At 74.6% G+C, this 55,540-nt stretch carries 52 protein-coding genes, 1 pseudogene and 1 riboswitch (2 of these 54 only partly in view); of the genes and pseudogenes, 21 read left to right on the plus strand and 32 right to left on the minus strand.

Annotated features, from left to right (window positions below; all coding sequences use genetic code 11):
• Positions 1-2, minus strand: a 2-nt sliver of a protein-coding gene (locus tag ACZ66Z_RS17755; RefSeq protein ID WP_469934900.1) for an undecaprenyl-diphosphate phosphatase. Its footprint begins 874 nt before the window's first position; only 2 of the gene's 876 nt are visible here; its start codon straddles the left edge of the window (only 2 of its three bases are visible, at positions 1-2); its stop codon lies beyond the left edge, outside the window.
• Between the two features lie 104 nt (positions 3-106).
• A complete protein-coding gene (locus ACZ66Z_RS17760) occupies positions 107-862 on the minus strand; it encodes a TVP38/TMEM64 family protein (protein WP_469934901.1) in 756 nt (251 codons plus the stop codon).
• A gap of 259 nt (positions 863-1,121) precedes the next feature.
• On the opposite strand from ACZ66Z_RS17760, the gene ACZ66Z_RS17765 reads away from it, so the two are divergent.
• From ACZ66Z_RS17765 to ACZ66Z_RS17775, 3 genes are all read left to right on the plus strand, one after another.
• Positions 1,122-1,823, plus strand: a complete 702-nt coding sequence (locus ACZ66Z_RS17765; protein WP_469934902.1) for a DNA alkylation repair protein — start codon at positions 1,122-1,124, stop codon at positions 1,821-1,823.
• A gap of 48 nt (positions 1,824-1,871) precedes the next feature.
• On the plus strand, positions 1,872-2,741 hold the full coding sequence (locus ACZ66Z_RS17770) for a patatin-like phospholipase family protein (protein WP_469934903.1): 870 nt from the start codon (positions 1,872-1,874) through the stop codon (positions 2,739-2,741).
• A gap of 89 nt (positions 2,742-2,830) precedes the next feature.
• The gene (locus ACZ66Z_RS17775) at positions 2,831-3,676 is read left to right on the plus strand and encodes a spermidine synthase (protein ID WP_469934904.1); all 846 of its coding nucleotides are present in this window, start codon (positions 2,831-2,833) and stop codon (positions 3,674-3,676) included.
• Here ACZ66Z_RS17775 and ACZ66Z_RS17780 read toward each other — a convergent pair.
• A complete protein-coding gene (locus ACZ66Z_RS17780) occupies positions 3,638-4,963 on the minus strand; it encodes an MFS transporter (RefSeq protein ID WP_469934905.1) in 1,326 nt (441 codons plus the stop codon). The two genes, ACZ66Z_RS17775 and ACZ66Z_RS17780, sit on opposite strands and share 39 nt — an antisense overlap.
• A 158-nt stretch (positions 4,964-5,121) precedes the next feature.
• The gene (locus ACZ66Z_RS17785; protein WP_469934906.1) at positions 5,122-6,270 is read right to left on the minus strand and encodes a DUF8017 domain-containing protein; all 1,149 of its coding nucleotides are present in this window, start codon (positions 6,268-6,270) and stop codon (positions 5,122-5,124) included.
• Between the two features lie 106 nt (positions 6,271-6,376).
• Between ACZ66Z_RS17785 and ACZ66Z_RS17790 the strand changes: the two genes are divergently transcribed.
• The gene (locus ACZ66Z_RS17790) at positions 6,377-6,829 is read left to right on the plus strand and encodes a DUF4442 domain-containing protein (RefSeq protein ID WP_469934907.1); all 453 of its coding nucleotides are present in this window, start codon (positions 6,377-6,379) and stop codon (positions 6,827-6,829) included.
• Positions 6,830-7,004: 175 nt separating this feature from the next.
• The gene (locus tag ACZ66Z_RS17795) at positions 7,005-7,658 is read left to right on the plus strand and encodes a DedA family protein (RefSeq protein ID WP_469934908.1); all 654 of its coding nucleotides are present in this window, start codon (positions 7,005-7,007) and stop codon (positions 7,656-7,658) included.
• 117 nt (positions 7,659-7,775) lie between these two features.
• Here the strand turns inward: ACZ66Z_RS17795 and ACZ66Z_RS17800 are convergent, their stop codons facing one another.
• Positions 7,776-8,303, minus strand: coding sequence for a gamma carbonic anhydrase family protein (locus tag ACZ66Z_RS17800; protein WP_123458764.1), 528 nt, complete (start codon positions 8,301-8,303; stop codon positions 7,776-7,778).
• Between the two features lie 147 nt (positions 8,304-8,450).
• Between ACZ66Z_RS17800 and ACZ66Z_RS17805 the strand changes: the two genes are divergently transcribed.
• Complete coding sequence (locus ACZ66Z_RS17805) at positions 8,451-9,218, plus strand: acyltransferase (protein WP_469934909.1); 768 nt, start codon at positions 8,451-8,453, stop codon at positions 9,216-9,218.
• A gap of 13 nt (positions 9,219-9,231) precedes the next feature.
• Here the strand turns inward: ACZ66Z_RS17805 and ACZ66Z_RS17810 are convergent, their stop codons facing one another.
• The gene (locus ACZ66Z_RS17810; RefSeq protein ID WP_469934910.1) at positions 9,232-10,095 is read right to left on the minus strand and encodes an EamA family transporter; all 864 of its coding nucleotides are present in this window, start codon (positions 10,093-10,095) and stop codon (positions 9,232-9,234) included.
• Positions 10,096-10,199: 104 nt separating this feature from the next.
• Here ACZ66Z_RS17810 and ACZ66Z_RS17815 point away from each other — a divergent pair, with 104 nt between their 5' ends.
• Positions 10,200-10,772 carry a helix-turn-helix domain-containing protein gene (locus ACZ66Z_RS17815; RefSeq protein WP_469934911.1) on the plus strand — a complete coding sequence of 191 codons (573 nt, stop codon included), beginning with the start codon at positions 10,200-10,202 and terminating at the stop codon, positions 10,770-10,772.
• Positions 10,773-11,177: 405 nt separating this feature from the next.
• Here ACZ66Z_RS17815 and ACZ66Z_RS17820 read toward each other — a convergent pair whose 3' ends face one another.
• Positions 11,178-11,618: a CoA-binding protein gene (locus ACZ66Z_RS17820; RefSeq protein WP_469934912.1), complete on the minus strand. Its 441-nt coding sequence runs from the start codon at positions 11,616-11,618 to the stop codon at positions 11,178-11,180.
• A gap of 171 nt (positions 11,619-11,789) precedes the next feature.
• Between ACZ66Z_RS17820 and ACZ66Z_RS17825 the strand changes: the two genes are divergently transcribed.
• From ACZ66Z_RS17825 to ACZ66Z_RS17835, 3 genes are all read left to right on the plus strand, one after another.
• Positions 11,790-12,416: a YigZ family protein gene (locus ACZ66Z_RS17825; RefSeq protein WP_469934913.1), complete on the plus strand. Its 627-nt coding sequence runs from the start codon at positions 11,790-11,792 to the stop codon at positions 12,414-12,416.
• A gap of 204 nt (positions 12,417-12,620) precedes the next feature.
• Positions 12,621-13,799 carry an exonuclease SbcCD subunit D gene (locus ACZ66Z_RS17830; RefSeq protein WP_469934914.1) on the plus strand — a complete coding sequence of 393 codons (1,179 nt, stop codon included), beginning with the start codon at positions 12,621-12,623 and terminating at the stop codon, positions 13,797-13,799.
• Positions 13,796-16,840: an AAA family ATPase gene (locus ACZ66Z_RS17835; protein ID WP_469934915.1), complete on the plus strand. Its 3,045-nt coding sequence runs from the start codon at positions 13,796-13,798 to the stop codon at positions 16,838-16,840. Before ACZ66Z_RS17830 ends, ACZ66Z_RS17835 begins: the two co-directional genes overlap by 4 nt.
• Here the strand turns inward: ACZ66Z_RS17835 and ACZ66Z_RS17840 are convergent.
• From ACZ66Z_RS17840 to ACZ66Z_RS17850, 3 genes are all read right to left on the minus strand, one after another.
• Entirely contained in the window at positions 16,830-17,279 is a 450-nt protein-coding gene (locus ACZ66Z_RS17840; protein WP_469934916.1) for an Lrp/AsnC family transcriptional regulator, read from the minus strand. The two genes, ACZ66Z_RS17835 and ACZ66Z_RS17840, sit on opposite strands and share 11 nt — an antisense overlap.
• A gap of 70 nt (positions 17,280-17,349) precedes the next feature.
• Positions 17,350-19,053: a DUF885 domain-containing protein gene (locus ACZ66Z_RS17845; RefSeq protein WP_469934917.1), complete on the minus strand. Its 1,704-nt coding sequence runs from the start codon at positions 19,051-19,053 to the stop codon at positions 17,350-17,352.
• A gap of 49 nt (positions 19,054-19,102) precedes the next feature.
• The gene (locus ACZ66Z_RS17850; protein WP_329852287.1) at positions 19,103-19,600 is read right to left on the minus strand and encodes an Lrp/AsnC family transcriptional regulator; all 498 of its coding nucleotides are present in this window, start codon (positions 19,598-19,600) and stop codon (positions 19,103-19,105) included.
• Positions 19,601-19,659: 59 nt separating this feature from the next.
• Between ACZ66Z_RS17850 and ACZ66Z_RS17855 the strand changes: the two genes are divergently transcribed.
• Entirely contained in the window at positions 19,660-20,886 is a 1,227-nt protein-coding gene (locus ACZ66Z_RS17855; protein ID WP_469934918.1) for a trans-sulfuration enzyme family protein, read from the plus strand.
• Here ACZ66Z_RS17855 and ACZ66Z_RS17860 read toward each other — a convergent pair.
• The 4 genes from ACZ66Z_RS17860 to pdxR form a co-directional block, all read right to left on the minus strand.
• On the minus strand, positions 20,798-22,273 hold the full coding sequence (locus ACZ66Z_RS17860) for a GNAT family N-acetyltransferase (protein ID WP_469934919.1): 1,476 nt from the start codon (positions 22,271-22,273) through the stop codon (positions 20,798-20,800). The two genes, ACZ66Z_RS17855 and ACZ66Z_RS17860, sit on opposite strands and share 89 nt — an antisense overlap.
• A gap of 76 nt (positions 22,274-22,349) precedes the next feature.
• Positions 22,350-25,208, minus strand: a complete 2,859-nt coding sequence (locus tag ACZ66Z_RS17865) for a DUF7824 domain-containing protein (RefSeq protein WP_469934920.1) — start codon at positions 25,206-25,208, stop codon at positions 22,350-22,352.
• A 313-nt stretch (positions 25,209-25,521) separates the two neighbouring features.
• Complete coding sequence (locus tag ACZ66Z_RS17870; RefSeq protein ID WP_469934922.1) at positions 25,522-27,114, minus strand: alkaline phosphatase D family protein; 1,593 nt, start codon at positions 27,112-27,114, stop codon at positions 25,522-25,524.
• 255 nt (positions 27,115-27,369) lie between these two features.
• Positions 27,370-28,779 (minus strand): MocR-like pyridoxine biosynthesis transcription factor PdxR, encoded by a 1,410-nt coding sequence (gene pdxR / locus ACZ66Z_RS17875; RefSeq protein ID WP_469934924.1) that lies wholly within the window; start codon positions 28,777-28,779, stop codon positions 27,370-27,372.
• A gap of 144 nt (positions 28,780-28,923) precedes the next feature.
• Between pdxR and ACZ66Z_RS17880 the strand changes: the two are divergent.
• A pseudogene (locus ACZ66Z_RS17880) lies at positions 28,924-29,314 on the plus strand (helix-turn-helix domain-containing protein); the annotation flags it as partial.
• Positions 29,315-30,247: 933 nt separating this feature from the next.
• Here the strand turns inward: ACZ66Z_RS17880 and ACZ66Z_RS17885 are convergent.
• Positions 30,248-31,078: an alpha/beta fold hydrolase gene (locus ACZ66Z_RS17885; protein ID WP_469934926.1), complete on the minus strand. Its 831-nt coding sequence runs from the start codon at positions 31,076-31,078 to the stop codon at positions 30,248-30,250.
• Positions 31,079-31,231: 153 nt separating this feature from the next.
• Between ACZ66Z_RS17885 and ACZ66Z_RS17890 the strand changes: the two genes are divergently transcribed.
• Together ACZ66Z_RS17890 and ACZ66Z_RS17895 are read left to right on the plus strand one after the other, a co-directional pair.
• Positions 31,232-32,122: an RNA polymerase sigma-70 factor gene (locus tag ACZ66Z_RS17890; RefSeq protein WP_469934928.1), complete on the plus strand. Its 891-nt coding sequence runs from the start codon at positions 31,232-31,234 to the stop codon at positions 32,120-32,122.
• Between the two features lie 258 nt (positions 32,123-32,380).
• Positions 32,381-33,121, plus strand: a complete 741-nt coding sequence (locus ACZ66Z_RS17895; protein ID WP_469934930.1) for a GntR family transcriptional regulator — start codon at positions 32,381-32,383, stop codon at positions 33,119-33,121.
• Positions 33,122-33,305: 184 nt separating this feature from the next.
• Here ACZ66Z_RS17895 and ACZ66Z_RS17900 read toward each other — a convergent pair whose 3' ends face one another.
• From ACZ66Z_RS17900 to ACZ66Z_RS17920, 5 genes are all read right to left on the minus strand, one after another.
• Entirely contained in the window at positions 33,306-35,378 is a 2,073-nt protein-coding gene (locus tag ACZ66Z_RS17900) for a serine/threonine-protein kinase (RefSeq protein ID WP_469934932.1), read from the minus strand.
• Positions 35,379-35,553: 175 nt separating this feature from the next.
• A complete protein-coding gene (locus ACZ66Z_RS17905; RefSeq protein WP_469934934.1) occupies positions 35,554-36,711 on the minus strand; it encodes an ROK family transcriptional regulator in 1,158 nt (385 codons plus the stop codon).
• 211 nt (positions 36,712-36,922) lie between these two features.
• Positions 36,923-37,408: a G/U mismatch-specific DNA glycosylase gene (gene mug / locus ACZ66Z_RS17910; protein ID WP_469934936.1), complete on the minus strand. Its 486-nt coding sequence runs from the start codon at positions 37,406-37,408 to the stop codon at positions 36,923-36,925.
• Between the two features lie 62 nt (positions 37,409-37,470).
• Complete coding sequence (gene purB, locus ACZ66Z_RS17915) at positions 37,471-38,913, minus strand: adenylosuccinate lyase (protein ID WP_469934938.1); 1,443 nt, start codon at positions 38,911-38,913, stop codon at positions 37,471-37,473.
• 98 nt (positions 38,914-39,011) lie between these two features.
• Positions 39,012-39,794, minus strand: coding sequence for an SGNH/GDSL hydrolase family protein (locus ACZ66Z_RS17920; RefSeq protein WP_469934940.1), 783 nt, complete (start codon positions 39,792-39,794; stop codon positions 39,012-39,014).
• 64 nt (positions 39,795-39,858) lie between these two features.
• On the opposite strand from ACZ66Z_RS17920, the gene ACZ66Z_RS17925 reads away from it, so the two are divergent.
• Positions 39,859-41,112 (plus strand): maleylpyruvate isomerase N-terminal domain-containing protein, encoded by a 1,254-nt coding sequence (locus ACZ66Z_RS17925; RefSeq protein WP_469934942.1) that lies wholly within the window; start codon positions 39,859-39,861, stop codon positions 41,110-41,112.
• Between the two features lie 55 nt (positions 41,113-41,167).
• Here ACZ66Z_RS17925 and ACZ66Z_RS17930 read toward each other — a convergent pair whose 3' ends face one another.
• From ACZ66Z_RS17930 to bioB, 8 genes are all read right to left on the minus strand, one after another.
• The gene (locus ACZ66Z_RS17930) at positions 41,168-42,187 is read right to left on the minus strand and encodes a hemolysin family protein (RefSeq protein WP_469934944.1); all 1,020 of its coding nucleotides are present in this window, start codon (positions 42,185-42,187) and stop codon (positions 41,168-41,170) included.
• Positions 42,184-43,533 carry a hemolysin family protein gene (locus ACZ66Z_RS17935; RefSeq protein ID WP_469934946.1) on the minus strand — a complete coding sequence of 450 codons (1,350 nt, stop codon included), beginning with the start codon at positions 43,531-43,533 and terminating at the stop codon, positions 42,184-42,186. Before ACZ66Z_RS17935 ends, ACZ66Z_RS17930 begins: the two co-directional genes overlap by 4 nt.
• Positions 43,534-43,719: 186 nt before the next feature.
• Positions 43,720-44,157: a GNAT family N-acetyltransferase gene (locus ACZ66Z_RS17940; protein ID WP_469934948.1), complete on the minus strand. Its 438-nt coding sequence runs from the start codon at positions 44,155-44,157 to the stop codon at positions 43,720-43,722.
• A gap of 157 nt (positions 44,158-44,314) precedes the next feature.
• On the minus strand, positions 44,315-44,977 hold the full coding sequence (locus ACZ66Z_RS17945) for a class I SAM-dependent methyltransferase (RefSeq protein WP_469934950.1): 663 nt from the start codon (positions 44,975-44,977) through the stop codon (positions 44,315-44,317).
• Between the two features lie 11 nt (positions 44,978-44,988).
• Positions 44,989-45,333, minus strand: coding sequence for a VOC family protein (locus ACZ66Z_RS17950; RefSeq protein WP_469935262.1), 345 nt, complete (start codon positions 45,331-45,333; stop codon positions 44,989-44,991).
• A gap of 13 nt (positions 45,334-45,346) precedes the next feature.
• A complete protein-coding gene (bioD, locus tag ACZ66Z_RS17955) occupies positions 45,347-46,078 on the minus strand; it encodes a dethiobiotin synthase (protein WP_469934952.1) in 732 nt (243 codons plus the stop codon).
• A gap of 60 nt (positions 46,079-46,138) precedes the next feature.
• On the minus strand, positions 46,139-47,437 hold the full coding sequence (locus ACZ66Z_RS17960; RefSeq protein ID WP_469934954.1) for an adenosylmethionine--8-amino-7-oxononanoate transaminase: 1,299 nt from the start codon (positions 47,435-47,437) through the stop codon (positions 46,139-46,141).
• Positions 47,430-48,680: a biotin synthase BioB gene (gene bioB / locus ACZ66Z_RS17965; RefSeq protein ID WP_469934956.1), complete on the minus strand. Its 1,251-nt coding sequence runs from the start codon at positions 48,678-48,680 to the stop codon at positions 47,430-47,432. Before bioB ends, ACZ66Z_RS17960 begins: the two co-directional genes overlap by 8 nt.
• Positions 48,681-48,823: 143 nt before the next feature.
• On the opposite strand from bioB, the gene ACZ66Z_RS17970 reads away from it, so the two are divergent.
• Together ACZ66Z_RS17970 and ACZ66Z_RS17975 are read left to right on the plus strand one after the other, a co-directional pair.
• Positions 48,824-50,026 (plus strand): 8-amino-7-oxononanoate synthase, encoded by a 1,203-nt coding sequence (locus tag ACZ66Z_RS17970; RefSeq protein WP_469934958.1) that lies wholly within the window; start codon positions 48,824-48,826, stop codon positions 50,024-50,026.
• Positions 50,027-50,196: 170 nt separating this feature from the next.
• Positions 50,197-50,634, plus strand: coding sequence for an ATP-binding protein (locus tag ACZ66Z_RS17975; protein WP_469934960.1), 438 nt, complete (start codon positions 50,197-50,199; stop codon positions 50,632-50,634).
• A 145-nt stretch (positions 50,635-50,779) separates the two neighbouring features.
• On the opposite strand, the gene ACZ66Z_RS17980 is transcribed toward ACZ66Z_RS17975, so the two are convergent.
• From ACZ66Z_RS17980 to ACZ66Z_RS17990, 3 genes are all read right to left on the minus strand, one after another.
• A complete protein-coding gene (locus ACZ66Z_RS17980; RefSeq protein ID WP_469934962.1) occupies positions 50,780-51,256 on the minus strand; it encodes a C40 family peptidase in 477 nt (158 codons plus the stop codon).
• A gap of 3 nt (positions 51,257-51,259) precedes the next feature.
• Positions 51,260-51,381, minus strand: a riboswitch (cyclic di-AMP (ydaO/yuaA leader).
• A gap of 400 nt (positions 51,382-51,781) precedes the next feature.
• Positions 51,782-52,087 carry a hypothetical protein gene (locus ACZ66Z_RS17985; protein WP_469934964.1) on the minus strand — a complete coding sequence of 102 codons (306 nt, stop codon included), beginning with the start codon at positions 52,085-52,087 and terminating at the stop codon, positions 51,782-51,784.
• A 7-nt stretch (positions 52,088-52,094) separates the two neighbouring features.
• Positions 52,095-52,712 (minus strand): ATP-dependent Clp protease proteolytic subunit, encoded by a 618-nt coding sequence (locus tag ACZ66Z_RS17990; protein WP_469934966.1) that lies wholly within the window; start codon positions 52,710-52,712, stop codon positions 52,095-52,097.
• Between the two features lie 63 nt (positions 52,713-52,775).
• On the opposite strand from ACZ66Z_RS17990, the gene ACZ66Z_RS17995 reads away from it, so the two are divergent.
• On the plus strand, positions 52,776-53,054 hold the full coding sequence (locus ACZ66Z_RS17995; protein WP_469934968.1) for a type II toxin-antitoxin system Phd/YefM family antitoxin: 279 nt from the start codon (positions 52,776-52,778) through the stop codon (positions 53,052-53,054).
• Positions 53,055-53,127: 73 nt separating this feature from the next.
• Here ACZ66Z_RS17995 and ACZ66Z_RS18000 read toward each other — a convergent pair whose 3' ends face one another.
• Positions 53,128-54,126 (minus strand): ABC transporter permease, encoded by a 999-nt coding sequence (locus tag ACZ66Z_RS18000; protein WP_469934970.1) that lies wholly within the window; start codon positions 54,124-54,126, stop codon positions 53,128-53,130.
• A gap of 103 nt (positions 54,127-54,229) precedes the next feature.
• On the opposite strand from ACZ66Z_RS18000, the gene ACZ66Z_RS18005 reads away from it, so the two are divergent.
• The 3 genes from ACZ66Z_RS18005 to ACZ66Z_RS18015 form a co-directional block, all read left to right on the plus strand.
• Complete coding sequence (locus ACZ66Z_RS18005) at positions 54,230-54,862, plus strand: TetR/AcrR family transcriptional regulator (protein WP_469934972.1); 633 nt, start codon at positions 54,230-54,232, stop codon at positions 54,860-54,862.
• Between the two features lie 162 nt (positions 54,863-55,024).
• Positions 55,025-55,327 carry an urease subunit gamma gene (locus ACZ66Z_RS18010; RefSeq protein ID WP_041128049.1) on the plus strand — a complete coding sequence of 101 codons (303 nt, stop codon included), beginning with the start codon at positions 55,025-55,027 and terminating at the stop codon, positions 55,325-55,327.
• 12 nt (positions 55,328-55,339) lie between these two features.
• Positions 55,340-55,540 carry the 5' portion of an urease subunit beta gene (locus ACZ66Z_RS18015; protein ID WP_469934974.1) on the plus strand. The gene runs 141 nt beyond the window's last position, so the window shows 201 of its 342 coding nt (coding positions 1-201); the start codon lies at positions 55,340-55,342; its stop codon lies off the right edge, out of view.

The following is a 55,540-nucleotide window of genomic DNA, read 5'->3' on the forward strand; positions in this document are numbered from 1 at the left end:
ATGGGGCTAGGGCCGTCCCGTTATGTACGTGTGCGGTCAGAAGGTCGTGCGCAGCGTACATGCCCAAGATGACGGGCCCGTGGCGAGGCCGGTCGCGGGACGTCCCCTACGGGAGCACGGGCTCCCGCTCCGGCTCGGGCTCCCGGGACGGAGCCGGAACGGCGGCCCGCAGGCCGTGCCGCTTGCGCCAGGCCACCACCGCCGCGCCGAGGCCCGACAGGACGATGAACCCCGCCGAGAAGAGGAACGCGGGCGAGCCGGGCGAACCCGCCCGGGCGCCTGCCACCACGTACGCCGCGGTGTTCGGCAGGGAGCCGAGCGCCGTCGCGACGAGGAACGGCACGTACCGCATCCGGGAGACGGCCGCGCAGTAGTTGGCCGCGGCGAACGGCACCCCGGGGAACAGCCGGATCGCCAGCATCGAACGGAACCCGTGCCGGCTCAGCTGCCCGTCCGCCGCCGTCAGCCAGCGGCCCCGCACCAGCGGCCGCAGCGCGTCCTGCCCCAGGAACCGGCCGAGGGTGAAGGCGATCCCCGCGCCGAGCACCGTCCCCGCGAGCGCCCCCGTCAGACCGGCCGCGGCGCCGAAGAGCGCGCCCGCCGCCAGGTTGAGCACCGGACGCGGGACGAACGCCGCCGCGCACACCCCGTACGCGAGGCCGAAGAGCAGCACCGCCCCGGCGCCGCTCGTCTGCGGCGGCCAGCCCGAGGCGAGCATCCGCTGCGGCTCGTACAGCACCACGAGGGTGGCGGCCGTGAGCAGCAACAGGGCGAGCAGCGAGAGCCGCGAGCGGGGGGAGAGCAGGGCCCGGGAACAGCGGACGGCGAGGGAGCCCGGCGGCCGGGGCACGGGAGCGAGCATTCGGGGAGAGTAACGGACGCGTCCGTAGGAGCGCCGTAATGTGCGTCATGTCCGTCCGGGTGCGCTCCCGGAGCACACCGCGACCGAGAGGGCCCCGTGAACGACAGCGTGCCATCGGGGGGCGCCCCCGTGACCGGGGTCGTGTCACCGGAGAGTGGCCCGTGAACGACATCGTGCCGCGGCCGAGTGCCCCCGTGACCGGGGTCGTGTCACCGGAGAGTGCCCCCGTGACCGGCGCCGTACCGTCGGCGGGTGCCCGGTGACCGCCGTCCCGCCGCCCGCGAGCGGACTCGCCGACACCGTCCTGGAACGGCTCACCGCCGTCTACCCCACCGCGGGGAACCCCTTCCGGGCCCAGGAGATGGTCGCGTACATGAAGGGCGCGGCCCCCTTCCTCGGCATCCGCACGCCCGAGCGCCGCGCCCTGTCCCGCACGGTCCTCGACGGCACCCCGCGTCCCGACGAGACCGACTGCGCCGCCATCGCCCTGCGCTGCTTCGCCCTCCCGGAGCGCGAGTACCACTACTTCGCCGTCGACTACCTGCGCCGGTACGTGAAGCGCTGCTCCTCGGGCTTCCTGCCGGTCGCCCGGCGGCTCGTCACCACCGTCTCCTGGTGGGACACGGTCGACCACCTCGCCGCCCACGTCGTCGGCGGCCTGGTCGCGGACGACCCCGCCCTCGGCGCCGAGATGGACGCGTGGATCGACGACGAGGACCTGTGGGTCGCCCGTACCGCCCTCCTCCACCAGCTGCGCTTCAAGGACGCCACCGACGCGGACCGGCTCTTCGCCCACTGCCTGCGCCGCTCGGCCCACCCCGACTTCTTCATCCGCAAGGCCATCGGCTGGAGCCTGCGCGCATACGGCAGGACGGCTCCCGCCGAGGTCCGCGCCTTCGTCACGGCCCACGGCTCCCGTCTCTCCCCCCTCTCCGTCCGCGAGGCCCTCAAGAACCTCTGACCCCACCCCGGTCGCCGGCCGGGCCAACTCCTGCGCCAGACTCGGTACATGACGAAGACGGAGAAGCGGGCGGGGGAGCGGACGGCGTTGGTCCTGGGTGCCGGAGGGCTCGTCGGGGCGGGATGGGAGGCCGGGGTGCTGCGCGGGCTCCTCGACGCCGGGATCGATCTGACCACCGCCGATCTGATCGTCGGCAGCTCCGCGGGGGCCGTCGTCGGGGCGCGGATCGCCTCCGGGCGGGGCGGGATCGACGCCCTGTACGAGGAGCAGCTCGACGGGCGGGCCACCGAGCCCGCCGCACGGCTCGGGGTCCCGACGATCCTCCGGTACGCCGTCGCCGTCCTCCGCTCCCGGACCCCCGAGGAGTACGGGCGCAGGCTCGGCCGGCTCGCCCTCGCCGCTCCCACGGTGGCCGAGGCGGACCGCCGCGCGACCGTCGCCCGGCGGCTCGGCCGGGACGCCGACTGGCCCGCGCGGCCCCTGCTGATCACCGCGGTCGACGCCGTGACCGGCGAACTCACCGCCTACGACGAGGACAGCGGCGTCCCGCTGGCCGACGCCGTCACCGCGAGCTGCGCCGTCCCCGGCGTCTGGCCGCCGGCGACGATCGGCGGGCGCCGCTGGATCGACGGCGGCATCCACTCCACGGCCAACGCCCACCTCGCCGCCGGCTACGACCGGATCGTCGTCGTCGCCCCCGGCGCCCGGGGCGGCAAGGTCGTGCTCTCCCCGGCGCGGCAGGGCGCCGACCTCGCCGCCGCCGGGGCGCGCGTCGAGGTGATCACCCCCGACGACGCCTCCCGCAGGGCCATCGGGCGCAACGCGCTGGACCCCGCCCACCGGGCCGCAGCGGCCCGCGCCGGCCGGGCCCAGGCCGCCTCCCGCGCCGAGGCCGTCGCCGCCGTCTGGTCCGGGTGACGGGCCGGCCGCCGCCCGGGACGGGTGACGGGCCTGGTGACGAGCGGGCCGTCGTCCGGACGGGTGACGACGGGGGCGACAATGAGGGCGTGAACGAGCACATCCCCGTCGTCCGCGAGGTCGACCAGGGCACCGCACGCCTCATGCCCGACGTGGACCGGGAGCGGGCCTGGCTCCTGACGGTCGACGGCGCGCCCCAGTCGTACGTCGACCTGGACGATCCGGCGTACCTGGAGTTCGAGTACGCGCGGCGCCTCGCCCATGTCGTCGACGGCGCCGCCGAGCCCGACGCGCCCCTCGACGTCCTCCACCTGGGCGGCGGGGCGCTCTCGCTGCCCCGGTACGTCGCCGTCACCCGGCCCGGCTCGCGCCAGGACGTCGTCGAGGCCGACCGGGGGCTGCTCGCCCTGGTGGAGGAGCACCTGCCGCTGCCCGAGGGTTCGGGGACCGCCGTGCACGCGGCGGACGCCCGCGCCTGGCTGGAGGCGGCCCCGGACGCCTCGGCCGATCTGATCGTGGGCGACGTCTTCGGCGGCTCGCGCGTGCCCGCGCACCTCACCTCCGTCGAGTACGCGCGCGAGGTCCGGCGCGTCCTGCGGCCCGGCGGTCTCTACGCCGCCAACCTGGCCGACGGCGCGCCCTTCCCCTTCCTCCGCTCCCAGCTCGCCACCTTCGCCGTCGTCTTCCCCGAGCTGGCGCTCGTCGCGGAGCCCTCCGTGCTGCGCGGCCGCCGCTTCGGGAACGCGGTGCTCGTCGCCTCCGGACGGGAGATCGACACCGCCCGCCTCGCGCGGCGCGCGGCGGCCGACGCCTTCCCCGCGCGCGTGGAGCACGGGGAGACGCTCGACCGCTTCACCGGCGGCGCGCAGCCGGTCCTCGACGCCGGGGCCGTCCCGTCACCCGTTCCCCCGGAGGGCGCCTTCGGCATCGGCTGAGGGCCCGGGGGCCGCGGCGACGCCCGCGACCTCCTTCGTGTGCGGGCGGCGCGTCAGGTTCCGTACGTCCGGCACGAGCAGGACCAGCGCGGTGACCAGCACCATCAGCGCCGCCGCGCCCCACAGCGCCTCGCTCCTGCCGAACGCGCTCTCCGCCGGGCCCGCCAGGGCCGTGGACAGCGGCAGCAGGGCCGTCGAGCCGAACCAGTCGTACGCCGAGACCCGGGACAGCTTCTCCTCCGGGATCTCCTGGTGCATGGTCGTCATCCACGAGACGCCGAAGACCTCGATCGCCACCCCGCTGACGAACATCGCCGCCGTCAGACCCGCCGCGTCCAGCGGCACGGCGAGCGCGGCCGAGGGCAGCGCGATCGGGAAGACGCACAGGGTCCCGACGAAGAGCATCCGACGCGGTTTCCACCGGGTCATCAGGACGGCACCCGCGACCGTCCCCGCCCCGTACGCGGCGAGCGCGATGCCCCAGGGGCGCGAGCCGCCCAACGCGTCCCGGGCGACCAGCGGTCCGTACACCGACTCGACCGCGCCGATCAGGCCCACCACCACCGAGAACTGCGCGACGATCGACCACAGCCAGGCCCGGCCGACGAACTCCCGCCAGCCCTCCCGCAGATCCGCGAAGAGCCCGCCGCCGGGCGCGCGGTCCGGGACGCCGCTCACGTCGAGGAAGGCGCGCAGGCCGCCCGCGACGGCGAAGGCGACCGCGTCGATCGCGAGGACCCAGCCCGGTCCGACGAAGGCGACGAGCGCGCCGCCGAGCGCCGCACCGCCGATGGCGGCGCCGTGCATCGCCATCCGGAAGACGGCGAAGGCACGACTCGCCTGCTCCCCGCTGACGCTGGACATGAGCATGCCCTCGGCCGCCGGGTTGAAGAAGGCCTGGCCGGTGCCGCAGAGCGCGGTGAGCACCATCATCTGCCAGACGCGGGCCTCGCCGGAGAGCACGAGGGCGGCGAAAGCGGCCTGCGAGACGCAGTTGAGGGCGTTGGCCGCGACCATCACCCGGTGCCGGGGCAGCCGGTCGGCCACCGCGCCGCCGATGAGCAGGAAGAGGACCAGCGGCGCGAAGCGCGCCATGGCCACCAGGCCCACGTCGCCGGCGTCGCCCCCGGTGTCGAAGACCGCCCAGGTCGTGGCGATCAGCGCGCCGTGCGTGCCGAGGTTGGTCACGACGGTGGCGGCGGTGAGCAGGAGGTAGTTCCGGCCGGCCCACTCGGGGCGGCGGGAGCGGGACGGCGTCCGGCGGGGGGAGGCGGCGGGTGAGGTCACCCCGGGACTATCCCTGGCCGCCGCCCGTGCTGCCAACCGGGTATCGGACGGCCCCTCGCCGCGCGGGATCGACCGCCGGGGCCGCCGCGGCGGCCCCGGCGGTCGATCCCAGTGGTCGGGCGGTCAGGTCCCGGGGCCAGGCCCCGGAGGCCAGGCGGTCAGGACCCGGAGGGGGCGAGCCGGACCGTGGAGAGGATCTGCCGGATCGTCGCGTCGGGCAGCTCGTCCTTGACGCCGTCGGCCCCGTAGAGCACCCAGGTCGAGAAGTCGCCGGCGGCGTTCTTGAAGGAGAAGGCGTAGGACTTGCCGTCCGTCTCGCACTTGTTCCGCTTCTTGACGCCCGGTGCCGTGGCGGTCGCCAGGCTGCCGGTCAGACCGGACTTCGTGGTGTACGGCACGGGCTTGGTGATCTTGATGGTGCTCTGCGGCATGTGCTGCGCGTAGCCGCCCCACACCCAGGTGCCGGCCTCGCCGCGCGCGGCGGACGCGGTGTCCTTGGCGCCCTGGCCGCCCTTGGTGCCGCTGGTGGACAGGCTCCAGCTCTCCTCGGTGCCGTTCTTGTCGGTGTCGTACGTGCACCACTTGCTCTTGAGGCTCGTGGGGCTGGACATCGTGACCAGCGGAAGGCCGCCGCCCTTCTTCTCGTCCTCGAAGGCGGTGATCGAGCCCGGCTTGGACACCTCCCACTCCGGGGGCACGTCGAAGAGGGTGCCGTACTTCGGGTTGTAGACGACCTTCCAGCCGGGGATCGTCGGCTGCTGCGCCGCGCCGTCGCGCGGATTGGCGATCGACGTGCTCGGGTCGGGCGCCGGGGCGGACGAGGGGGCCGTGGAGGTGGAGGCGGTGGCGGACGGCTTGGAGTCGCCGGCGGTGTCCTTCCGGTCGTCGTCCTTGCCGAGCACCAGGAAACCGGTGACTCCGGCCGCGACGACCACGGCGGTGGCGGCGACGATCGCCACGAGCGTCGTCTTCTTCTTCCCGCCGTCGGGCCCGCCGGGCTGTCCGGGGCCGGGCACCGCGTACTGCTGCGGCACGGTCGGCTGCTGGTACGGGTTGGGGTGACCCGGCTGCTGGGCGTACCCCTGCTGCGGGTAGCCGGGCTGAGCCGGCGGCTGCTGCGGATACCCCGGCTGGGCGGGCGGCTGCTGCGGGTACCCGGGCTGCGTCGGCGGCTGCTGCGGATGCCCGGGCTGGGCCGGCGGCTGCTGGTACGGGTTCGGCTGCTGGTACCCCGACTGCTGGTAGGGGTTCTGACTCTGGTCCTGCGGGTTCTGCTCGCCCCCGGGCGGCTGCTGTCCTGGCCACATGGCCAGTAACCATAGAGGTGCGGGGGCCGCTCGACCACGCCCGCCCCCGGACCGGGCACGGGCGGGGGATGGTCAAGGCTGCTACTCGTGGGTAACATCACGGTCCATGAGCGCAGACCAGATGTCCGTCGGCGAGATGCTCGCCGCCACGGTCCCCATGGCCGGAACCCTGAACCTGGAGTTCCTGGAGACCACCGCCGAGCGCGCCGTCGTGCGCCTCCCGGACCAGCCCGCCTACCACAACCACGTCGGCGGCCCGCACGCCGGGGCGATGTTCACCCTCGCCGAGTCCGCCAGCGGCGCCATCGTGCTCGCCGCCTTCGGCGACCAGCTGGGCCGCGCGGTCCCGCTCGCCGTCAGCGCCGAGATCGGCTACAAGAAGCTGGCCATGGGCGTCGTCACGGCCACCGCCACCCTCGGCCGCCCCGCCGCCGAGGTCGTCGCCGAGCTCGACGCCGGACGGCGCCCGGAGTTCCCGGTGCGGATCGACATCACCCGTGAGGACGGCGCCGTGACCGGCGAGATGACCGTCGTCTGGACCCTGCGCCCGAACGCCTGACCTCCGGCCGCCGTACGCCGCCCTCGCAACCCTCCGGGGTGCGGGGGCGTCCGTATGAGGGGCGGCGCTCGTCGAGGGCCGCGTTCCATCGGCCCGGGGTAGGCTTCGACGGCGTGCCCGTCGAGCTGTGTCCGGGCCATCGAGCAGCCGAGCAGCCGATACGGGAGGAAGCGCGTTGCACGTCCAGGAGTGGCTGGAGACGATCCCCGCGGTCGCCGTCTACGTCCTTGTGGCGGTGGTGATCGGGCTGGAGAGCCTGGGCATCCCGCTCCCCGGCGAGATCGTGCTCGTGAGCTCGGCACTGCTCGCCTCGCAGCACGGCGACATCAACCCGTACGTCCTCGGCGCCTGCGCCACCGCCGGCGCGATCGTCGGCGACTCGATCGGATACGCGATCGGCCGCAAGGGCGGGCGGCCGCTGCTCGCCTGGCTGGGCGGGAAGTTCCCCAAGCACTTCGGCGAGGCCAACATCGGACTCGCCGAGCAGTCCTTCCAGAAGTGGGGCATGTGGGCGGTCTTCTTCGGCCGCTTCATCGCCCTCCTCCGCATCTTCGCGGGACCGCTCGCGGGCGTGCTGCACATGCCGTACTGGAAGTTCCTCGTCGCCAACGTCCTCGGCGGCATCGTGTGGGCCGGCGGCACCACGGCCGTCATCTACTCGGTCGGCGTCGTCGCCGAGGCCTGGCTCAAGCGCTTCTCCTGGCTGGGCCTCGTCCTCGCCGTGCTGATCGGCATCGCCTCGATGCTGGTCGTCAGGAACCGTGCGAGGAAGGCGGCGGCGCAGCGGACCGACGCCGCCGAGCCGGAGCCGGTCCCCGCGACGGACTGAGCGCGGACCGCACGCGTACGGAGCGGAGGGCGGCACCCGTCCGGGGTGCCGCCCTCCGCTCCGTACGCGTGGGGGTGCCGCTCCCGGGCGCGGTGCCGCCCTCCGCCGTGGCGGGCCTCAGTCCTCGAAGGCCTCGGCGTGGACCTTGGCGAGGTGCAGGTACATCTCGGCGTTCAGCCGGATGCCCGCCTTCTCCTCGTCGGTCAGCGGGCGGCGCACCTTCGCCGGGACCCCCGCGACCAGCGATCCCGGCGGGACCTCCATCCCCTGCGGGACGAGCGCCTGGGCGGCGACGAGCGAGCCGGCGCCGATCCGGGCCCCGTTGAGGACGGTCGCGCCCATGCCGACGAGCACGTCGTCCTCGATCACGCACCCGTGCACGGTCGCGTTGTGGCCGACGGTCACCCGGTCCCCGATCGAGACGGGGAAGCCGGGGTCGACGTGGACCGTGCAGTTGTCCTGGACGTTGGAGTCCTCGCCGATCGCGATCGGACCGCAGTCCGCCCGCAGCACCGCGTGGTACCAGATGCCGGCGCGGGCGCCGAGCGTGACCTCGCCGAGCACCACGGAGGTCGGGGCGGTGAAGGCGGTCGGGTCGATGCGCGGCTCCTTGCCGCCCACTCCCTTGATCAACGCCTCTGTCATGGTTCGCTCCTGATCGTCGGATCCTGGGATCGTCAGCCGTCGTGTCACGCCCGGGGGTGCCCCCGGGCGCAGCCTATGCCGTGCTCATGACGGACATCACAGCGCACCGCACTGATCAGGTACGACGGCTCCGACTACGGTGGCCGGGTGCCCAGGAACAGAAACACGTTCTCATCCCTCGCCGTCTGGCGGCGCAGGGTCCTCGCCCGTGCCGTGCAGGGCGGCTGGCGCTGGGTGCAGCAGGCCGGCTCCGTCACCGCCGAACACCCCGGGAGGCTGCGGTTCCGCCGCCTCGGTGCCGGCACCCGGCTCGCCTTCCCGCAGGGCACGGTCTTCGGCGAGCCGTGGATCGAGATCGGCGAGTGCTGCATCATCGCCGAACAGGTCACCCTGACGGCGGGGATGCTGCCGGACCTCGACCTCGGGACCGACACGGTCCTGACCCTGGGGGACGGGGTCGTCCTCGGGCGGGGCAGCCACGTCATCGCCGACGCGAAGGTGACGATCGGCTCGGACACGTACTGCGGCCCGTACGTCTACATCACCTCGACGAACCACAGCTACGACGACCCGGACGAGCCCGTCGGCCGTCAGTGGCCCCGCTCGGAACCCGTCTCCATCGGCCCCGGCTGCTGGCTCGGCACGGGCGCGGTGATCCTTCCCGGCGCGCGCCTCGGCCGCAACGTCGTCGTCGCGGCGGGCGCGGTGGTGCGCGGCGAGGTCCCGGACCACTCGGTCGTGGCGGGCGCCCCGGCGAAGGTCGTCCGCGGCTGGGACCCGGAGAACGGCTGGCAGCCCCCGCTCCGCACCCCCGCGCCGACCCCGATACCGGAGCACGTCACCCCGGAGCAGCTCGCGGCGCTGGCGGTCTGGGAGGCACAGCGCGCGGGCAGCTCCGAGTCCGTGCCGTCCTGACCGTCCGCCCCGTCTAACCCGTCGCCAGGAGGACCGTGCCCACCAGGGCGAGGCCCGCGCCCGCCGCCTGGACGGCGCGGAGGCGTTCCTTGAGGACGCCGCGGGCCGCGAGGGCCGTGACGACCGGGTAGAGGCTGGCGAGGACGGCGGCGACGGTGACCGGGCCCTGCTGCGCGGCCATCGCGTACGTGCCGTTGGCGGCGACGTCCGCGAGGCCCACGAAGGCGAGGGCCGGGAGCGCGGCGCCGACGGCCCGGGCCCCGCCCTCGGGGAGCGCGCGGCCGCCGCGGCGCACCGAGGCGTACAGGGCTCCGCCGCCGACCAGAACGTTGGTGACGCGCTGGACGAACAGGGCGAGGAACAGGCCCGTGACGGTCGTGGACGCCTCGGCGATGAGCGCCATCACCGAGCCGAAGCCGAAGGCGGCGACCAGGGTCAGCAGGACCGCCTGGCGCTGGACCGGCGCCCCGCGCAGCTCCGGCCCGCCCGCGAGCACCACGCCGAGGACCGCCACCCCGATCCCGGCGAACTGGAGCAGCCCCGGCCGGTCGCCGACGAGCAGGCCGACGGAGACGGGGACGACGACGCCGAGGGAGCCGAGCGGGGAGACCACGCCCATGGGGCCGAGCGCGAGCGCCTTGTAGAACGCGAGCATGGCTGCCGGGCCGACGACGCCCGCCCCGACCGCGTACCAGAGCTGGGGTCCCGCCTCCGTCCAGGCGCCGGTCGCGAGGACGACCGTGCCCAGGACGAGGACCGCGAGGGTCTGGGAGACCACCACGACGGTGAGGGCGGGGATCCGGCGGGTGAGGAGTCCGCCCCCGAAGTCGGCGAGGCCCCACAGAAGGCTGGTGGCCAGGGCGAACAGGGCGGTCATGGATCCTCGCAAGGGCGTGCGGCAGTACAGTGCAGTGAACAATCGGGTGCACCCCACCGTAGTTCAGTTCATTGAACTCTGTCATCCAGAATATTGGACGGAATGTGTCGGACCTCGACCAGCTCACGCAGTCGCTCGCCCGGAACCTGAAGCGCTGGCGCAAGGAGCGGGGATTCACCCTGGACGCGCTCGCCGCACGCGCGGGCGTCAGCCGCGGCATGATCATCCAGATCGAGCAGGCCCGGACCAACCCCAGCGTCGGCACCACGGTCAAGCTGGCCGACGCCCTCGGCGTCTCCATCACGACGCTCCTCGACTACGAGCAGGGCCCCCAGGTCCGGCTCGTCCCGCCCGGCCAGGCCGTCCGGATGTGGTCCACCTCCACCGGCAGCCACACCACCCTCCTGGTCGGCACGGAGGCCCGCGGCCCGCTGGAGCTCTGGTCCTGGACCCTCATGCCGGGCGAGGGCACCGCCTCCGACCCGCACCCGGAGGGCACGACCGAGCTGCTGCACGTCACCGCCGGCACGCTCACCCTGGTCGTGGACGGCGAGGACCACCTGCTGCCCGCCGGCACCTCCGCCGTCTTCGAGGCCAACGTCGCGCACGCCTACCGCAACGACGGCGACGAGCCGGCCGAGATGACGATGGCCGTCTCCATCCCGCCCGTACGCTGACGGCCCCGGCCCCGCCCCCGTGGCCCCCGCCGCCGCTCGTGAGCGGAGGGCCCGTACCCCGCCGCCCGCACGCCGAGACGGAGGTCCCGGGACCGGACGGCGGTCGTTGGCGTGAGGCGCACGCGCGCACCCGTCGGAGACTTCGACGAGGCCCGGCCCGCCCCCGACCGCCTCGACCTCCTGACCGGCCCCGTCGCCGCCGCCGTCCGTGCCTGGACGGGCCCCGTCCCGGCCGGCTGGCCGCTGCTCGTGGACGCCGCCGTCGTCGACACCGAGTGGGTCCTCGTCGGCAGCGGTCGCCGCCGGGGCAAGCTCATCGTCCCCGGCAAGGCCTTCGCCCGCCTCCCCGGCGCCGTCGTCCTGGAGGACCTCGGCGTCCCCGTCGGCCGAGGACGCGGCCGGGGCTCAGCCCAGGCGCGGTATCTCGATGGCGGGGCAGCGGTCCATGACCATGTCGAGGCCCGCCGCGCGGGTGCGGGCGAACGCCTCGTCGTCGACGACGCCCAGCTGGAACCAGACCGCCTCGGCGCCGATCGCGACGGCCTCGTCGGCGACGGCCCCCGCCAGCTCGCTGTTCACGAAGACGTCGACGACGTCGACCGGGAACGGTATGTCGGCCAGCGAGGCGTAGCCCTGCTCCCCGTGGACCGTCTCCGCCTTCGGATGCACCGGGACGATCCGCTTGCCGAAGCGCTGGAGGACGGCCGCCACCCCGTACGCGGCACGGGACCGGTTCGACGAGAGGCCGACCACCGCCCAGGTGTCGCCCGTGGCCGTCAGGATCCGCCGCACCGCCTCCGGCGCGGAGTAGGCGGCGGGGCCCGTGGTCGTGGTGTCTGCGCTCATCGCTTCTGCTGCCTCTCGTCGGTGCGGCCCGTCTGTGAGAGGAACGAGCCGCGGCGGGCCGTGATTCCCGCACGCCCGCCCCGGCGGCCCCGGGATCCTCCCTGGGGGGCGCCCCGCCGATCGGGTCGGGTGCCGGAGGGGGCCGGCCCGGGCGGCCCGTACGCTGGTCGGATGCAGGAGCAGTACCGCACGCCGGCCCGCGAGGGCGTGCACGAGACCGAGATCAACCGCTCGCGCTTCCTCTGCGCGCTCGCGCCCGTCGCCGACGAGCACGAGGCGCAGGAGTTCGTCGCGCGGGTCCGCAGGGAGCACCCGACCGCCAGCCACAACTGCTTCGCGTACGTCATCGGCGCCGACGCCTCCGTGCAGAAGGCGAGCGACGACGGCGAGCCCGGCGGCACGGCCGGCGTCCCCATGCTCCAGATGCTGCTGCGCCGCGAGATGCGGTACGTCGTCGCCGTCGTCACCCGCTACTACGGCGGTGTGAAACTGGGCGCGGGCGGCCTGATCCGCGCCTACGGAGGGGTGGTCGGCGAGGCGCTCGACGCCCTCGGCACCGTCACCCGGCAGCGCTTCCGGCTCGCCGCCGTCACCGTCGACCACCAGCGCGCGGGCAAGCTGGAGAACGACCTGCGGACCACCGGCCGCGCCGTCCGCGAGGTGCGGTACGCCGACGCCGTCACGATCGAGATCGGCCTCCCGGACGCGGACGTGCCCGCCTTCCGCGACTGGCTCGCCGACGCCACGGCCGGCACGGCCTCCCTCGAACTCGGCGGCGAGGCGTACGGCGACGCGTGAGACGTCACGCGTGACGCACCTCACGTGACGGCCCGTCAGTGCTGCCCCGCGCGCGACGCGGTGCGGCCGGGCCCCGGGGCGCGACCGGCCGCACGCGCGCCCGTGGACGGGCCGCACCCACCCGCCCGCTCGGGATAGCGTGGGGCGCGCACACGAACGGAACGGGCGGCGAGGGGCGGGGCACATGCGGGGTGGGGCGGCATCGTGAGGCTCCTGCACACCTCGGACTGGCACCTCGGCCGGTCCTTCCACCGCGTCGGTCTCCTCGACGCCCAGGCCGCCTTCCTCGACCACCTCGTGGCGACCGTCCACGCGCACGAGGTGGACGCCGTCCTCGTCGCCGGGGACGTCTACGACCGGGCCGTGCCCCCGCTGCCCGCCGTCGAGCTCTTCGACACCGCGCTGCACCGCCTCGCCGAGGCCGGGGTGCCCACCGTCATGATCTCGGGCAACCACGACTCCGCCCGGCGGCTCGGCGTCGGCGCCGGGCTCATCGAGCGGGCCGGCATCCACCTCCGTACCGACCCCGACGGCATCGGCACCCCCGTCGTCCTCTCCGACGCCCACGGCGAGGTCGCCCTCTACGGGCTGCCCTACCTCGAACCCGTCCTCGTCCGCGAGCGGCTCGGCGCCGAGAAGGGCGGCCACGAAGCCGTCCTCGCCGCCGCCATGGACCGGGTCCGCGCCGACCTCGCCCGCCGACCCGCCGGCACCCGCTCCGTCGTCGTCGCCCACGCCTTCGTCGCGGGCGGCACGCCGAGCGACAGCGAGCGGGACATCACGGTCGGCGGCGTCGCCGCCGTCCCCGCCGGGATCTTCGACGGCGTCGACTACGTCGCCCTCGGCCACCTCCACGGCAGCCAGACCCTCACCCCGCGCGTCCGCTACTCCGGCTCCCCCCTCGCCTACTCCTTCTCCGAGGCCGACCACCGCAAGACCATGTGGCTGATCGACCTGGGCCCCGGCGGTCCCGACGGGGCGATCACCGGCGACGTACGCCTCGACTGCCCCGTCCCGCGCCCCCTCGCCCGCATCCGGGGGCGGCTCGACGACCTCCTCGCCGACCCCGCGCTCGCCCCGCACGAGCGGTCCTGGGTCGAGGCCACCCTCACCGACCCCGTACGGCCCCCCGAACCCATGGCCCGGCTCGCCGAACGCTTCCCGCACACCCTCAACCTGGTCTTCGACCCCGAACGGACCCCGGACGACCCCGGCGCCTCCTACGCCCAGCGGCTCCGGGACCGCACCGACCAGCAGATCGCGGAGGACTTCGTGGCCCACGTGCGCGGTGGCGCCACCCTCGACGGCGCCGAACGGACGGTCCTGTACGGCGCCTTCGACGACGTCCGCGTCGACACGGCCGAGCGCGAGGTGGGCCGGTGAGGCTGCACCGCCTGGAGGTCACCGCCTTCGGCCCGTTCGGCACCACGCAGAGGATCGACTTCGACGCCCTGTCCTCCGCCGGGCTCTTCCTCCTCCACGGGCCGACCGGCGCCGGCAAGACCTCCGTCCTCGACGCCGTCTGCTTCGCCCTGTACGGGAGCGTGCCCGGCGTCCGCCAGACCCCCGGCACCTCCCTGCGCAGCGACCACGCCCCCGTCGGCACGTACACCGAGGTCCTCCTCGAACTGACCGTGGGGGACCGGCGGCTGGAGATCACCCGCCGCCCCGCCCAGCAGCGGCCCAAGAAGCGCGGCGGCGGCTTCACCACCGAGAAGGCCCAGACCTGGCTGCGCGAGTACGACTCCGCCACCGGCGCCTGGAACGGCCTCAGCCGCTCCCACCAGGAGATCGGCGAGGAGATCACCCAGCTCCTCGGCATGAGCCACGAGCAGTTCTGCCAGGTCGTCCTCCTCCCGCAGGGCGACTTCGCCCGCTTCCTGCGCGCCGACGCCGAGAAGCGGGGCAAGCTCCTCGGCCGCCTCTTCGACACCCGCCGCTTCGCCGCCGTCGAGGAACGCCTCGCCGAACTGCGCCGCACCGCCCAGCGGCAGGTCGAGGACGGGGACGCGCGGCTGCTCGCCCTGGCCCACCGCACGGCCCAGGCCGCCGGCGGCCTCGACGCCGCCCGCGCCCCCGTCGAGGGCCGGCCCGGCGACCCCGGGCTCGCCGAGTCCGTCCTCGCCTGGGCCGCCGTCGCCCGCACCGAGGCGCGTGAAGCCCTCGACATCGCGCGCGTGCGCCTCACCGCGGCCGAGGCCGCCCGGAACACCGCGCGCGCCGACCTCGACGCGGAGAACGACCTCGCCGCCCGGCAGGCCCGGCACGCCGACGCCCTCCGGCGCCGCGAGCGGCTCACCGAGCAGACCCCCGAGCGCGACCGCCTCCGAGTCGCCCTCGACCGGGGCCTCAAGGCCGACCGGGTGGCCCCTGCCCTCGGACTGCGCCGCGACGCCGAGCGCGAACACGCCGCCGCGCAGACCACCCGGGAGCGTGCCCGCGCCCTGCTGCCCCCCGACCTCGCCGACGCCGGTGCCGACCACCTCTCCGCCCTCGAACACCGGCTGCGCGAGGAGCTCGGCGGGCTCGACGCGGCCCGCCGCGCCGAGCGCCGCGCGACCGCCGTCGCCGAGGAACGCGCCGTGCTCGCCCGGGAGGCGCGCGCCGACGAGGACGCCCTCCGGGACGCGGCCGACTGGCTCGCCGGATGGGAAGCGCGCCGCGCGGCCCTCACCGAACGCGTCGAGGCCGCCCGCGACGCCGCCGCCCGCGCCGAACACCTCGCGGGCCGCCTGGAGCCCGCCCGCCGCAGGCTCGACGCGGCCCGCCGCCGCGACTCCCTCGCCCAGGACGCCGGGGCGGCCGAGACGCGCCTCGCGGAGGCCCGCGAGCGGCGCAACGCGGCCCACGAGAACTGGCTCGACGTCAAGTCCCGCCGCCTGGAGGGCATCGCCGCCGAACTCGCGGTCGCCCTCGCCCCGGGCGACCCCTGCCAGGTCTGCGGCTCCACCGACCACCCGGCCCCCGCCCGCACCACCGCCGGCCACGTCGACCGCGCCACGGAGGACGCCGCCTACGCGGCCTACACCCGCGCCGAGGAGACCCGCACGGCCGCCGAACGCGAACTCGCCGTCACCCGCGAGTCCTGGTCCGCCGCGCGCGCGGAGGTCCTGACCGGACCGGGGGCGGCCGACCCCGGGGCCGAGCCCACCGTCCGTGAGCTGGCGCACGAAGCGCAGGAGTTGGCCCGGCTGCACGCCGAGGCGCACGCCCTCGCCGGGCAGTCGCACGGCGCGCGCGAGGCGCTCGCGCGGGCCGAGCGGGAGCACGAGGAGCGGGTGGGCGCGCAGCGCGAGGCCGAGCGGCGGGCCGCCGCGCGCACCTCGCGGCGGGAGGCGCTGGAGCGGGAGCAGTCCGCACTCGACGAGGAACTCGACCGGGGACGCGGCACGTTCGCCAGCGTGGCCGAACACGCCACCCGCCTGGAGCGGCGGATCGCCCTCCTGGTCGATGCCGCCGGAGCCGTGCGCACCGCAGAACTCGCCGCCCAGCGCCTCAAGGAGGCCGACGACCGGCTCGCCGACGCCGCCTACCGGGCGGGCTTCGCCACCCCGGCCGAGGCCGCCGGCGCCCTCCTCGGCGAGGGCGCGCGACGCGACCTCCAGCAGCGCCTGGACGCCTGGCAGGCCGAGGCCGCCGCCGTCGCGGACCGGCTCGCCGAACCCGGAACGGCCGAGGCCGCCGCCCGCCCGCCCGCCGACCCCGCCACCGCGGCGACCGCGCACACGGCGGCCGAACGCGCCTTCCGCGAGGCCGACTCCGCCCTGGCCGCCGCCCGCGAGCGGGCCGCCGAACTCGCCGGGCTCTCCCGGCAGGCCGTCACCGAGGTCCGCCGCCTCGGGCCGCTGCGCGAGGAGTACGACCGGGTGGCCCGGCTCGCCGCCCTCACCGCCGGCACCTCCGCGGAGAACGAGCGCCGGATGCGCCTGGAGTCGTACGTGCTCGCCGCCCGGCTGGAACAGGTCGCGGCGGCCGCGAGCGCCCGCCTCCAGCGCATGTCCTCGGGCCGCTACACCCTCGTCCACTCCGACGCGCGCTCCGGCGGCAAACGGTCCGGTCTCGGACTGCACGTCGTCGACGCCTGGACCGGCAACGAACGCGACACGGCCACGCTCTCCGGCGGCGAGACCTTCTTCGCCTCCCTCGCCCTCGCCCTCGGTCTCGCCGACGTCGTCACCGACGAGGCCGGCGGCGTCAGGCTCGACACCCTCTTCATCGACGAGGGGTTCGGCAGCCTCGACGAGCAGACGCTCGACGAGGTCCTCGACGTCCTCGACTCGCTGCGCGAACGGGACCGCAGCGTCGGCATCGTCAGCCACGTCGGCGACCTGCGCCGCCGGATCCCGGCCCAGCTGGAGGTCGTCAAGGCGCGACAGGGCTCGGCGGTGCGGCTGCGGACCGGCGGGGACGCGCTCAGCGGCTGAGGGAACGCCGGGGCAGCGGCGAGGAGTAGACGACGCTGGTGGTCACCGCCCCGAGCGTGGAGATCTTCCCGGTGATCGCCTCCAGGTGCTTCATGGAGCGGGCGGCGACCTTGAGGACGAAGCAGTCGTCGCCCGTGACGTGGTGGGCCTCCAGGACCTCGGGCGTGGTGTCGAGCAGGTCGTGGAACGGCTTGTAGTTGCCGTGCGGGTACCGCAGCCGTACGAAGGCGAGAACGGACAGGCCCAGGCGGTCCTGGTCGACGATCGCCGTGTACCCCGTGATCACCCCGACGTCCTCCAGGCGCCGCACCCGTTCGGTCACCGCGGACGGCGACATCGACACGGCGCGGGCGAGCTCGGCGAAGCTGGCGCGGCCCTCCGACTGGAGCGCTTCGAGGATGCGCCAGTCGGTGGCGTCCGGAGTGTATGCGGTGCTCATGATGGAGAGCGTGCAGGGGAATCCCCGGTCGATCAAGGGACCGACCGGGGATTCTCGCGATGCGAAGGGATCAGAGGCGGGAGATCTCGTCCACCAGATCGTCCAGGCCGAGCGGACCCTGCGAGAGGGCCGCCATGTGCCAGGCCTTCGCGTCGAACGCCTCGCCGTGCGCGGCCCGCGCGTTGGCCCGGCCGAGCAGCCAGGCGCGCTCGCCCAGCTTGTAGCCGATCGCCTGGCCGGGCATCGACAGATAGCGGGTCATCTCGCTCTCCACGAAGGACGGCGGGCGGCTGCTGTGCAGCTGGAAGAACTCCTGGGCGAGTTCCGGCGTCCACCGCTCGCCCGGGTGGAAGGGCGACTCCGCGGGGATCTCCAGACCGAGGTGCATGCCGATGTCCACGATCACCCGACACGCGCGCATCATCTGGCCGTCGAGGTAGCCGAGGCGCCGCTCCGCGTCGGGCAGGAAGCCCAGTTCGTCCATCAGGCGCTCGGCGTACAGCGCCCAGCCCTCCGAGTTCGCGCTGACCTTCCCGATGGTCGCCTGGTAGCGGGAGAGCCGGTCGGCGACGTGCACCCACTGCGCGATCTGCAGGTGGTGGCCGGGGACGCCCTCGTGGTACCAGGTCGACACCAGGTCGTACACCGGGAAGCGGGTCGTGCCGTCCACGGGCAGCCAGGTGCGGCCCGGGCGCGAGAAGTCCTCGGACGGACCGGTGTAGTACGGCGCGGCGGCGCCGCCGGGCGGGGCGATCCTGGACTCCACCCGCCGTACCCGCTCGGCGAGTTCGAAGTGGTGGCCGTCGAGCGCCTCGATGGCCTGGTCCATCAGCTCCTGGAGCCAGACCCGGACCTCCTCCACGCCCTCGATGTGCGTGCCGTGCTCGTCGAGGTGGGCGAGAGCCTCCCAGGGGCCCGCGCCCGGCAGGATCCGCTCGGCCTCGGTCCGCATCTCGCCGAGGAGCCGGTGGTACTCGCTCCAGCCGTACGCGTACGCCTGGTCGAGGTCCAGGTCGGTGCCGTTGAAGAAACGGGTCCAGCGCTGGTAGCGCTCGCGGCCCACCGTGTTCGGCGCGTCCGCCACGGCCGGTGCGTACACGTCCCGCATCCAGTCCCGCAGCGCCCCGACGGCGGCGGTGGCCTCCTTCGCGGCCGTCGCGAGCGCGGCCCTCAGCTCCTCGGGGAGCGTGGCGGGGCCGGCGGCGGCGAACTCCTCGAACCAGCCCGGCTTCCCGTCCTTCCCGCCCGCCCACTCGGTGAGCTGCCCGACGAACGTGGCGGTGGGGCGCGGTCCGCCGAAGAGCTTGCGCTCCAGGCCCAGCGCCAGGGAGGCGCGGTAGCCGTCGAGCGCGGCCGGGACCGCGCGCAGCCGGGCGGCGACCGCCTCCCAGTCCTCCTCGGTCTCCGTCGGCATGACGGTGAAGACGATGCGGACGCTGTGGGCGGGCGAGCGCATGTTGCTGACCGTGCGGAGGTTCTCCTCGGCCTCGTGCACGGCCAGTTCCGCCGTCAGCCGCTCCCGCAGCAGCCGGGCGCAGCGCCGCTCGGCGTCGCTGTCCGCGCCCGGTGCCCGCTCGGCCCCGTCGAGCCGGGCGAGCGTGCGGCGGGCGAGGTCGGCCACCGCACGCTGGCCGGCGGGCGAGAAGTCCGGCAGCAGTCCGGCGCTCTCCTTGACTCCCAGGTACGTACCGGTGATCGGGTCGAGGGCGATGAGTGCGTCGACGTGGTCGTCGGCGACCTGGCGGGGCAGCGCGCTGCTGGAAGTGTCTGGCATGGGAGTCATCCTGGCGCCTCCGGCGGGCCCGCGTCACCCTCGTCAGGCCTCAGTCGGCTGACAAGGAGGGGCCGGGGGAGGGCGGCAGCAGGGGGCCGCATTCCCACTGCTGGAAGATCAGCCGGGTCTCCACGCGGGCCACCTCGCGGCGCGAGGTGAACTCGTCGAGGACGAGACGCTGCAGGTCGGCGGGGTCCGCCACGGCCACGTGCACCAGGTAGTCGTCGGGCCCCGTGAGGTGGAACAGCGCCCGGGACTCGGGCAGGGCCCGGATCCGGTCGACGAACGGACCGATCAGTTCACGCCGGTGGGGGCGGACCTGGACGAGAAGGAGCGCTTCGAGCCCACGCCCGAGTTTGGCCGGATCCAGTCGTAGCTGGTGTCCGAGGATCACACCTGTGCGGCGCAGCCGTGCCACCCGGTCGAGGCAGGTGGAGGGCGCGACTCCGACCTCGGCGGCGAGTTCGCGGTAGGTGCTCCGGGCGTCGTTCTGCAGGAGGCGAAGAATGTGCAGATCGACCGTGTCCAGTACGACAGAATCGGCCATCTGGCGAACGTAGCACGGTGGTTTCCCGCTACTTCCCGGTATCCGTTCACAGTGCCGCCATGGACGCCATGGATCACGGCCTCTCGGCCATCCCGAGGGCCCTTGCCACCGAAGCCGTGCACGCCGGCCGCGAAGACCTCGCCGGACTCGGACTGCACGCCCCGCCGCTCGACCTGTCCACCACCTACCCCTCGTACGACGCCCGGGCCGAGGCCGCCCGGATCGACGAGTTCGCCACCACCGGCGCCCGGCTCGACGGCCCGCCCGTCTACGCCCGGCTCGACAATCCGACCGTCGCCCGCTTCGAGGAGGCCCTCGCCCGCCTGGAGGGCGCCGAGGCCGCCGTCGCCTTCGCCAGCGGCATGGCCGCCCTCACGGCCGTGCTCCTCGCCCGGGCGAGCCAGGGCCTGCGGCACGTCGTCGCGGTCCGCCCGCTGTACGGCTGCAGCGACCACCTCCTCGACGCCGGGCTGCTCGGCACCGAGGTGACCTGGACCGACCCGGCGGGCATCGCCGACGCGATCCGGCCCGACACCGGCCTCGTCATGGTCGAGTCGCCCGCCAACCCGACGCTCGCCGAGGCCGACATCCGGGCCGTCGCCCACTCCTGCGGCTCCGTCCCGCTGCTCGTCGACAACACCTTCGCCACGCCGGTGCTCCAGCGCCCCGTCGAGCAGGGCGCGCGCATCGTGCTGCACAGCGCCACCAAGTACCTGGGCGGCCACGGCGACGTCATGGGCGGGGTCGTCGCCTGCGACGAGGAGTTCGCCCGTACCCTCCGTCAGGTCCGCTTCGCCACCGGCGGGGTGCTCCACCCCCTCGCCGGGTACCTGCTGCTGCGCGGACTCTCCACCCTTCCGGTACGGGTCAGGGCGGCGTCCTCGACGGCCGCGGAGCTGGTGCGGCGGCTGGTCACCGACCCGCGGATCGCCCGGGTCCACTACCCGCGGATCGGGGGTGCCATGATCGCCTTCGAGGTGTACGGGGACCCGCACGACGTGATCGCCGGAGTGCGGCTCATCACCCCGGCGGTCAGTCTCGGCAGCGTCGACACCCTCATCCAGCACCCGGCCTCCATCAGCCACCGGATCGTGGCCGAGGGGGACCGCCGCTCCGCGGGCGTCAGCGACCGGCTGCTGCGGATGTCGGTCGGCCTCGAGGACGTCGAGGACCTGTGGCGCGACCTGACCCAGGCGCTCAGCGCTCCGCCGGCCGAGACACCTCGCGCGGCTGCTCGTGCCGTGCCCGAGCGGCCGGTCGCGGTGCCGAGGACAGTCGGGCGGTGATCACCAGGGTGCCCTCCTCGATCTGGTAGTCGAGGGGGAGGTTCAGCGCCCGCATCGCGGCCACCATCCCCGTGTTGGAGGACTGCGTCACGGCGTACACGCTGCCGCAACCGGTCTCCCCGGCCATCGCCACCAGCCGGCCGAGGAGCTCGGAGCCGATGCCGCGCCGCTGCCAGTCGTCCTCGACGAGGAGGGCGACCTCCGTCTCGTCGCCGTCCCACAGCAGGTGGCCGAGGGCGACGAGACGGCCGGAGGCCGTCTGCACGGCGAGGGTGCGGCCGAAGCGGGGGCTGAGCAGGTGGTCGAGGTAGCGGTCGGCGTCCCCGACGGGACCGTGGTAGCGCAGGCCCAGGGTGCGGGCCGAGCAGCGGTCGTGCATGGCGCGCGCGGCGGCCAGGTCGCGCTGGTCGGCGCGGCGGACCGTGATCTCGTTGCCCTCCGGCAGGGTCAGCACGTCCTGGCTGCGCGGGACGCGGGGGCCGAGCCGGGCGTCGAGCTCGACGAGGGCGCGGGCCCGGGCGAACTCGGTCGGGGTGAAGGGCAGATGGGGCCGCTCGACGATGAACGTGCCGCCGTGCGGGTCGCGCAGCCGCATCACGGTCTCCTCCAGGACGCCTTCGACCGGGGCCTGTTCGCCGGTGGGGCGACCGGTCAGCGACACCGCCGGCACGGAGTGGAGGGTGCAGCGGCCGAGGAGCTGCCGCAGCGCGAGCGGCAGTTCGGCCGCGTCGAGCGCGGTGCGGGTGGCGAGGCCCAGGAGCCGGGTGGGGGTGTCCACCAGGTCGTGCGCGTCGGCCCGCTCGGTCCAGGTGTCACGACCGCCGGCCGCGGCCGTCTCGCGGGCCAGGTCCTGCGCGGAGAGGCCGGTGGGGGCGCGCAGCAGGAACTCGTCGACCGTGCCGTCGGCGAGCGGGTGGGTCTGGAGGGTGAGGATGTCCACGCCCAGGCGGGCGAGGACCGTGCACAGCGAGGCGAGGCTGCCCGGGGTGTCCGCGACGGTGGTCCGCATCCGCCACAGCGCCGTCTCGGCCGGTGCCCCGGACCCGCTCCCCTCCTCCGTCTCCCGCCCCGTCTCCCGCTCGTTCGCCGGGGCGGGGGATCCGCTCGGGGCCGGCAGGTCCGTGGAGGGGCGCCCGCCGGTGCGACCGGCGGGCGGGGCATGGTCGGCATGACTGCGCCTCCGCGCCCACCAGGTGTGGAACGCGGCGGTGGCGGCCAGCGCGATCGCGGAGAAGACCATGAGGGAGGGGCCCCCGGGGCCCTTGACGACGGTCTTGGCGATCGTGTCGGCCACCACCACGGCGGTGAACAGGGCGGCGAGCTCGATCAGGTCGTGCCGCCAGTGGTGCGGACGGCGGGCGCTCTTCGAAGACGTCACATCGGTCATGACTTCACTGTGACCCAGCGGTGTTGCGTGATCGCGAACGCTTTGTGACTGACGGGTTAAGCGCCGATCTGTCGACTTAAAGGTCGATTCGGACCGTTTCTGTCAGAGGCTGATCGGCACCCTGACGGAGTGCGCTCAGCAGCCGTCCGGCCTGCACCACCAGCTGCGAGGAACCCCGTCCCGAGGCGAGCGTTTCGAGCCCGGCGACCTCACCGGCGGCCCCGCACCGCTCCACGCAGTCGGCGGCCACCGCCAGGACCTCCCCGAGCCCCCGCACCGGCCGTGCCGGGGCGAGCACCTCCGGAAGCACCGCCTCGAGCACCGTCCAGACCGTGTGGTACGCACCCGTGACGGCCGCCGTCCGAGCCGCGTCCGCCAGTCGGTTCGGCTTCACCGAACCCTCCGCCACCAGCCACGCCAGCTCCGCGCCGAGCCGCCGGGCGTTCAGCTCGCCCCGCGCCGCCAGGACGAGCACGCCGTCCACCGCGCGCAGCCGGTCGTCCGCGTCCACCTGCCCGAGGCCCAGCGCGAGGGCCAGCAGCACCGCACGGCCGACCGGACCGTCGGCCTCGGCCAGTGCGGTCAGCGGTTCGGCCGCGCCGCGCGAGTCCCCCTCGACGCCGTGCGCGAGGCTCGGCAGGAGACAGGCCGCGAGCAGCTCACGGTCGGCCGGCAGCACCGGCATCCACTGCGCCCCGCCCTCCACCCGGTGACGGCAGCGACGGGGAGCCGCCCCCAGCGCGCCACCGAGCCACTGGAAGGCGGGCGGGAACTCCGCCCCGACCGCCCGGTGCTCGCCGAGATCGACCACGAGCCGGTCGATCAGCCGCCGTCCCTCCGACGTCCCGTCCTCGCCCCGGGGGAGGAACCGCACGGTCGCCCCCACGGCCACCTCCTCGCGCAGCCAGGCGGCGAGCCGCCGGCCGGCCGGGGTGCCGAGCGCCGCCGCCTCCTCGGCCGCCCGCCCGGCCCGCGGACCGGCCCGCAGCACCCGGACCAGGGCCTGGGCGAGATCGACCGGAGCGGGCTCGACGCCGGCGTCCCGGTACTCCCGCAGCCGTTCCACCAGGACCCGCGGGTCGATCGCCCCCGTGCTCCAGGTCGGCGTGGCGAGGAGGAACGGCAGCGCGTCGGTGCCGACCAGGCCGGCGGCCTCCCGCAACCGGGCGTCGAGGACCCCCGACAGGGCCTGGTGGAGACAGGAGTCCGGGCCGGGGCCCCGGGGCCGGCGGAGGTCGACGAACCCCGGGTCCAGCAGCCCCGGCAACCCCGCGAGCACCACGTGGATCCCGCGGGCCTCATGAGTCTCATGGGTCTCATGGGTCTCATGGGCCTCAGGGCTGCAGCAGCGGATCTCCTGCTCCCACCGGGGCCGGGGAAAGGCCTCCCGCACCGCCTCCACCACGGCCGCCCGGTCCCGGTGCGCGTGCCGCACCAGGCCGTCGAGCGCCCGCTCGAACGCCGCGGGCTCCTCCGGGAGTCGCTCCACCACCAGCTGCGCCATCAGCTCCTCGACCGTCGTCGCCGGGGGCGCGAGCCGCTGCGCCTCCGGCGCGGGCGGCAGGATCTCCTCGTAGGGAAGCGCCGTCCCCCGCCCCAGGTCCCTGCCGAACAGCTCCTGCGCGGCCCGTCGGTGCATCGGGCTCAGCAGCCCGGCGGCCTCCGCGAGCTCGCGCCGCACCTCGGCGTCCACGGCCGGCAGATGACGGCCGACCAGTCTGAGGGCCCGCTCCTGCACGCCGGTGTCCTCGTTCCCGAAGGCCTCCGTCACGACGGGCAGCAGTTCCCCGGCCGCGCCCGGCTCCCCGGCCAGCACCTTGCCGACCAGCGCCAACTGGGCCCGCACCAACTTCTTCTCGGTACGGAAGAGCACACCGGTCGACATCTCGGCCAGCGCCCCGACCGGCAGCGAACCCGCCGAGGCGAGCTCCGCCAGGACGTCCTGTGCGTACCCGGCGACGAGCGAGGGGGCGTCGGACGCGATCCCGACCCAGTCCGGGATCCGCTCCCGCAACTCCTCCGCGTCCGGTTCGAGCAGCCGCACCACCTCCAGCGGGAGGCGCAGGTTCCGGGCGGGGCCGCCGTGCAGCAGCCGGGACACGCACACGTCCAGGACCCTGGCCCGGCCCAGGACCCCCTCCTCGACGAGCGTCCGCAGAGCGGCGGGCCAGTACCTCTGCGGCCGGCGGCCGAGGGGACGGGTCAGCCGCTCGGGGGGCTCGGCCATCGCGAGGGCGTGCGCGACCAGGACCGGCGTCTGCGGGTCCTCCCGGAGCCGCTCCACGAGCCGGTCGTCGGTGATGTGCCGGGTCCAGGCGGTGACGTAGCCGTCGGTCGGCGGAACCGTGTACCCGGAGCGGACCACGAGGCCGTGGAGCAGCGTGTAGCTCTCCTCCGCCACCGCCCTGCGCCTGGCCAGACGTCCCGCCAGGTCCGCCGCCCACTCCGGGCCCCGGTCGCCGAGCGCCCGGAGGGCGAGGGCGCCGTCCTCCTCCCGGACCGGCAGGTCGCGCGCGCCGAGCCAGCCCGCGGCCGCCGAGGCCGTCGGGAGACAGCCGGCACCCGCCACGTACAGCGCGCTGCGGATGAGGTTCGGCAGGTGCGGAGGCGTCGCCCGCTTTCCGGCGCGGACCTCCGCGCGCAGCGCCTTGAGCCGGGTGAGCGCGACCTTGCGCGCGGCGGCGTCCAGCGGTTCGAGGAGCCCCGGCACCGCGGCGGCCCGCCCCTCGCACACGGCGGCGAGCAGCTCCTCGACCCCGGTCCCACCTTTCGCGCCGCCCCTGACACCGGCCCCGACCCTGGCCCCGGCGTCGACACCGGGGCCCGCGCCGCCACCCGCGCCGCCACCCGCGTCGACCGCTCCGGCGTCGGCCGCGTGACCCGCCGCGCCGTCCTTCCCGTCGGTCGCCGCCGTGTCAGCCGTCCCGGTCGCCATGCTCTTCCCCGTCCCGCTCCCCATGCCGTCCCCCGTGGTTCTCCCCGTGTCCGGTGCTCCGCGCTCGCGCCGCACCGCCGTCGTCACGCCGCCCCGCCCACGGCCGCCCCCGTCCGCCGTGCCGTCCGGACCGCGAGCACGTGCCGGCACGGGCCCCGCCGTCTCCGGGCCGAGCAGCCGGCCGGAGCCCGTGGGCTCCGGCACGGACGGGCGGAGACGGCGAGCGCCTGTACGAATCGCGTCATGGGTACGACGGTAGGACCCGGCACTGACAATCACCCGGACGGACTTCCGGCAGGGCCCTGACCTGGGGTTACTGTCCGACCCGACCCGGCTGGAGCACCTTGCTGAACAGCACCGTGCCGCCCTCGGCCCGCAGCCGCACGGTCAGCTCCCCGCTGTGGCCGTCGATGTCGACCTCGCCGAAGTACTGCGGGCTCTCCATCGGCGACAGGTTCGCCCGCTCCGGCGCCCGCACGAACACCCGCTCCGGGCCGAAGGTGGCGTCCAGGGCGTTCGCCGGGAAGCCGCCCGCCGCCAGGGGCCCGGACACGAATTCCCAGAAGGGGGCGAAGTCCCGGAAGGCCGCCCGCTCCGGCGCGTAGTGCTGAGCCGAGGTGTGATGGACGTCCGCCGTCAGCCACACCGTGCCGGTGATCCGCCGGTGCTTCACGAACCGCAGCAGCTCCGCGATCTGGAGCTCCCGGCCCAGCGGCGCACCCGGGTCGCCCTGCGCGACCGCCTCGAAGTTCGCCGCGCCGTCCGGGACGACCAGGCCGATCGGCATGTCCGCCGCGAGCACCTTCCACACCGCCCGGGACGCGGCCAGCTCCCGCTTGAGCCAGGCCAGCTGCTCGGCACCGAGGATGCCGGTGGTGTCGTCGGCCTGTCGACCGGGCGAGTTGGCGTTCCGGTACGAGCGCATGTCGAGCACGAACACGTCGAGCAGCGGTCCGTACCGCACCACCCGGTGCACCCGCCGCTCGCGCCCCTCCCCGCGCGCGTGGAGCGTGGAGACGGGGAAGTACTCGCCGAACGCCCGCGAGGCCCGGGCCGCGAGGACGTCCACGTCCTTCTCCGTGTAGCGGGGGTCGTCCAGGATCTGCCCCGGGTACCAGTTGTTCCGCACCTCGTGGTCGTCCCACTGCACCACCGACGGCACCTGCGCGTTGAAGGCCCGGACGTTGTGGTCGAGGAGGTTGTAGCGGAAGTTGCCCCGGTACTCGTCGAGGGTCTCGGCGACCTTCGACTTCTCCGGCGTCGTGACGTTCCGCCAGACCCGCCCGTCCGGCAGGGTCACGCTCGGCTGGACGACCCCGTCGGCGTAGATCGTGTCGCCGCTGCACAGGAAGAAGTCGGGGTCGAGCCGACGCATCTCCTCGTACGCCCGGAAGCCCCCGATGTCCGGGTTGATGCCCCAGCCCTGTCCCGCGACGTCCCCGGACCACAGGAAGCGGACCCCGTCGCGGCGCCGGTCCGGGGCCGTGCGGAAGGTGCCGAGGACCGGCTCGCCCGCCCGGCGCGGGTCGTCCGGGTCGACGAGGGTGACCCGGTAGTGGATCTGCTCGCCCGCCGGCAGGCCGCGCAGCGCGGTCGTCCCGGTGAAGTCCGTACCCGCGCCGACCAGCGGCCCGAGGTGGCGGCGCGCGTGCCGGAAGGACTCGGTCGCCGACGTCTCCACGAGCATCCGCGCCGGCCGGTCCGAGCGCACCCAGACCAGGCCGGAGGAGGACGTGACGTCACCCGCCTGTACGCCCCACTCGGCCCGGGGCCTGCCCGAGAGCGCGAACGCGGGGGCGGCGAGACCGGCGCCGCCGAGGGCGAGCGCCGCCGAGGCGGCCAGCGAGCCGCGCAGGAGGCTGCGCCGGTCGGGAGAGGGGGAAGAGGCGGACGGGGGAAGGGACATGAAAGGGCCTCCGGGGTCGGTCGTTCCGGTCGCGGACGGTGCGACGCGTCCGTGCCTGCCGGCCGGGCGCGCCGCACCATGCCTAACGGCCGGGTGCGGCGGTCACACGAACCGCGCGTGAACAGATCGCCCTCCTGGCGGCTTCGGCTCCCCGGCTCTGGCCCCCGGATCCCGGCTCCCGGTTCCCGGACATCGGATCCGGGGCATTGGATCCCAGATCCCAGATCCCCAACCCCAGATCCAAACCCCTCCACATCACCCCCTCCCGCACGCCTCCGCCACCAGCCTGACCCCGGTGTCGATGGCCGAAGGAGACAGGTGCGCGTAGCCGATGACGAGCCGTACGTCCCCGTCGGTCGGCCGGGCGGTGCCGTACTCCTCCAGGTGCCGCAGTGCCACCCCCGCCCGCGCCGCCCGCGTCCGGAACCGCTCCGGAGGTCCGAACCGTGCCGGTACGCGCGCGATGACGTGGAGTCCGGCGGCGATGCCGCTCGCCCGGGTGCCGGGCAGGTGCGCGGTGAGGGCGGTGAGCAGGGTGTCCCGCCGCTCCCGGTAGGCGCGTTGGCAGCGGCGCAGCTGCCGGTCGTACCCGCCGCGGGTCACGAGCTCCGCGAGGACGGCCTGGTCGAGTACGGGATTGCCGAGGTCCATCGTCCGCTTGCGTTCGACGATCTCGTCGAGCAGCGCCTCCGGGACGAGCATCCAGCCGAGCCGCAGCCCCGGGGCCAGCGACTTGCTGACCGAGCCCGCGTAGACGACCCGCTCGGGGTCGAGGCCCTGGAGCGCGCCGACGGGGGCGCGGTCGTAGCGGAAGTCGCCGTCGTAGTCGTCCTCCAGGACGTATCCGTCCACGGACCGCGCCCAGTCCAGGAGTTCGGCCCGGCGCTCCGCCGACCAGCTGATGCCGGACGGGAACTGGTGCGAGGGCGTCACGACGACCGCCCGCACCCCCGAGTCGGCGAGCGGTCCCGGCCGCAGCCCCTCCTCGTCCAGCGGCAGCCACACCGTCTCCAGGCCGGTCGAGGCGAACAGGCGCCCGTGCTCCGGGCTGCCGGGGTCCTCGATCCCGACCCGGCGCATTCCACGCGCGTGCAGGACGAAGCCGAGGAGGGTCGACGCCTGCGCCACGCCCGAACAGACCACGAGCCGCTCCGGATCGGCCACCACGCCCCGCCGCCGCGCCAGCATCGCGGCCAGCGCCTCGCGCAGCTCGGGGAGCCCGCGCGGATCCGGGTAGCCGAGCGCCGGGTGGGGGAGCCGCGTGAGCACGGACCGCTGAGCCGCCGCCCACGCGCTCCTGGGGAACAGCGACAGGTCGGGGGTCCCCGGGCGGAAGTCCACCCGGACCCCGGGCGCTCCGGCGGCCGGGTCGGGGGCCCCGCGCACGGCCGCTCTGGCCGCGCCGCCCACCCAGGTCCCCGCACCCCGGTCGCTCCGCAAGTACCCCTCGGCCGCGAGCTGTTCGTACGCCTCGGTGACGAGGCCCCGCGAGACGCCGAGGTCGGTCGCGAGCGCACGGGTCGACGGCAGCCGCGTCCCGGCCGCCAGCCGGCCCGAACGCACCGCCTCCCGCAGCGCCTCCTGCAGCGCCCGCCCCCGCCGCCGTGGCGGAGCGCCCACGGCCGGCAGCAGCAGCTCCCAGGCCGCCTGTCCCTGGCTCCTCATGTCGCATGGCCCTTCCCGCCGTCCCCGCCCGGGAGTTCACCGACCCGTCCCGGTCGTGCCCCATGATGCCGAGGCCGGCGGGAGTCGGTGCCGCGCGTCCGGGGAGTGGGAGTCAGCTCCGCACGTCCAGGGAGAGGTGGGCGGACAGCGCCCGTGCCCGACCGGCAGGACCACCCGCTCACCGAGCTGCTGCCCTGGGCGGTCGAACGGCTCGGCGATCCGCTGACCGTGGAGGACCTGGCGCGCCGGGCGCGCATGAGCTCGCGCCACCTGGGCCGCCACTTCCGGGCCGCGACCGGCACCACCCCGCTGCAATGGCTGCTCACCCAGCGGATCCGCCGCGCCCAGGAGCTCCTCGAAGCCACCGACGAGGGCGTCGACGCCCTCGCGGAGGCCACCGGCATGGGCACCGCCACCACGCTCCGCCGCCACTTCAACCGCACCGTCGGCGTGCCCCCGGACACCTACCGCCGCACCTTCCGCTCCCGGACCGGCCCCGCCCCGGACGCGTCGGAAGTGGTCCCCGATGGCGTGACGGAAGTGGACCCCGACCCGGGCCGCCCGGCTCCCTAGCGTCGGAGGCATGAACGCGAACGCCCTGCGCGGGGTCCTCCTGGTGACCCTCGCCTACGCCCTCGTCGGTGCCTCCTTCACCGCCAACAGCCTGCTCGGCGCCTACCCGTACGCGGGCGGGCAGGCCCTCCGCTACGCCGCCACCTGTCTGCTGCTCCTCCCGCTGCTGGGCCGCGGCGGGATCGCCCCGCTGCGCCTCCTGACCGCCCGTCACCGGGTCCGGCTCGCCGTCCTCGCGGCCGTCGGCATGGTCGGCTTCAACCTCGCGGTCCTGGCCGCCGAGCGGACCGCCGAGCCCGCCGTCCCCGGCGTCCTGGTCGGCTGCGCCCCCGTCGTCGTCGCCGTCCTGGTCCCGTTCACCGAGGGCCGCAGGCCCGCCCCCGTCGTGCTGTACGGGGCGTTGCTCGTCGCCGCGGGCGCCTTCACCGTGCAGGGCTGGGGCCGGACGGACCTGGTCGGGATCGGCTGGTCCGTGGCGGCGCTCGCGGGTGAGGTGGGGTTCACCGTGCTGGCCGTCCCGGTGCTGAGGCTGCTCGGGCCGAAGCTGCTGACGGCCGCCGTGTGCGGGGTCGGCGCGGTCGAGGCGGCGCTCGTCGGCCTGGTCGTGGACGGCGCCGGATTCGTACGGGTGCCGACGGCGGTGGAGGCGGGGGCCCTGGTCTGGCAGGCGGTCCTCGCCACGGTCGTCGGGTTCGTCCTCTTCTACATGGGCGTCCAGCGCGTCGGCATGGAGAGGGCCACTCTCTGTACCGGGGCCATCCCGATCGCCGCGGCTCTGAGCGCCGTCCTGGTCGGAGGCGCCGCCTTCGGCCTTCCCCAGGCGGTCGGCAGCCTCCTCGTCGGTGCCGGGGCCGCCCTGGGCACGGGGCTGTTCACCCGGTCGCCCGGCCCGGTCTCAGCGGCTGCCGTCCAGGATCACGCGCGCGACCAGGGCGGGGTCGTCGTTCATCGGCACGTGGCCGCAGCCGGGCAGCCGGACCAGGCGCGCGCCGGGCAGGGCGTGCTTGGCGCGGACGCCCTGTCGGCGCAGCAGCAGCCGGTCGCGGGTGCCCCAGGCGACGGTGACGGGTACCGACGGGACGTCGTCGCGGAAGAGGGCGGTCCGGCCCGCCGCCAAGGTCTGGTGGAAGCCGGTGGCCTGCCGCAGCGCGAGCGTCTCGGAGACCACGGCCGCGGGTGACCGGCGGCCGGGCCGGGCGTAGATCGTGCTGGTGAGCGCGGTGCGCCCGGCGGCCGTGCGCGAGAGGCGCTCGATCACCGGCACGGGCAGCGACAGGGCGGCGCCGCGCATGGCCCGCAGCGTCCCGAAGGCGTACCGCCGCTCGGCCTCCGACCAGAAGCCGGCGGGGGAGAGGGCGGTGACCGAGCGCACCAGCCCTTCCCGGCCGAGCTCCAGGGCGAGCAGTCCGCCCAGCGAGTTCCCCGCCACGTGCGGCCGCTCGAAGCCGACGGCCCCGCAGAAGGAGCCGAGCACGGGGGCGACGGTGGACAGGCCGTACGGGACCCCCTCCGGCAGCCCGTCGGAGGCGCCGAACCCGGGCAGGTCGACGGCGATCACCTCGCGTTCGGCGGCGAGGACGTCGAGGACGGGCTCCCAGGCCTGCCAGTGGTGCCCGATGCCGTGGAGCAGCAGCAGGGGCTCGCCCGCGCCCCGCCGCTCGTACGCCAGGGAGGTGCTGCGGGGACCCGCCGGGGTCTCGATCGTGAACGCGATCCGTGCGGGCATGCGGGCTCCTCGCTCCCTGGGGGGCCACCTCGTGAGCACGGCGGTCGCCGCCCCTTGGACGTATCGTCAGTAAGGATTACCGCTCGGTAGCCCGGAGTTCAAGACGGGAGCCGGAAACTGGACAGTGCCGGAGGCGTGGGCTGGGATGGGCCCGTGCCCACCGACACCGACACCCTCACCGAACTCTTCGAGGAGCACCGGCCGATGCTCCTCGGCGTCGCCTACCGGATGCTCGGCCGCACCGCCGACGCCGAGGACGTCGTCCAGGAGGCATGGCTGCGCTGGACCGCTGCGGACCGGGCCGCCGTCCGCGAGCCGCGCGCCTTCCTCGTGCGGATCACCACGCGACTCGCCATCGACCGGCTCCGCCGGGCGCAGGCACGCCGCGAGTCCTACGTCGGCCCCTGGCTCCCCGAACCCCTCGTCACCGACTTCGGCCCCGCCGCCCCCGACACCGCCGAGCGCGCCCTGCTCGCCGACTCCGTCTCGCTCGCGGTCCTCGTGGTGCTCGAATCCCTCTCCCCGCCGGAACGGGCGGTCTTCGTGCTCCGCGAGGCCTTCGGCTTCCCCTTCGGGGAGATCGCCACAGCCCTCGACCGCTCCGAGGCGGCCGTGCGCCAGCTCGCCGGGCGCGCCCGGCGCCACGTCGACGAGGGCAGGCCGCGCTACGACGTCGACCCGGCCGAACGCCGTGACCTCACCGAGCGCTTCCTCGCCGCCGCGGCCGGCGGCGACCTCGCCGAGCTCCTCGCGCTCCTCGCCCCGGACGTCCGCCTCGTCGGCGACAGCGGCGGCAAGTCCAAGGCGCCGCTGCGGATCATCGAGAGCGCCGACAAGGTCGGCCGCTTCCTCGCGGCCGTCGCCCGCGACCCGTGGGCCGGGTACGAGGTGCGCTTCCCGGAGCTCAACGGCGCCCCGGCCGTCCTCGTCCTCGCCGACGGAAAGCCCGAGACCGTCTTCCAGATCGAGGTGCGCGACGGACTGGTCCAGTGCGTCCACGTCATCCGCAACCCCGACAAGCTCCAGGGCCTCGCCGACGCCTGACGGCGATCGCACCGATCGTCCGGACCTCGCCCCGCTTCCCCCCCCGGAGGTGGGGCTTTTTGCTGCGCGGGGCTCACGAGGGCGCGAACGTCCTGTGAACGATCCAGGTCAGAGGGTCACATTCAGGGACGTTCGACGGAGCATTGGTCTTGACCAAGGTGGTGGCTCGCCTTATGGTCGCAGAGTTAGTGCAGGAACCTTTAATAAACAAGGGCGCGGAAAAACGCCGCGGGACACGGCGAATTGCGGAGGATCAGGGTGGGGACCACGCAGCTGACATCGGTACCGGAGCCGAAGTACCAGCACCTCAAGACAGTGATCGGGGAAGCGCTCGACTCGGACTTCGCGGTCGGGGAGATCCTGCCCAACGAGCGCGAGCTCGCGGCACGCTTCGGCGTCGCCCGTGCCACGCTCCGCCAGGCCCTGGAGCAGCTGGAGCTGGAGGGGCGCCTGCAGCGCCGCCGCGGCGTCGGCACCACCGTCGCCCCGCCGCGCGTCGGCGTCGACGTCTCCACCACCCAGCACGCCTGGCCCGGTGTCGGCGACGACGCCTGGGAGCCCCAGGACTCCGCCGCCGACGTGGCCCCGGCCGCCGTCGCGCGCGTCCTGGAGACCGGCGCCGACGAGCAGGTGCACATCGTCCGCCGCCTCCGCATCAGCCAGGGGCAGCCGGTCGCGGCCGAGCTGCTCTACGTGCCGGCCGGTTCCGTTCCGGGCCTCAGCGCCATCGACGCGCCCGCCGGCCCCGCCCGCGCCCGCGCGGTGCTCCGGGAGCTCCAGCACCTCGCCCTCGACGGCCAGGACCGCGCCGTGGAGCTCGGCTCCGCCCGCGCCGAGGACGCCAAGGAGCTCGACCGGCTGCCCGGCGCGCCCGTCCTCGTCGTGACGACCCGCTACCTCTCGGGCGGCCGGACCGCCGCCGTCTCGGTGGCCACCTACCGCGCCGACACCTGCCGCCTCACCTTCGGCGACTCGACCGACCTGGTCATGGCCTCGTAGAAGGCGGTACCCCGCCGCCGACAGGCCCGGCCCGGCCGGTGACGCGGGCCGGCGCGTAGCCGCCCCCCCTCCCGACGCGCAGGGGGCGCGGCTCGGGCCTGGTCTTCGGCCCGGCAGCCCGGGCCCGCCCCCGCGTTCCCCGCTCGGGCGGCCCCGGACCTGGCCGGACCGCACATCGCGTGCATCACGAAACGGCCCGGGCTCCCGCGGGGGTCAGCTGTCCCACCCAGTGCCCGGCCTCGAAGAGGGGTGTGTCGGCGCCGCCGACGGGCTCGTGGGACAGCTTCCGTCTTCCCTTGTCGCCGCTCTCCCAGAGGGACAACGAGGGGGCGCTCTCGGCGCAGCCCGACGGCTGCTTTCCGTCGGCGAGCTCCGCGGGTGCGGTGCGGAGCCGGGCCGACTCCCGGGAGAACACCTGCGCCTCGTACACGCACTTCTCCCCCATCACGCTGATGGACACGAGCCGGATGTCGCGCTTCGTCGCCCCCTCGCCGATCCTCACCTCGAAGCGGTAGGTGCCGTCCTGCCCCCGTCCGCCCCACGAGCCCCGATAGCTCTCCGGCAGCGGGCCCTCGGCGGGCGACGCCTTCATGAAGCTGTCGGGTTCGTAGGAGGTCTTCCCGTCGTTGCCGTGGTCGTAGTAGCCCGGGTCGTCCTCCCACTGGTACGTCCCGTTCCAGGAGGCTACGAACGCCCCGGTACCGTCCGGGGTCGAGGAGCCGTAGTCCTCGGTGTTGTCCTCGCAGCGATCCGCCTCGGACTTGGGGCTGACGCTCTTCAACCGACTCGAACCGAGTCTGATCGCGTCGCTTCTGGATTCGGTGACGGTGCTCTCCCAGACGCACAGCCGGTCCCTGCTCAGCAGGGCGTACTCGGCGGCGCCCTTCGCGTCGATGGAGAGGCGTGCGGTCAGCCCCTCTATGCGGAGGCCGTTCCCGTCCTTCAGGTAGGGAGCCGTCTCCCAGTCCCCCTGCAACTCCTTCGGAACGCTCGGCGACGGCGATTCCCCCGTCCCGAGCAGGCCGCCCTGCCACGGGCGGAGCGCGAGCAGTCCGCCGACGGTGACGAGCACCACGACGGCCGCCACCCCCGCCAGGACGCCCGGGCGACGCGGCCGGTCCGGGGCCTGCGCCGGACCCGAGGAGCCCGCCGGTCCGTCGTGTCCCGCTCCCACCGTGGGCGCGTACGCGAGCGCGTCCTGCGGAGACGCTTCGGGCGCTTGGAGGGACCGAGGGGATGCGGACGCCTGCACGGGCCGGGGCGCGGCGGGCGCTTGCACGGGTCGGGGCGCGGGCTCGGGCCGGGCGGGCGCCGGGGGAGTGGGGCCCTGGCCCGGCACGAGGGCCGTGGCCGGGCGCAGCGGGTCGAAGTCCAGCAACTGCGCGGCGTGGCGCCCCAGTCGACCGAGCAACGCGCCGGGCAGCCATTCGTCGGCGCCTTCCGTGGCGGTGCGGGCGGCGACCTCTTCCGGCGTGGGGCGGCGTGCCGGGTCCTTCCGCAGGCATTCCCGCACGAGTCCGAGGAGCGCCTCCGGCAGCCCCTCCAGGTCCGGCTCCTCCTCGGCGACCCGGAACAGCTGGGCGTGCAGACCGTTGCCGGTCGCCCCGAAGGGCTGGCGCCCCGTGGCGGCGTAGGCGAGGACCGAACCCAGGCAGAACACGTCGGAGGCGGCGGTGACCCGGAGCCCGCGCACCTGCTCCGGCGACATGAAGCCCGGCGAGCCGATCACCATGCCCGTGCGGGTCTGCAGGCTGTCCCCGCCGATGCTGTCCAGCGCCCGGGCGATACCGAAGTCGATGACCCGGGGCCCGTCCACGGTGACCAGGACGTTGGACGGCTTGAGGTCGCGGTGGACGAGGCCCGCCTCGTGGACGGCCCGCAGGGCGAGCGCGAGCCGGTTGGCCAGGACCCGCACCGACTGCTCGGGCAGCGGTCCGTACTGCTCGGCCACGACGGCGTGCAGATCGGGTCCGGGAACGTACTGCGTCGCGACCCAGGGCGTCTCCGCGTCCGTGTCCGCGTCGAGCACGGCTGCGGTCCAGCCCCCGCCGACCCGCTTCGCCGCGGTGACCTCGCGTGCGAACCGCGAGCGGAATTCGGCGTGTCGGGCGAACTCGGTCCGTACGACCTTGACCGCGACGGTGCGCCCGCCTTCGGAGCGGGCGAGGTAGACGCGGCCCATGCCGCCGGCGCCCAAGCGGGCGATGAGGCGGTAGGGGCCTATGCGCGATGGGTCTTCGGCGGTCAACTGGTCCACGAGGAAGGAGGGTAGCCCAACGGCCCGTCAGGAACGGGCGCGGACGGCCCCGTCCGCGCCCGGACACGGCCCTCGCCGACGAGGCGCGCTCTCGTGCGCGATCCGCGAGCACCCGCGCCCACGGGGCATGCGCACCCGGCCCGCACGGACACGCCGCACCGACCCGAACGGCTCCCTAGCGGCGGGCCGTCACCGTGCCCTCGACGGCGAAGAGCTGCTCCTCGACGTGGTCGAGGGCGAGCCGCAGGGCGCCCGTGCCCACCGCCGCCTCGCCCAGGAGGGACAGCACCACCCGGGGCGGGCGCAGACAGAACCGCGCCAGCTCCTCGCGGAGCGGCTGGAGGACCCCGTCGAGGCCGGCCGCCCAGCCGCCGACGACCACCAGCTCGGGATCGATGGCGAGGACCAGGGCCGCCACGTCGTGCACGAGCCGCTGGATGAAGCGGTCCACCGCCGCCTCGGCGCGCGCGTCGCCCTTGCGGGCCAGTGCGAAGACCTCGGCGACCGCCTGCTCGTCCAGCGGGTGCAGCGGCTCGTCCGTGGTGGAGAGGAGGTGCTCGGGGGTGACGCCCTGGCCGAGCAGGTGCAGGGCGCCGATCTCCCCGGCCGCCCCGCCGAAGCCCCGGTGCAGCCGGCCGCCGATCAGCGAGCCGGCGCCGGGGCTGAGGCCGGCGAGGACGAAGACGATGTCGTCGGAGTCGGTCGCGGCACCCTTCCAGTGCTCGGCGACGGCCGCCGCGTTGGCGTCGTTCTCCACGATCACCGGGCAGCGGAAGGAGCGCCGCAGCCGTTCGCCGAGCGCGAGGCCCGTCCAGCCGGGCAGCGCCGTGCCGAGCCGCACGGTGCCGTCGGCCTCCACGATGCCGGGCGTGCCGACGCCGACGGCCCGCAGGTTGGACCGGGCGACCCCGGCCCTGCGCAGCACGTCGGCGACGACCGTGCGCACCCGGTCCAGGCGCTCGTCCTCGGACGCCGTCTCCGACACCTCGCGGGACCCGGCGCCGATGATGCGGCCGTCCAGACCGGAGAGCAGGGCGGCCACGCGGTGCGGGCCGATCTCGATGCCGAGCAGATGACCGGCCTCCGCGCGGAAGCGGAACCTCCGTGCCGGGCGTCCCTGTCGTCGGGCCTCGCCCTCCTCGGGCGCCGACTCGACGACGAGACCGCCCTCCATGAGGCCCTCGACGACCCCCTCGACCGTGGGCCGCGACAGGCCCGTGATCCGGGTCAGATCCGTGAGCGTGGGCGCGTCGGCGCCGCGCAGCGCATGGAGCACCACCGCGGAGTTGATCCGCCGCAGCAGAGACGGATCCCCGCCGGTCAGCCGCCCCACAGTGTGTCCTCCCCGCTCGTGCGCCTCTCCGGCGGATGGTACTCAATGGGTCCGGTCGCGGCGAGAGCCGCCCCCGCGACGGACCCGGGCGCACCGCGCCCCGCACCTGACGGAACACCGGCCGCCGTACGGGACGGAGCGGGACACCCGCCCCGCTCACCGCCCGCCGGGAACGCCGGAGGAGCCGGGGCCGCGGTCCGTCCCGGAACCGTCAGCCGGCCGCCTCCCGCAGCCGGGCGAACTCCTCGGCCATCGTCTCCGCCGTCCAGTGGGCGTTGAGACCGCTCGGGTTGGGCAGCGCCCAGACACGGGTGGACCCGATCGTGCGGTCCTGCGGTCCGATCACCGCCTTCGGCTCCCCGAAGGCCGTGCGGTACGCGGTGACGCCGACGACCGCGAGCCAGCGCGGCTCGAGCCGTTCGACCTTCTCCACGAGCAGTCGGCCGCCCTCGTGGTACTCCTCGGGGCTCAGCTCGTCGGCCCGCGCGGTCGCCCGCGCCACCACGTTCGTGATCCCGAGCCCGTACGTCAGGAGTTCCTCCTGCTCGTCCGGCCGCAGTCGCCGCGGAGTGAACCCGGAGAGGTGCAGCACCGGCCAGAAGCGGTTTCCCGGGCGGGCGAAGTGGTGGCCCGTCGCCGCCGACATGAGACCCGGGTTGATCCCGCAGAAAAGCACGGAGAGGCCGCTCGCGACCACGTCGGGAAGGACGCGGTCGCGAGCGGCCTCCAGCTCCTGCTGGGTGAACCGGGGGGCCCGGGTCAGAGGATCGCCCCGGGGGTGTAGGCGGCGGCCTCCGGGTGCTGCTTGAGGACGTCCTCGATGCGGGAGACCACGGACGCGACCTGGTCGGCGGCGGCGCCCGTGAAGGACAGCTTGTCCGCCATCAGCTCGTCGAGCTGCGCCCGGTCCAGCGGGATCCGCTCGTCGGCGGCCAGCTTGTCGAGGAGCTCGTTGCGCTCGGCGCCCTGCTCGCGCATGGCGAGGGCGGAGGCGACGGCGTTCTCCTTGATGGCCTCGTGGGCGACCTCGCGGCCCACGCCGGCGCGGACGGCGCCCATGAGGACCTTGGTGGTCGCCAGGAAGGGCAGGTAGCGGTCGAGCTCGCGGGCGACGACGGCCGGGAAGGCGCCGAACTCGTCGAGCACGGTGAGGAAGGTCTCCAGGAGGCCGTCGAGCGCGAAGAAGGCGTCCGGCAGCGCGACCCGGCGGACCACGGAGCAGGACACGTCGCCCTCGTTCCACTGGTCGCCCGCCAGCTCACCGGTCATCGACGCGTAGCCGCGCAGGATGACCATGAGGCCGTTGACGCGCTCGCAGGAGCGGGTGTTCATCTTGTGCGGCATCGCCGAGGAGCCGACCTGGCCGGGCTTGAAGCCCTCGGTGACCAGCTCGTGGCCCGCCATCAGGCGGATCGTCTTGGCGATCGAGGACGGGGCGGCGGCCAGCTGTACCAGCGAGGTGACCACGTCGTAGTCGAGCGAGCGCGGGTAGACCTGGCCGACCGAGGTGAAGGCGTGCGCGAAGCCGAGGTGACCGGCGATCCGCTGCTCCAGCTCCGCCAGCTTGCCGGCGTCGCCGCCGAGCAGGTCCAGCATGTCCTGCGCGGTGCCGACCGGGCCCTTGATGCCGCGCAGCGGGTAGCGGCCGAGCAGCTCCTCCAGGCGGGCGTACGCGACGAGCAGCTCGTCCGCCGCCGTCGCGAAACGCTTGCCGAGGGTGGTCGCCTGGGCGGCGACGTTGTGCGAGCGGCCGGCCATGACCAGCTCCGCGTACTCGGCGGAGAGCTTGCCCAGGCGGGCGAGGACGGCGACCGTGCGGTCCCGCATCAGCTCCAGGGAGAGCCGGACCTGCAGCTGCTCGACGTTCTCGGTGAGGTCGCGCGAGGTCATGCCCTTGTGGACGTGCTCGTGACCGGCGAGGGCGTTGAACTCCTCGATCCGGGCCTTCACGTCGTGCCGGGTGACCTTCTCGCGCTCGGCGATGGAACCGAGGTCGACCTGGTCGAGGACGCGCTCGTAATCGGCGAGGGCGGCATCCGGAACCTCGATCCCGAGGTCCTTCTGCGCACGCAGCACGGCGAGCCACAGCTGACGCTCCAGCTTCACCTTCTGCTCGGGGGACCAGAGGACGGCGAGCTCCGCGGAGGCGTAGCGGCCGGCCAGAACGTTGGGGATGCGGGGCTTCGCAGTCACAGCAGTCACGTGGACAGAGTTTACTGGTGGTTTCTGCAGGCCAGCGCCACGGTCCGGTGTGGAGCTTGCTACGAGACGCAGGTCACGCGCGCGCGTGGGCGCCCACGCTACGCGCCGGCCGGGGGCTCGTACGGCAGCAGCTCGGGACGCTTGGGCGCCCGGCCGTCCCCCGAGGAGCGGCCGGTCAGACGCCGTCCGATCCAGGGGCCGAGGTGCTCCCTGGCGAAGCGGGCGTCCGCGATCCGGCGGTTCGCCCAGCCGGGCCGTGCGGACGGGGGCAGCGGCGTGCGCCAGTCCTCCTCGGGCGCCAGGCCGAGCGCCTGCCACACGGCCTCGGCGACCCGCCGGTGCCCGTCGGCCGTCAGGTGCAGCCGGTCCACGTCCCACAGGCGGGGGTCGCCGAGCGACGGGGCGCCGTACAGGTCGACGACCAGGGCGCCGTGCGCGGCGGCGAGCGCGTCGACGTGGGCGAACAGCTCCTCCATCCGGGGGCGGAAGCGCTCCATGACCGGGCCGTTGCGGCCGGGGCTGCGCATGAGGACCAGCTGCCCGCAGGAGGGTGTGAGGCGTTCCACTGCCTCGGTGAGCAGGTCCCGCACCCGGACCATGTCGACCTTGGGGCGCAGGGTGTCGTTGAGCCCGCCGACCAGGGTCACCACATCGGCCTTCATGCTTGCGGCCAGGCCGACTTGCTCGTCGACGATCTGGCCGATGAGCTTGCCGCGCACGGCGAGATTCGCGTAGCGGAAGCCGGGGGAGCGGTCGGCGAGACGGCCCGCGAGGACGTCGGCCCAGCCCCGGTAGGAGCCGTCGGGGCTCAGGTCCGACATACCCTCGGTGAAGCTGTCCCCGACGGCGACGAGACTGTTGTACGTGGCATTGATCTCCATGGCGGAGTGATCATACCGCGCGGTATGCGCGGGACGCCGAGGAGAACCCGGGAGGGGAAATCCGATGAGCGACGCGCTGCTGAGCGCCCTGGCCGAGTCCCTGGCCGAGCTGGTGACGGCGGTCGGGACCTCCGACGACGAGGTCCTCGACCCCGACACGGCCGTGAAGTGGTTGGAGGACACGGGGCACACCCTGAGCGCGCTCGGCCCCGCCGACCGCCGCACCCTCGAGGGGCTGTTCCGCGAGACCGCGCTGCGGCGCCCGGAGGGACCCCGCCGCGAGGCGCTGCTCCGTCTCCCGGAGCAGCTCGGCGCCTACGAGCGCCTCCGGCCGACTACGCCGACCGCGCCGACCGCGCCGACCGCGCCGATCCGGTCCCTCGCTGCCGCCCGGTCGTCGGCGGTCGCGACCGCCCGGCCGACCGGGACCGCCTCGCCGACCGGGACCGTCTCGTCGACCCTGACCGCCGGCATCCCCGCGCCGACCCGGCCCGCCGCCCCCGCCGCCGTTCCGTCGGCCGATGACCCGGCCGGCGTCTGCGACGCCGTCGCCGAGCGCGTGCTGCGCTTCGCCGCCCTCGTGCGCGAGGCCGATCCCACCGTCCCGGTCCCCTCGTGCCCCGGCTGGACCCTCGCGGACCTGACCCGGCACCTCGGCGCGGTCCACCGCTGGGCCGGTCACCTGGTGCGCACCCGGGCCGCCGTCCGCGTCCGCGTGAGGGACCTGCCCCTCGACCCGCCGTCGGACCCGGCCGCGTACGCCGACTGGCTGACCGAGGAGGCCGACAGGGCGCTCACGACTCTGCGCACGGCCGAGCCCGGCCTCCCGGTCTGGTCGCCCGGAGCGGACCCGCACGCCCGGTACTACCCGCGCCGGCTGCTCTCCGAGGCGGTCGTCCACCTCGCCGACGCCGAGCTCGCCCTCGGCGGAGCCGCGGAGCCGATCGACCCCCGCACCGCCGCCCGGGCGATCGACCACTTCCTCGCCGACGCTCCGTACATCCCCTGGATCGCCGAACCGCTCGCCCACCTCGACCGGGACGGCGCCGTCCTCCGCCTCGCCGCCCGCGACACCGGCGACGCCTGGACCCTCGTCCTCGGCGGAGGCGGCTTCACCTGGAGCCGGGCGAGCCGGGCGAGCCGGGAGGACCGGGCCGGTCGGGAGGGCGGCGGTGCGGAGCCGACCGCCTCCGTCGCGGCGGACACCGGGGAGCTGCTGCTCCTCCTCCACCGCCGCTACGGCGCCGACGACCCGCGCTTCGGCCACACCGGCGACCGGGACCTCCTCGACGACTGGCTCGCCGCCACCGCGTACTGACACGCCGAGGGGCCCCGGGAAACGAATCCCGGGGCCCCTCGGGCTCCGAGGCCGGTCACGGCGCCGCGGGGCGCCCCACCAGCTCGCGCAGCACGTCCTCCATCGTCACCAGGCCGGCCGGCTTGCCGTCCTCGTCGAGCACGGCCGCCAGGTGCGTCCGGCTGCGGCGCATCGCGGTGAGGACGTCGTCCAGCGGCGTCGCCGCCCGGACGCGGGCGATCGGCCGCAGCGCCGTCACCGGGAACGGCAGGTCGCGCGGGGTGACGTCCAGGGCGTCCTTGACGTGCAGGTAGCCCAGGATGCTGCGCTCGGAGTCGAGGACCGGGAAGCGGGAGTACCCGGTCCGCGCCGCCAGCGCCTCCAGTTCCTCCGGAGTGGTGCCGACCTGTGCGTACACCACCTTCTCCGCCGGCATGACGACGTCCCGCACGGGACGCCGGCCCAGCTCCAGGGCGTCGTGCAGCCGCTCGGCGGCCCGGTCGTCCAGGAGGCCCGCGTCGCCCGCGTCGGTGACCATCCGGGCCAGCTCGTCGTCCGAGAAGGTCGCGGAGACCTCGTCCTTGGCGTCCACCCGCAGCAGCTTGAGCAGCGCGTTGGCGAAGGCGTTGATCGCGAAGATCACCGGCCGCAGCGCCCGCGCGAGCGTCACCAGGGGCGGCCCGAGCAGCAGCGCGGAGCGCGTCGGTTCGGCGAGCGCGATGTTCTTCGGCACCATCTCGCCGAGCAGCATGTGCAGGTACGTCGCCAGGGCCAGCGCGATCGCGAACGAGATCGTGGCGGCCACGCCGTGCGGCACGCCGACCGCGTCGAAGACCGGTTCGAGGAGGTGTTCGATGGCGGGCTCGGCGACGATGCCGAGGACCAGGGTGCAGAGGGTGATGCCGAGCTGCGCCGCCGCGAGCATCGCGGAGACGTGCTCCAGGCCCCAGACGACGCTGCGCGCCCGCCGGTTCCCGGAGTCGGCCAGGGGCTCGATCTGGCTGCGGCGGACCGAGATCAGGGCGAACTCGGCGCCGACGAAGAAGGCGTTGACGACCAGGGTGAGCAGGCCGATCAGCAGCTGGATGGCGATCATCGGCCGGCCTCCCCGGACTCGTCCGCGTCGTGCGGGGCGGCGGGCGCGGGGGCGTGCAGCAGCACGCGCGCGGCGCGCCGGCCCGAGGCGTCGACGACGTCGAGGCGCCAGCCGGCCAGCTCCACGCGGTCGCCGGAGGCGGGGATGCGGCCCAGCTCCGTCGCGAGGACGCCCGCGAGCGTCTCGTACGGGCCGTCCGGCACGCGCAGGCCGATCGTGGCCAGCTGGTCCGTACGGGCGGCGCCGTCGGCCGACCACAGCTCGCGCCCGTCCGCGTCCTCGCCCGCCCGGACCAGGTCCGGCGTCTCGTGCGGGTCGTGCTCGTCGCGCACCTCGCCGACGACCTCCTCGACGATGTCCTCCAGGGTGACGACCCCGGCCGTGCCGCCGTACTCGTCGATGACGACGGCCATCGTCTGCCTGCCCGCCAGGCGGTCCAGGAGCCGGTCCACGGTGAGCGTCTCGGGGACGAGCAGCGGCTCGCGCAGCATCTCGCCGATCCCGCGGCGGGGCCGCTCCCCGGCCGGTATCGCGAGGACGTCCTTGATGTGGGCGATGCCGACGACCGCGTCGAGGCTGCCCCGGTAGACGGGGAAGCGGGACAGGCCGGTCGCGCGGGTCGCGTTGGCGACGTCCTCGGCGGTGGCCTGCACCTCCAGGGCGGTGACCTGCACGCGGGGCGTCATCACGTTCTCCGCGGTCAGTTCCGCCAGGTTGAGGGTGCGGACGAACAGCTCGGCCGTGTCCGCCTCCAGGGCGCCCTGCTTCGCGGAGTGCCGGGCGAGCGCCACCAGCTCCTGCGGGGAGCGGGCGGAGGCAAGCTCCTCGGTCGGCTCCATGCCGAGGCGGCGCAGGATCCGGTTCGCGGTGTTGTTGAGGTGGCTGATCAGCGGCTTGAAGGCGGCCGTGAACACGCGCTGCGGGGTGGCCACCACCTTCGCGACGGCGAGCGGCGAGGAGATCGCCCAGTTCTTGGGGACCAGCTCGCCGACGACCATCAGGACGACGGTCGACAGGGCGGTGCCCAGGACGAGGGCGACCGAGGAGGCCACGGACGGCGAGAGGCCGAGCGCCTCGACGGGACCGCGGATCAGCTTGGCGATCGAGGGCTCGGAGAGCATGCCGACGACCAGGTTGGTCACGGTGATGCCCAGTTGCGCGCCGGAGAGCTGGAAGGTGAGGGAACGGACGGCCTTGAGCGCGCCCGCTGCCCCCCGCTCGCCGCGCTCCACGGCGCTTTCGAGCTCGCCGCGCTCGACCGTGGTCAGCGAGAACTCGGCCGCGACGAACGCGCCGCACGCGAGCGCGAGCAGGAGCGCCACCACGAGCAGAAGCACTTCGGTCATCGGTTCACCTCCGTCCCATGATCAGTCAGGGGAAGGGGGATCGCTCGATGTCGGCTGTCGGAACCAGTGCCACTGGGGGGCTCGCCCATGGGCGGACGCTCACACCTTTCGGTCGGGGGACGGGAGGACACCATGGTAAAGGATCGGCAAAGCGGGGTGGTGATCACCCCGGTGTCCCTCCGGTGGTCACCTTGTACCCCGGACCGCGAGCGGCTTCACCCAGCGGCGCCAACGTTCTTCGCGCCGGTACCCGGCGGCCGTCCAGAGGGCCCGGCCCGTCTCGTTCGCCTCCAGGACCATGGCGTCCGCACGCCGTCCGCCGAGCGCGCGGAACCTCTCCTCGGCCGCGCGCAGCAGCGCGGTGGAGATGCCGCGGCGGCGGTACGGGGGCAGGACGGCGAGCCGGTAGAGGGAGGCCCGCCAGCCGTCCCAGCCGGCGATCACGGAGCCGACGACCACCCCGTCGGCGAGGGCGAGGATCAGGGCGTCGGGGTCGCGCTCCACCAGCCGGGTCACCCCGTCCGCGTCGTCCGAGACGGACGTGCCCTCGGCCGCCTCCTTCCAGAAGGCCAGGACGGCCTCGACGTCGTCGGGAGCGGCCGGACGTATCTGCAGATCGATCATGGCCGGATCCCATCACGCGGGGCGGGGACGCCGCCAGGCATTACCCCCGGGCGGCGCCGCAGGACACCGTCACGGGACGTCCGCCACCGGACACCGCCCCAGGACACCGCCCCAGGACGTCCGGCACAGGCCGTCCGCCACAGGACACCGCCGGGCGTCATCGCCGGGCCGTGCCCAGGACGCAGGGGGAGGACGGCAGCCGCGGGCCCTGCTCCGGGACGTCGAAGGAGCGGTACGAGACGAGGTCGAACCCGGCCGCCCCGATCGCCGCGAGCGGGGTGCGGGAGGTGTGGCAGCCGCCGAAGAGCAGCGGCCAGACCGTCCGGTCGAGGCCCCGCTGCACCCGCGCGAGCCCGGGCGTGTCCGCCGCCCCGTGCTCGAAGAACCGCAGCTCGCCGCCGGGACGCAGGACCCGGCGCAGCTCGGCGAGGACCCGCGGCACGTCCCGTACGGTGCACAGCACCAGCGAGGCCACCGCCGCGTCGAAGGAGCCGTCCGCCCCCGGCACCGCCTCGGCCGTTCCCGGCAGCACGGTCACCGGGACGGCCGCCCGGCGCGCGGCCTCCTCGGCGAGCCGGCGCAGATGCGGCTCCGGCTCGACGGCGACGACCTCGGTGACCCCGTCGGGGTAGTGCGCGAAGTTCAGGCCGTTGCCCGCCCCGATCTCGACGACCCGACCGGAGAGCCCGGCGAGCAGCTCCGTCCGCAGGGCGCCGAGCCCGCCCCGCGCGTCGGCCGACGCGCTGAACCGGGCGTAGAAGCGGGCGAACAGCGGATGACGGACGCGAGGGGCCCGGGGCGCCGGGCGGTGCGGAGTCACCTGAGCCGCCCTCAGCCCGTCACGAAGCAGAACTCGTTGCCCTCCGGGTCCCGCATGACCTGGAAGGACCCCTGCTCGTCGGTGACGATCCCGCCGACCGCGACCGCCCCGAGCGGCACCGCCTCCCCGGCCGCCCGCGCCGGATCCGCCACCTCCAGGTCGAGGTGGACCCGGTTCTTCACGGCCTTGCCTTCCGGCACCCGCTGGAAGGCGATCCGTACGAACTCCGGCGGATCCACGTACGACCAGTCGGCGCTCCGGTCGACGGGCTCGCCGCCGAGGAGCCCGGCCCAGAAGCGGACCAGCGCCGCCGGAGCGGCGCAGTCGAAGACGATCTCCTGAACGTGTGCGCGCATGCGGTCCATGCGGTCAGCGTACGGAGAGCGGGGCGGCGTGCGCCTCCGCGAACGCCTCCGCGTCCCACGCGCCGCCGAGCTCCGGCCCCAGCCAGCCGCCCGCGGCCGCCCGGAACCCCGCCGGGTCGAGCGCGCCCGAACCCTCCGGCACCGCCCCGAGCAGCGGAGCGTCCGCGGCCTCCGGCAGGTCCGCGAGGTTGCAGCGCGCCGCGAGGTCCGGCGCGGCCGGCCAGCTGCCGACGACCACGCCGAGCTGCTCGATCCCGCGGGCCCGCAGCGCCTCGGCCGTCAGGGTCGTCGAGTTGAGCGTCCCCAGACCGGCCGGCACCACCACCAGGACCGGCGCGCCGAGCAGCGCGGCTGCGTCGGCGAGCGTGCCGCCCTCCTCGTCGAAGCGGACGAGGAGCCCGCCGGCGCCCTCCACGAGCACCAGGTCGTGCTCCTCGGCCAGCTTCCGGGCGGCCTCGGCGACCTCCCGGGGCCCGATCGGGGCGAGTCCGGCCCGCCGGGCGGCCGTCCCGGGGGCCAGCGGCTCCGGGAAGCGGCCCAGCTCGGCGGAGGCACGTGCGCCCGAGAGCCGCACGACCTCGTCCGCGTCGCCCCGCTCGTCCGGGCCGACGCCGGTCTGAGCGGGCTTCAGGACGGCGACGGACCTTCCCGCGGCGGTGGCGACGGCGGCGACCGCCGCGGTGACCACGGTCTTGCCGATCTCCGTGCCGGTGCCGCTGATGACGATGATGCCCATGGGGCTGTCCTTTCTTGCCGGTGTGCGGGCGCGGGCGCCTTCGGCGCCCGCGCCGGGGGATCAGCCTGCTGCCGCCGCCGCCCTCACCGCCGTGCAGATGCGGGCCAGGTCCTCGTCGCCCGTCACGTACGGCGGCATCGTGTAGATCAGGTCGCGGAACGGGCGCAGCCACACGCCCTCCCGGACCGCCGCGCGCGTCGCCGCCGCCATGTCGACCTCGTGGTCGAGCTGGACGACGCCGATCGCGCCGAGCACCCGCACGTCGCGGACGCCCGGGAGGCCGGCCGCCGGGGCGAGCCCGTCCCGCAGGCCCGCCTCGATCCGCTTGACCTCGACCTGCCAGTCCTGGGAGAGCAGCAGGTCGATCGAGGCGAGGGCGACCGCCGAGGCGAGGGGGTTCCCCATGAAGGTCGGCCCGTGCGCCAGGACCGGGACCTCGCCGCGCGAGATCCCGTCGGCGACGCGGCTCGTGCAGAGCGTCGCCGCCATCGACAGATAGCCGCCGGTCAGCGCCTTGCCCACGCACATCACATCGGGGGAGACCCCGGCCCGGTCGGCGGCGAACAGCGTGCCCGTGCGCCCGAACCCGGTCGCGATCTCGTCGAAGACGAGCAGCACGTCGTGCGCGTCGCAGGCCTCGCGCAGCACCCGCAGGTACGCCGGGTCGTGGAAGCGCATGCCGCCCGCGCCCTGCACGACCGGCTCCACGACCACCGCGGCCAGCTCGTGCGCGTGCTCGGCGATCCGGGTCCGCAGCAGTTCCGCGTACGACTCCTCGTACGCGGCCGGCGGCGCGTCCGTGAACACCTGCCGCTGGAGCACCCCCGACCACAGCTCGTGCATCCCGCCCTGCGGGTCGCACACGGACATCGGCTGCCAGGTGTCCCCGTGGTAGCCGCCGCGCCAGGTGAGGAGCCGCTGCTTCTCGGGACGGCCCAGGGAACGCCAGTACTGCAGGCACATCTTGACCGCGACCTCGACGGAGACCGAGCCGGAGTCGCTGAGGAAGACGTGCCGCAGCGGCTCCGGGGTGATCTCCACGAGCCGGGCGGCCAGCCGGACGGCCGGCTCGTGGGTGAGCCCGCCGAACATGACGTGGCTCATCTTCTCCAGCTGGCCGCGCACCGCCTCGTTGAGCACGGGGTGGTTGTAGCCGTGGACCGCCGACCACCACGAGGACATGCCGTCGACCAACTCGGCCCGCCCCTCGACGGGTTCGGCGAGCCGGAGCCGCACGCCGGACGCGGACGCGACGACCAGCGGCTCCGCCCGGCCCGGCATGGGGCCGTACGGATGCCAGACGTGCGCCCGGTCCAGGGCGAGGAGCTCGTCGGTGCCGAGGAGCTCGCCGTCACGCATTCGGCGCGAGGTCCGTGCCGGCGCCCCGGCGGCGCACGGCCACCAGGTCGGTGCGGGCCTCGTCGGCGGTGCGGGCCGCCGCCGGGGCGGGCGCCGCGTGGCCGCCGCAGGGACCGCAGCCGCCGCCCTCCTCCGCGTGCCCGCCGCAGCCCGCGCCGTCCGCGGAGGCCTCCGAGCCGCAGCCCGCCGGGGCCTTCGAGCCGCAGCCGCCCGTCACGCCCGCCGCCGCGAGCGCGTCCGCGCGGTGCTTCGGCAGGGTGGTCGTGCCCGCGCCCTCCACCTCGAAGCCCGCGTCCGCGATCATGTCCAGGTCGGCCTGGCCGGCCTGGCCCTCGCTGGTCAGGTAGTCGCCGAGGAAGATCGAGTTCGCGATGTTCAGCGCCAGCGGCTGCATCGACCGCAGGTGCACCTCGCGGCCGCCGGCGATCCGCACCTCGACGTCGGGGCAGACGAACCGGACCATCGCGAGGATCCGCAGGCAGCGCTGCGGGGTGAGGTTCCACTCCTTGGCGAGCGGGGTGCCCTCGAACGGGATCAGGAAGTTGACCGGCACCGAGTCCGAGTCCAGCTCGCGCAGCGCGTAGACGACGTCGACCAGGTCCTCGTCGCTCTCGCCCATGCCCGCGATCAGACCCGAGCAGGCCGACAGGCCGGCGGCGTGCGCCTTCTGCACGGTGTCCACGCGGTCCGCGTAGGTGTGGGTCTTGGTGATGTCCCCGTACGTCGCCTCGGACGTGTTCAGGTTGTGGTTGTACGCGTCGGCACCGGCCTCCCGCAGCCGCTCCGCCTGGCCGTCCGAGAGCAGGCCGAGGCAGGCGCACACCTCGACGCCCTCGTTCTGCTCCTTGATCGCCTCGATCGTCTTCCCGACGCGCTCCACGTCCCGGTCCGTCGGACCGCGGCCGCTGGCCACCAGGCAGACCCGCTTGGCGCCGCCCGCGACGCCCGCCGCGGCGGCCTGCGAGGCCTCGTCCGGCTTCAGCCAGGTGTACTTGAGGATCTCCGCCTTCGAGCCGAGCCGCTGCGAGCAGTACGAGCAGTCCTCGGGACAGAGACCGGACTTCAGGTTGACCAGGTAGTTCAGCTTCACCCGGCGCCCGAACCACTGACGGCGCACCTTGCCGGCCGCCGCCACCACATCGAGCAGTTCGTCGTCGGAGGTCGCCAGCACGGCGAGCGCTTCTTCACGGGTCGGCAGCTCGCGCCGCAGCCCCTTCTCCACCAGCGTGTTCAGCAGGTCCATAACCGCAGATCCTTGCCTACCGCCCGCCCCCGGGCCAAGGAGGAACCGAACAAACGCCTCCGATCGAGGTGTGTGGATGACCACATCCCGACCTCGGCATCCTGCGGTTAGGGTCTGTGCGCTGCCTACAAAAGGATCGCCGCATGCCACGGGACGAGGACGCACGCGCCGCGGGCGCCGACGACGCACGGGCCGCGGGCCCGCGCAGCACCGCCTTCGACTGGACCGACGCCGAGGCGCGCCGCCGGGCCGAGGCCGGTCTCGTCCGGACGCTGCGGCCCCGGGCTGCCGAGTCGGACCTGTTGGACCTGGCGGGCAACGACTACCTCGGCCTCACCCGCCGTGCCGAGGTCACCGGGGCGGCGGCCGAGGCGGCCAGGCGCTGGGGCGCCGGCTCCACCGGCTCGCGGCTCGTCACCGGCACCACCCGGCTGCACACCCGCCTGGAGCGCGAACTCGCCGACTTCTGCGGCTTCGAGGCGGCCCTCGTCTTCTCCTCCGGCTACACCGCGAACCTCGCCGCGCTCACCGCGCTCGGCGGCCGGGACTCCCTGATCGTCTCCGACGCCTCCAACCACGCCTCGATCGTGGACGGCTGCCGCCTCGCGCGCGCCGAGACCGCCGTCGTCCCGCACGCCGACGCCGAGGCCGTCGCCAAGATTTTGGACGCCCACCCGGGCCGCCGGGCCCTGGTCGTCAGCGACTCCGTCTTCTCCGTCGACGGCGACAAGGCCCCGCTGTCCGGGCTCGCCGCGGCCTGCCGCGCGCACGGCGCCGGACTGGTCGTCGACGACGCCCACGGCTTCGGCGTCCTCGGCGACGGCGGCCGGGGCGCCCTGCACGAGGCCGGGCTCGCGGGCGACGAGGACGTCGTCGCCACCCTCACCCTCTCCAAGTCCCTCGGCAGCCAGGGCGGCGCCGTCCTCGGCCCGGCCCGGGTGATCGAGCACCTGGTGAACGCGGCCCGCACCTTCATCTTCGACACCGGGCTCGCCCCGGCCGCCGCGGGCGGAGCGCTCGCGAGCCTGCGCCTGATCGCGGCCGAACCGGGCCTCGCCGCGCGGGCCCGCTCCGTCGCCGCCACGCTGCACCGGCTGCTCACGGAGGCCGGGCTCACCTCCGCCCGGCCCGACGCGGCCGTCGTCTCGGTCCACGCGCCCTCCCCGGAGGCGGCGCTGCGCTGGGCGGCGGACTGCCGCGGACAGGGCCTCGCGGTCGGCTGCTTCCGGCCCCCGTCCGTCCCCGACGGCATCTCGCGGCTGCGCCTCACGGCCCGGGCCGATCTGACGGACGCGGAGATCGGGCGCGCGGTGGAGACGGTCCTGCGGACCGCACCGTCGGCCTGACGTCCCGTCGGGAGGTCCAAGGGCGTTCTCCGGCAGCAGAGTTCACCGCTTCGGGCGACAGATGGGGACATATCTTGGTGGAACGCCTGCCGGGGCGGCACGATCGGTGGGACCCTGACGCGGAGCGCGATCCGGGGCCGGAGCCCCGGCGGGAAAGGGACAGCGTCGCCATGGCAGACCACCAGGAAGCATCCGTCACGCTGCCGAGCGATCCCGCGTCGGTCCCCACCGCCCGGCGGTACGTCGCGGAGGTCCTCGGCGGATGGGGCCTCGACGGTGCCGACGACCTGGCGGACTCGATCCGCCTGATGGTCTCGGAACTGGCCACCAACGCCGTCCTGCACACCTTCGGGCAGTCGCCCGTCTTCACGGTCGACATCCGCCTGGAGCGCGAGGAGCGCCTCCACATCGGCGTCACCGACAGCCACCCGCGCTGGCCGCGCCGCCTCCCGGCGGCGGTCCAGCAGGACAACGGCCGGGGCATGGTCATCATCCGCTCCCTGGCGGCGGAGGCGGGCGGCCGGCTCTCGGTCACGCCGACCGAGGAGGGCGGCAAGACCGTCTGGATCACCCTTCCGTGGACCCAGAAGGCCGCCTCGTACGTCTAGGGGTGCCCTGTCGCCCCGAAGACGGGCCCGGGGATCCCGGCGCGGGGGTGCGGCGGCGCCACCGCACTCCCGGGGCGGGGTCACGGGCCTGCCGGGGCCTCACGGGCCTGCCGGGGCCCGAGACCGGGTCAGTGCCCGGCGGGCGTCATCGGACGCGGCCGTAAAGGACCTTCGACGACCAGATCTTGTCGAGCTTCACCCAGGACCCCGTCTTGGGCGAGTGCCAGATCCTGCCGCTGCCGGCGTAGATGCCCACGTGGTACACCCTCCCGCCGGAGTGGAAGAAGACCAGGTCCCCCTTCTGCCTGCTGGACGCGGAGACGTGCCGGGTCTTGTTGTACTGCTGCTGCGCGGTGCGGGGCAGCGACTTGCCCGCCTTCTTGTACGCGTAGAGCGTCAGACCGGAGCAGTCGAACCGGCTGGGTCCGGCGCTCCCGTACCGGTAGGGGGCTCCCTTCTTGGACGCGGCGACGCTCAGTGCCTTGTTCGCGTAGGTGGTCGCCGCCTGGGCCTCGGGTGCCGCACCCGGTGCGAGCATCGTGCCGCCGACGGCGGCGAGGGTGAGAGCCGAGACGGCTCCGGCCCGGGACAGCAGGGACGGGACGTGCATCTGCGCAGTCATGCGCAACCCTTCGTCAGCCGCCTGCGAAGGATGACCTGTCGGGTTCGGACCGGCGAAGACGCCCGGCCGCTACTGCGGCTTCACCCCAAGGGACGGCCCCGCTGCGGAGACAGCGCGTACGTCCCGTACTGCTCGGGTCCTCCACTCCTGCCGATCCACTCCTGTCGACCAGACGTCCGGGACGGCGGCAGGACTCGGCGTCCGCCCGGACCGCCCCGCCTCGGATGGCGGGGGCTTGTCGTCGACAGGGATCTTGACCCACACCCGGGGTGAAATCCGAGTCGAAACGGCCATATGTGAGGCTCCTCACGACTGATCCATTCGGGTGGACAGTCAGCTTTCGTGATCGCCGGAGGTTTGGCCCACGGGCCCCGCACCAGCGACGGAACGTCCCATTCCGCCAGATGCGTACACCTGTTGTGCAACTCACCCCGCACATATGTCGACTCATCGACTACGCCGAACGAGGGAGCGATCCTGCGCCCCCTGTCGGCCGTACGGACCTCGACACGACATGCCGGAATGTCAACTCGCCCGTGCGCGGGGGACCGTGACGCGGTCGGCGCGGCGCTCGCCGTCCAACACCCGCAGGGCGCGCGCCAGGGTGTCCGCGTGCACCTCGCTCTCGCCCCGCGCGTGCATGACCGTCAGGGCTTCGCGCAGCGCCTCCGCGCGTCCCACCAGGGCCTGCGCCGCCCGTAGCGCCCCGTAGGTGTGCGTGCCCCTGGACGGGTTGATCCTCCCCAGGAGATCGACGACTTCGAGGTACGCGTCGATCAACTCGCCCTCGGCCCGCGTCAGTGCGGGAAGCGGCGGCAGCTCGGGCACCACGGCCGGCTCACCGCGTCGCGCCGGCGTCGCGCCGGCTCGTGACCACGTGGTCCACCAGCCCGTACGCGACGGCCGCGGGCGCGTCCAGGACGGTGGGGCGGTCGAGGTCGGCGTCGATCCGCTCCCGGCTCTGCCCGGTGTACTCGGTGAGCATCCCGGCCGTCAGGGCGCGCAGCCGGAGCAGCTCGCGCGCGTGGATGTCGAGATCGCTCGGCTGCCCCCGGAGGGGTTCGTCCATGGCCGGCTGCCGGAGGGTGATCCGCGCGCCGGGGAGGACGTGCCGCTTGCCGGGGGTGCCGGCGGCGAGCAGGACGGCGGCGGTGGACGCCGCCTGGCCCAGGCAGGTGGTCCCCACGTCGCAGTGGAGCGTCCGCATCGTGTCGTGGATGGCGGTCATGGCGCTGATCGAGCCGCCGGGGGAGTTGATGTAGAGCGCGACGTCCTGGCCGGGGGCCGCGTGATCGAGGTGCAGGAGCTGGGCGATGACGTCGTTGGCGGAGATCTCGTCGACGGCCGTGCCGAGGAAGACGATCCGGGATTCGAGGAGCTTCGCGTACGGGTCGAGGGTCCGGGTTCCGAAGCTCGTCCGCTCCGTGAACTCGGGCAGGACATGACGGGCGTCCATGGCTGAGCACCTCCAGCTGTCTGTGAAAAATGTACAGGACGTACAGGTCGTAAGATGGGGAGCATGACCTACGAGATCCCGGTGACGCAAGCGCGGGCCGAGCTGGCCGACCTCATCAACCGCGTCGTCTACGGAGGGGAGCGCGTGGTCGTCACCCGCCACGGGAAGCCGCTCGTCGCCCTGGTCTCCGCCGCTGACCTGGAAGAACTCGAAGCGGCGGAGAAACCGGCCGACGAGCAGGTGGTCAGCTCGCTCTCCGGACTGCACCCGGTCGACTCCGCTCCCGGCGAACAGCACCGCTTCGGCATCGCCGCCCACCACCGCGAGCCCGGAGCCCCCTGACCCGCGCACACGGAAAAGCCGCGCACCCCCGTCCGCTACGGCGGGGGTGCGCGGCCGTCTTCGGCGGTGGGCCTCAGCCCACCGGCACCGGAGCCTGCGTCGGCGCGGGAACGGCTTCCGCCCGGCTGCGCCGCGCGCCGAACGCGACCACGGCCAGTCCGGCCACGGCCCAGAGGGAGAGGACGAGCAGCGGGCGGCCCGCCGCCGCGCCGTCGAAGGCGGAGACCGACCGGAGGGCCGAGCCCCCGGCGCCCGGCGGCAGCCACTGGCCGAGCGCGCCCACCCCGGTGGGCAGCAGCTCCGGCGCGCTCGACATCCCCGAGAAGGCGTTGCCGAGAAGGATCGTCAGGGCGGCGCCGAGCCCGAAGCCCGGCTTGCCGAGCAGGGTGGCGAGCCCCGCGAAGGCCGAGCCGATGGCCAGGACGGTCAGGCCGATGACCCCGGCCTCGGCCCACCAGTCGCCGGTCAGCGCGCCGAGCCAGCTGTCGGCGAGCGCCGCGACCACGAGCCCGGCGAACGCCGCCGCGCCCACCAGGGTCCCGACCGCCCGGGCCCCGCGCAGCCCGAACAGGACGGTGGCGGCCCCCGCGGCCGCCCCGACGAGGGCGAGGGGCAGCAGGCTCGCGCCGAGCACGGCACCGCGCGGGTCGCCCGCCGGTGCGGCGACCACGTCCGTGACCCGGACGTGCGCCCCCGCCGGGGCCTGCGCGGTCACGGCCTCGCGCAGCAGTCCGGCCACGACGGGGCTCGCCGCCGAGGCGGTGAGGAGTTCCGTACCGCTCGGGGTGACGACCACCGCGCCGTACACGTCGCGGTCCTCGATCGCGGCCCGCGCGGCGCCGGCGTCCGCGTAGCGGTGGACCTCGAAGGCCCCCTCGTGCCGTCCGAGCCCCCGCTCGACCGCGTCGGCCGCGGCGGCGGGTCCCGCCACCCCGACGGGCAGGTCGCGAGGGGCGATGCGCGCGGCGGGCCAGGCGAAGACCGAGAGGGCGAGGGCGGCGACGACCGGTATCAGCACGAGTACGGCGAGGGTTCTGCGTCCGGTGGCCGACGGGGCGGGAGCGGCGGGCATGGCGGTCTCGATTCAAAGCGAAGGATCGTTCGTTTTGCGTGGGCCCAGCGTGCGCCGCCGTTCGGAAGTTGTCAAGAACGAATATTCGTTTTAGGTTCGGCCCATGGCACGCGTCTCCCAGGAACACCTCGACGCCCGCCGCCGTCAGATCCTCGACGGCGCCGCGCGCTGCTTCGCCCGCAACGGCTTCCACGCCACGTCCATGCAGGACGTGCTCGCCGAGGTGGGCCTGTCCGCAGGAGCGGTCTACCGCTACTTCCGCGGCAAGGAGGAGCTGATCGGGGCCATCGCGACCGAGGCCTTCGACGGCATCAGGAGCGCCTTCGAGGAGGCGTCCCGCACCACGCCGCCGCCCACTCCCGACGTCCTCCTCGGCGCGGTGCTCCGGCTCTTCCTGGAGGAGCGGGTCGAAGGCGCGGACCGGCAGGCCTTCGCGCGGCTGATCATCCAGGTGTGGACCGAGACCCTGCGCAACGAGAAGCTGGCCGCGACCCTCTCCGAGGGCTACGGCGGGATGCGGACCGCCTGGACGGGGCTGGTGGCCGCCTACCGCGAGGGCGGCCTCCTGCATGCCGACGTCCCCGCCGACCACGTGGCCCGCACCCTCATCGCCACCGCCCAGGGGTTCATCGCCCAACAGGCGCTCTTCGGTGACGTGGACGTGGAGGTCCTGGAGGACGGGCTGCGTGGCCTGATGTCGATGTCCGTGCCCGGGAATCCCGAATCGACTCGATGATCATAAAAACGCAAAGTCGGGGTTAACGAGCCGGAAAAACTTCCGCCCTAATGTGCAATGTCTGGCCGCGCACCGCATCTCCGCAGTTCAACAGAGTGTTGACGGTCGGTAGGGTCCGCAGCTGTCCGGATCGGATCCGGTCGACGACTGTGAGGTGGAAGAGTGCAACTGAGCCCGCACGAGCAGGAACGCCTGCTCATCCATGTGGCGGCCGATGTGGCCGAGAAGCGTCGGGCCCGGGGCGTACGGCTCAACCACCCCGAGGCCGTCGCGCTGATCACCTCCCACATCCTGGAAGGAGCCCGGGACGGCCGGACGGTCGCCGAGCTGATGGCCTCCGGACGCAAGGTGCTCACCCGCGACGAGGTCATGGACGGCATCCCGGAGATGATCCACGACGTCCAGGTCGAGGCCACCTTCCCGGACGGCACCAAGCTCGTCACCGTCCACGACCCCATCATCTGAGGGCGGCCGTCGATGATCCCCGGAGAGATCCTGTACGCGGACGGACCCGTCGCCCTCAACGAGGGGCGTCCCGTCACCCGCCTCACCGTGCTCAACGCCGCCGACCGGCCCGTCCAGGTCGGCTCCCACTACCACTTCGCCGAGGTCAACCCCGGCCTCGACTTCGACCGCGCCGCCGCCCGGGGGCGGCGGCTGCACATCGCCGCCGGGACC

Source organism: Streptomyces sp. NPDC107498 (genome assembly GCF_055582805.1).

What these genes read in the sequence shown, in the direction of transcription:
- ACZ66Z_RS17950 (WP_469935262.1), bottom strand. Translation starts at nt 45,333, where the DNA reads ATGCGCGCACACGTTCAGGAGATCGTCTTCGACTGCGCCGCTCCGGCG.
- ACZ66Z_RS17770 (WP_469934903.1), top strand. Translation starts at nt 1,872, where the DNA reads ATGACGAAGACGGAGAAGCGGGCGGGGGAGCGGACGGCGTTGGTCCTG.
- ACZ66Z_RS17870 (WP_469934922.1), bottom strand. Translation starts at nt 27,114, where the DNA reads ATGTCCCTTCCCCCGTCCGCCTCTTCCCCCTCTCCCGACCGGCGCAGC.
- ACZ66Z_RS17960 (WP_469934954.1), bottom strand. Translation starts at nt 47,437, where the DNA reads ATGCGTGACGGCGAGCTCCTCGGCACCGACGAGCTCCTCGCCCTGGAC.
- ACZ66Z_RS17940 (WP_469934948.1), bottom strand. Translation starts at nt 44,157, where the DNA reads ATGATCGATCTGCAGATACGTCCGGCCGCTCCCGACGACGTCGAGGCC.
- ACZ66Z_RS17810 (WP_469934910.1), bottom strand. Translation starts at nt 10,095, where the DNA reads ATGACCGCCCTGTTCGCCCTGGCCACCAGCCTTCTGTGGGGCCTCGCC.
- ACZ66Z_RS18000 (WP_469934970.1), bottom strand. Translation starts at nt 54,126, where the DNA reads ATGCCCGCCGCTCCCGCCCCGTCGGCCACCGGACGCAGAACCCTCGCC.
- ACZ66Z_RS17935 (WP_469934946.1), bottom strand. Translation starts at nt 43,533, where the DNA reads ATGACCGAAGTGCTTCTGCTCGTGGTGGCGCTCCTGCTCGCGCTCGCG.
- bioB (WP_469934956.1), bottom strand. Translation starts at nt 48,680, where the DNA reads ATGGACCTGCTGAACACGCTGGTGGAGAAGGGGCTGCGGCGCGAGCTG.
- ACZ66Z_RS17970 (WP_469934958.1), top strand. Translation starts at nt 48,824, where the DNA reads ATGCCACGGGACGAGGACGCACGCGCCGCGGGCGCCGACGACGCACGG.
- ACZ66Z_RS17865 (WP_469934920.1), bottom strand. Translation starts at nt 25,208, where the DNA reads ATGGCGACCGGGACGGCTGACACGGCGGCGACCGACGGGAAGGACGGC.
- ACZ66Z_RS17855 (WP_469934918.1), top strand. Translation starts at nt 19,660, where the DNA reads ATGGACGCCATGGATCACGGCCTCTCGGCCATCCCGAGGGCCCTTGCC.
- ACZ66Z_RS17845 (WP_469934917.1), bottom strand. Translation starts at nt 19,053, where the DNA reads ATGCCAGACACTTCCAGCAGCGCGCTGCCCCGCCAGGTCGCCGACGAC.
- ACZ66Z_RS17885 (WP_469934926.1), bottom strand. Translation starts at nt 31,078, where the DNA reads ATGCCCGCACGGATCGCGTTCACGATCGAGACCCCGGCGGGTCCCCGC.
- ACZ66Z_RS17825 (WP_469934913.1), top strand. Translation starts at nt 11,790, where the DNA reads ATGCAGGAGCAGTACCGCACGCCGGCCCGCGAGGGCGTGCACGAGACC.
- ACZ66Z_RS17980 (WP_469934962.1), bottom strand. Translation starts at nt 51,256, where the DNA reads ATGACTGCGCAGATGCACGTCCCGTCCCTGCTGTCCCGGGCCGGAGCC.
- ACZ66Z_RS17925 (WP_469934942.1), top strand. Translation starts at nt 39,859, where the DNA reads ATGAGCGACGCGCTGCTGAGCGCCCTGGCCGAGTCCCTGGCCGAGCTG.
- ACZ66Z_RS17975 (WP_469934960.1), top strand. Translation starts at nt 50,197, where the DNA reads ATGGCAGACCACCAGGAAGCATCCGTCACGCTGCCGAGCGATCCCGCG.
- ACZ66Z_RS17790 (WP_469934907.1), top strand. Translation starts at nt 6,377, where the DNA reads ATGAGCGCAGACCAGATGTCCGTCGGCGAGATGCTCGCCGCCACGGTC.
- ACZ66Z_RS17840 (WP_469934916.1), bottom strand. Translation starts at nt 17,279, where the DNA reads ATGAGCACCGCATACACTCCGGACGCCACCGACTGGCGCATCCTCGAA.
- ACZ66Z_RS17800 (WP_123458764.1), bottom strand. Translation starts at nt 8,303, where the DNA reads ATGACAGAGGCGTTGATCAAGGGAGTGGGCGGCAAGGAGCCGCGCATC.
- ACZ66Z_RS17930 (WP_469934944.1), bottom strand. Translation starts at nt 42,187, where the DNA reads ATGATCGCCATCCAGCTGCTGATCGGCCTGCTCACCCTGGTCGTCAAC.
- ACZ66Z_RS17785 (WP_469934906.1), bottom strand. Translation starts at nt 6,270, where the DNA reads ATGTGGCCAGGACAGCAGCCGCCCGGGGGCGAGCAGAACCCGCAGGAC.
- ACZ66Z_RS17990 (WP_469934966.1), bottom strand. Translation starts at nt 52,712, where the DNA reads ATGGACGCCCGTCATGTCCTGCCCGAGTTCACGGAGCGGACGAGCTTC.
- ACZ66Z_RS17860 (WP_469934919.1), bottom strand. Translation starts at nt 22,273, where the DNA reads ATGACCGATGTGACGTCTTCGAAGAGCGCCCGCCGTCCGCACCACTGG.
- bioD (WP_469934952.1), bottom strand. Translation starts at nt 46,078, where the DNA reads ATGGGCATCATCGTCATCAGCGGCACCGGCACGGAGATCGGCAAGACC.
- ACZ66Z_RS17760 (WP_469934901.1), bottom strand. Translation starts at nt 862, where the DNA reads ATGCTCGCTCCCGTGCCCCGGCCGCCGGGCTCCCTCGCCGTCCGCTGT.
- pdxR (WP_469934924.1), bottom strand. Translation starts at nt 28,779, where the DNA reads ATGAGGAGCCAGGGACAGGCGGCCTGGGAGCTGCTGCTGCCGGCCGTG.
- ACZ66Z_RS17820 (WP_469934912.1), bottom strand. Translation starts at nt 11,618, where the DNA reads ATGAGCGCAGACACCACGACCACGGGCCCCGCCGCCTACTCCGCGCCG.
- ACZ66Z_RS18005 (WP_469934972.1), top strand. Translation starts at nt 54,230, where the DNA reads ATGGCACGCGTCTCCCAGGAACACCTCGACGCCCGCCGCCGTCAGATC.
- ACZ66Z_RS17850 (WP_329852287.1), bottom strand. Translation starts at nt 19,600, where the DNA reads ATGGCCGATTCTGTCGTACTGGACACGGTCGATCTGCACATTCTTCGC.
- ACZ66Z_RS17920 (WP_469934940.1), bottom strand. Translation starts at nt 39,794, where the DNA reads ATGGAGATCAATGCCACGTACAACAGTCTCGTCGCCGTCGGGGACAGC.
- ACZ66Z_RS17995 (WP_469934968.1), top strand. Translation starts at nt 52,776, where the DNA reads ATGACCTACGAGATCCCGGTGACGCAAGCGCGGGCCGAGCTGGCCGAC.